General features: G+C 60.4%; 51 protein-coding genes and 1 riboswitch (1 of these 52 running past the window's edge). Of the genes, 22 read left to right on the top strand and 29 right to left on the bottom strand.

Going from position 1 to position 57,671, the window contains the following annotated elements; genetic code table 11:
* Positions 1–245 (bottom strand): transposase (locus K290_RS0100005; RefSeq protein WP_028750436.1); only part of this gene is annotated, 245 nt, incomplete at its 3' end.
* A 316-nt stretch (positions 246–561) separates the two neighbouring features.
* On the opposite strand from K290_RS0100005, the gene K290_RS0100010 reads away from it, so the two are divergent.
* The 5 genes from K290_RS0100010 (at position 562) to K290_RS0100030 (ending at position 5,755) form a co-directional block, all read left to right on the top strand.
* Positions 562–2,043, top strand: coding sequence for an ABC transporter substrate-binding protein (locus K290_RS0100010; RefSeq protein ID WP_210311424.1), 1,482 nt, complete (start codon positions 562–564; stop codon positions 2,041–2,043).
* A 57-nt stretch (positions 2,044–2,100) separates the two neighbouring features.
* Positions 2,101–3,042: an ABC transporter permease gene (locus tag K290_RS0100015; protein ID WP_028749968.1), complete on the top strand. Its 942-nt coding sequence runs from the start codon at positions 2,101–2,103 to the stop codon at positions 3,040–3,042.
* Entirely contained in the window at positions 3,042–3,911 is an 870-nt protein-coding gene (locus K290_RS0100020; RefSeq protein ID WP_028749969.1) for an ABC transporter permease, read from the top strand. Before K290_RS0100015 ends, K290_RS0100020 begins: the two co-directional genes overlap by 1 nt.
* Positions 3,912–3,914: 3 nt before the next feature.
* On the top strand, positions 3,915–5,117 hold the full coding sequence (locus tag K290_RS0100025) for an amidohydrolase/deacetylase family metallohydrolase (RefSeq protein WP_028749970.1): 1,203 nt from the start codon (positions 3,915–3,917) through the stop codon (positions 5,115–5,117).
* A 140-nt stretch (positions 5,118–5,257) separates the two neighbouring features.
* On the top strand, positions 5,258–5,755 hold the full coding sequence (locus tag K290_RS0100030) for a RidA family protein (protein ID WP_028749971.1): 498 nt from the start codon (positions 5,258–5,260) through the stop codon (positions 5,753–5,755).
* 15 nt (positions 5,756–5,770) lie between these two features.
* On the opposite strand, the gene K290_RS0100035 is transcribed toward K290_RS0100030, so the two are convergent.
* A complete protein-coding gene (locus K290_RS0100035) occupies positions 5,771–6,610 on the bottom strand; it encodes an IclR family transcriptional regulator (RefSeq protein WP_028749972.1) in 840 nt (279 codons plus the stop codon).
* A gap of 107 nt (positions 6,611–6,717) precedes the next feature.
* Here K290_RS0100035 and K290_RS0100040 point away from each other — a divergent pair, with 107 nt between their 5' ends.
* The 3 genes from K290_RS0100040 to K290_RS0100050 all read left to right on the top strand — a co-directional run bounded on the left by K290_RS0100040 (position 6,718) and on the right by K290_RS0100050 (position 10,792).
* The gene (locus K290_RS0100040; protein ID WP_028749973.1) at positions 6,718–7,917 is read left to right on the top strand and encodes an aminotransferase class V-fold PLP-dependent enzyme; all 1,200 of its coding nucleotides are present in this window, start codon (positions 6,718–6,720) and stop codon (positions 7,915–7,917) included.
* A gap of 4 nt (positions 7,918–7,921) precedes the next feature.
* Positions 7,922–9,772: an ABC transporter ATP-binding protein gene (locus K290_RS0100045; RefSeq protein WP_245276437.1), complete on the top strand. Its 1,851-nt coding sequence runs from the start codon at positions 7,922–7,924 to the stop codon at positions 9,770–9,772.
* Positions 9,773–9,871: 99 nt separating this feature from the next.
* Positions 9,872–10,792, top strand: coding sequence for an alpha/beta hydrolase (locus tag K290_RS0100050; RefSeq protein ID WP_028749975.1), 921 nt, complete (start codon positions 9,872–9,874; stop codon positions 10,790–10,792).
* Here K290_RS0100050 and K290_RS0100055 read toward each other — a convergent pair whose 3' ends face one another.
* Positions 10,793–12,796 (bottom strand): CocE/NonD family hydrolase, encoded by a 2,004-nt coding sequence (locus tag K290_RS0100055; protein ID WP_028749976.1) that lies wholly within the window; start codon positions 12,794–12,796, stop codon positions 10,793–10,795.
* Positions 12,797–12,817: 21 nt separating this feature from the next.
* Positions 12,818–14,398 (bottom strand): ABC transporter substrate-binding protein, encoded by a 1,581-nt coding sequence (locus K290_RS0100060; RefSeq protein ID WP_028749977.1) that lies wholly within the window; start codon positions 14,396–14,398, stop codon positions 12,818–12,820.
* A 128-nt stretch (positions 14,399–14,526) separates the two neighbouring features.
* On the opposite strand from K290_RS0100060, the gene K290_RS0100065 reads away from it, so the two are divergent.
* Positions 14,527–15,312, top strand: coding sequence for a helix-turn-helix domain-containing protein (locus K290_RS0100065; RefSeq protein WP_028749978.1), 786 nt, complete (start codon positions 14,527–14,529; stop codon positions 15,310–15,312).
* 59 nt (positions 15,313–15,371) lie between these two features.
* Here the strand turns inward: K290_RS0100065 and K290_RS0100070 are convergent, their stop codons facing one another.
* From K290_RS0100070 to bcoG, 9 genes are all read right to left on the bottom strand, one after another.
* A complete protein-coding gene (locus K290_RS0100070) occupies positions 15,372–17,003 on the bottom strand; it encodes an ABC transporter ATP-binding protein (RefSeq protein WP_028749979.1) in 1,632 nt (543 codons plus the stop codon).
* Positions 16,996–17,823: an ABC transporter permease gene (locus tag K290_RS0100075; protein WP_028749980.1), complete on the bottom strand. Its 828-nt coding sequence runs from the start codon at positions 17,821–17,823 to the stop codon at positions 16,996–16,998. Before K290_RS0100075 ends, K290_RS0100070 begins: the two co-directional genes overlap by 8 nt.
* Positions 17,820–18,827 carry an ABC transporter permease gene (locus tag K290_RS0100080; protein WP_028749981.1) on the bottom strand — a complete coding sequence of 336 codons (1,008 nt, stop codon included), beginning with the start codon at positions 18,825–18,827 and terminating at the stop codon, positions 17,820–17,822. Before K290_RS0100080 ends, K290_RS0100075 begins: the two co-directional genes overlap by 4 nt.
* Before the next feature lie 97 nt (positions 18,828–18,924).
* The gene (locus K290_RS0100085; protein WP_028749982.1) at positions 18,925–20,514 is read right to left on the bottom strand and encodes an ABC transporter substrate-binding protein; all 1,590 of its coding nucleotides are present in this window, start codon (positions 20,512–20,514) and stop codon (positions 18,925–18,927) included.
* 123 nt (positions 20,515–20,637) lie between these two features.
* Positions 20,638–21,420: a carnitinyl-CoA dehydratase gene (locus tag K290_RS0100090; protein ID WP_028749983.1), complete on the bottom strand. Its 783-nt coding sequence runs from the start codon at positions 21,418–21,420 to the stop codon at positions 20,638–20,640.
* 6 nt (positions 21,421–21,426) lie between these two features.
* A complete protein-coding gene (locus K290_RS0100095) occupies positions 21,427–23,484 on the bottom strand; it encodes an acetate--CoA ligase family protein (protein ID WP_028749984.1) in 2,058 nt (685 codons plus the stop codon).
* Between the two features lie 4 nt (positions 23,485–23,488).
* Positions 23,489–24,649, bottom strand: coding sequence for an acyl-CoA dehydrogenase family protein (locus tag K290_RS0100100; protein WP_028749985.1), 1,161 nt, complete (start codon positions 24,647–24,649; stop codon positions 23,489–23,491).
* A gap of 12 nt (positions 24,650–24,661) precedes the next feature.
* Positions 24,662–26,149, bottom strand: a complete 1,488-nt coding sequence (locus K290_RS0100105; RefSeq protein ID WP_028749986.1) for a carnitine 3-dehydrogenase — start codon at positions 26,147–26,149, stop codon at positions 24,662–24,664.
* 7 nt (positions 26,150–26,156) lie between these two features.
* Complete coding sequence (gene bcoG / locus K290_RS0100110) at positions 26,157–27,059, bottom strand: 3-dehydrocarnitine:acetyl-CoA trimethylamine transferase BcoG (protein WP_028749987.1); 903 nt, start codon at positions 27,057–27,059, stop codon at positions 26,157–26,159.
* A 98-nt stretch (positions 27,060–27,157) separates the two neighbouring features.
* Here bcoG and K290_RS0100115 point away from each other — a divergent pair, with 98 nt between their 5' ends.
* A complete protein-coding gene (locus K290_RS0100115) occupies positions 27,158–28,153 on the top strand; it encodes a GlxA family transcriptional regulator (RefSeq protein ID WP_037134581.1) in 996 nt (331 codons plus the stop codon).
* On the opposite strand, the gene K290_RS0100120 is transcribed toward K290_RS0100115, so the two are convergent.
* Positions 28,128–29,003, bottom strand: a complete 876-nt coding sequence (locus K290_RS0100120; RefSeq protein ID WP_028749989.1) for a LysR substrate-binding domain-containing protein — start codon at positions 29,001–29,003, stop codon at positions 28,128–28,130. The genes K290_RS0100115 and K290_RS0100120 overlap by 26 nt on opposite strands.
* Positions 29,004–29,119: 116 nt before the next feature.
* Between K290_RS0100120 and K290_RS0100125 the strand changes: the two genes are divergently transcribed.
* Positions 29,120–30,028 (top strand): DMT family transporter, encoded by a 909-nt coding sequence (locus K290_RS0100125; protein WP_028749990.1) that lies wholly within the window; start codon positions 29,120–29,122, stop codon positions 30,026–30,028.
* 406 nt (positions 30,029–30,434) lie between these two features.
* Here the strand turns inward: K290_RS0100125 and thiD are convergent, their stop codons facing one another.
* The gene (thiD, locus tag K290_RS0100135; RefSeq protein WP_028749991.1) at positions 30,435–31,238 is read right to left on the bottom strand and encodes a bifunctional hydroxymethylpyrimidine kinase/phosphomethylpyrimidine kinase; all 804 of its coding nucleotides are present in this window, start codon (positions 31,236–31,238) and stop codon (positions 30,435–30,437) included.
* A gap of 180 nt (positions 31,239–31,418) precedes the next feature.
* Positions 31,419–31,515, bottom strand: a riboswitch (TPP riboswitch).
* Between the two features lie 47 nt (positions 31,516–31,562).
* On the bottom strand, positions 31,563–33,041 hold the full coding sequence (locus K290_RS0100140) for a DHA2 family efflux MFS transporter permease subunit (RefSeq protein WP_081670190.1): 1,479 nt from the start codon (positions 33,039–33,041) through the stop codon (positions 31,563–31,565).
* 485 nt (positions 33,042–33,526) lie between these two features.
* Here K290_RS0100140 and K290_RS36035 point away from each other — a divergent pair, with 485 nt between their 5' ends.
* Together K290_RS36035 and K290_RS0100150 are read left to right on the top strand one after the other, a co-directional pair.
* On the top strand, positions 33,527–33,673 hold the full coding sequence (locus tag K290_RS36035; protein WP_065091425.1) for a DUF1127 domain-containing protein: 147 nt from the start codon (positions 33,527–33,529) through the stop codon (positions 33,671–33,673).
* 634 nt (positions 33,674–34,307) lie between these two features.
* Positions 34,308–35,936 carry a hypothetical protein gene (locus tag K290_RS0100150; protein ID WP_028749993.1) on the top strand — a complete coding sequence of 543 codons (1,629 nt, stop codon included), beginning with the start codon at positions 34,308–34,310 and terminating at the stop codon, positions 35,934–35,936.
* Between the two features lie 37 nt (positions 35,937–35,973).
* On the opposite strand, the gene K290_RS0100155 is transcribed toward K290_RS0100150, so the two are convergent.
* Positions 35,974–36,558, bottom strand: a complete 585-nt coding sequence (locus K290_RS0100155) for a cation efflux transmembrane domain-containing protein (protein ID WP_028749994.1) — start codon at positions 36,556–36,558, stop codon at positions 35,974–35,976.
* Positions 36,559–36,875: 317 nt separating this feature from the next.
* Between K290_RS0100155 and K290_RS0100160 the strand changes: the two genes are divergently transcribed.
* Entirely contained in the window at positions 36,876–38,846 is a 1,971-nt protein-coding gene (locus tag K290_RS0100160) for an acyltransferase family protein (protein ID WP_425337576.1), read from the top strand.
* A 54-nt stretch (positions 38,847–38,900) separates the two neighbouring features.
* On the opposite strand, the gene K290_RS0100165 is transcribed toward K290_RS0100160, so the two are convergent.
* The 4 genes from K290_RS0100165 to K290_RS0100180 all read right to left on the bottom strand — a co-directional run bounded on the left by K290_RS0100165 (position 38,901) and on the right by K290_RS0100180 (position 45,088).
* A complete protein-coding gene (locus tag K290_RS0100165) occupies positions 38,901–40,508 on the bottom strand; it encodes a DHA2 family efflux MFS transporter permease subunit (protein WP_028749996.1) in 1,608 nt (535 codons plus the stop codon).
* 1 nt (position 40,509) lies between these two features.
* A complete protein-coding gene (locus K290_RS33545) occupies positions 40,510–41,655 on the bottom strand; it encodes an HlyD family secretion protein (RefSeq protein ID WP_425337577.1) in 1,146 nt (381 codons plus the stop codon).
* Between the two features lie 173 nt (positions 41,656–41,828).
* Positions 41,829–43,214, bottom strand: a complete 1,386-nt coding sequence (locus K290_RS0100175; protein ID WP_028749997.1) for a sigma-54-dependent transcriptional regulator — start codon at positions 43,212–43,214, stop codon at positions 41,829–41,831.
* The gene (locus K290_RS0100180) at positions 43,211–45,088 is read right to left on the bottom strand and encodes a sensor histidine kinase (protein WP_037134684.1); all 1,878 of its coding nucleotides are present in this window, start codon (positions 45,086–45,088) and stop codon (positions 43,211–43,213) included. The genes K290_RS0100175 and K290_RS0100180 overlap by 4 nt, the downstream gene beginning before the upstream one ends.
* Positions 45,089–45,305: 217 nt before the next feature.
* Between K290_RS0100180 and K290_RS0100185 the strand changes: the two genes are divergently transcribed.
* Together K290_RS0100185 and K290_RS38210 are read left to right on the top strand one after the other, a co-directional pair.
* Complete coding sequence (locus K290_RS0100185; RefSeq protein WP_028749999.1) at positions 45,306–46,631, top strand: dicarboxylate/amino acid:cation symporter; 1,326 nt, start codon at positions 45,306–45,308, stop codon at positions 46,629–46,631.
* A 242-nt stretch (positions 46,632–46,873) separates the two neighbouring features.
* Positions 46,874–47,422, top strand: a complete 549-nt coding sequence (locus K290_RS38210; RefSeq protein ID WP_051263894.1) for a hypothetical protein — start codon at positions 46,874–46,876, stop codon at positions 47,420–47,422.
* Between the two features lie 15 nt (positions 47,423–47,437).
* Here K290_RS38210 and K290_RS37775 read toward each other — a convergent pair whose 3' ends face one another.
* The 4 genes from K290_RS37775 to K290_RS0100210 all read right to left on the bottom strand — a co-directional run bounded on the left by K290_RS37775 (position 47,438) and on the right by K290_RS0100210 (position 49,141).
* The gene (locus tag K290_RS37775) at positions 47,438–47,581 is read right to left on the bottom strand and encodes a hypothetical protein (protein ID WP_172831001.1); all 144 of its coding nucleotides are present in this window, start codon (positions 47,579–47,581) and stop codon (positions 47,438–47,440) included.
* 15 nt (positions 47,582–47,596) lie between these two features.
* Positions 47,597–47,890, bottom strand: coding sequence for a BON domain-containing protein (locus tag K290_RS33550; RefSeq protein WP_028750001.1), 294 nt, complete (start codon positions 47,888–47,890; stop codon positions 47,597–47,599).
* 83 nt (positions 47,891–47,973) lie between these two features.
* Entirely contained in the window at positions 47,974–48,336 is a 363-nt protein-coding gene (locus K290_RS0100205) for a hypothetical protein (RefSeq protein WP_154668524.1), read from the bottom strand.
* 79 nt (positions 48,337–48,415) lie between these two features.
* Positions 48,416–49,141 (bottom strand): MgtC/SapB family protein, encoded by a 726-nt coding sequence (locus K290_RS0100210; protein ID WP_028750003.1) that lies wholly within the window; start codon positions 49,139–49,141, stop codon positions 48,416–48,418.
* Positions 49,142–49,275: 134 nt separating this feature from the next.
* Here K290_RS0100210 and K290_RS0100215 point away from each other — a divergent pair, with 134 nt between their 5' ends.
* The 5 genes from K290_RS0100215 (at position 49,276) to K290_RS0100235 (ending at position 52,534) form a co-directional block, all read left to right on the top strand.
* Positions 49,276–49,503 (top strand): hypothetical protein, encoded by a 228-nt coding sequence (locus tag K290_RS0100215; protein WP_028750004.1) that lies wholly within the window; start codon positions 49,276–49,278, stop codon positions 49,501–49,503.
* 173 nt (positions 49,504–49,676) lie between these two features.
* A complete protein-coding gene (locus K290_RS0100220; protein WP_028750005.1) occupies positions 49,677–50,111 on the top strand; it encodes a CBS domain-containing protein in 435 nt (144 codons plus the stop codon).
* Positions 50,112–50,144: 33 nt separating this feature from the next.
* The gene (locus tag K290_RS33555) at positions 50,145–50,789 is read left to right on the top strand and encodes a protein-L-isoaspartate(D-aspartate) O-methyltransferase (protein ID WP_051263895.1); all 645 of its coding nucleotides are present in this window, start codon (positions 50,145–50,147) and stop codon (positions 50,787–50,789) included.
* Between the two features lie 193 nt (positions 50,790–50,982).
* On the top strand, positions 50,983–51,996 hold the full coding sequence (locus K290_RS0100230; protein WP_028750006.1) for a LacI family DNA-binding transcriptional regulator: 1,014 nt from the start codon (positions 50,983–50,985) through the stop codon (positions 51,994–51,996).
* 4 nt (positions 51,997–52,000) lie between these two features.
* Entirely contained in the window at positions 52,001–52,534 is a 534-nt protein-coding gene (locus K290_RS0100235) for an NUDIX hydrolase (RefSeq protein ID WP_028750007.1), read from the top strand.
* 25 nt (positions 52,535–52,559) lie between these two features.
* On the opposite strand, the gene K290_RS0100240 is transcribed toward K290_RS0100235, so the two are convergent.
* From K290_RS0100240 to K290_RS0100255, 4 genes are read right to left on the bottom strand one after another with little or no spacing between them, the layout of a single operon-like run.
* The gene (locus tag K290_RS0100240) at positions 52,560–53,759 is read right to left on the bottom strand and encodes an ABC transporter permease (RefSeq protein ID WP_028750008.1); all 1,200 of its coding nucleotides are present in this window, start codon (positions 53,757–53,759) and stop codon (positions 52,560–52,562) included.
* A gap of 4 nt (positions 53,760–53,763) precedes the next feature.
* Positions 53,764–54,918, bottom strand: coding sequence for an ABC transporter permease (locus K290_RS0100245; RefSeq protein WP_245276438.1), 1,155 nt, complete (start codon positions 54,916–54,918; stop codon positions 53,764–53,766).
* Between the two features lie 2 nt (positions 54,919–54,920).
* Complete coding sequence (locus K290_RS0100250) at positions 54,921–55,631, bottom strand: ABC transporter ATP-binding protein (protein ID WP_028750010.1); 711 nt, start codon at positions 55,629–55,631, stop codon at positions 54,921–54,923.
* A gap of 10 nt (positions 55,632–55,641) precedes the next feature.
* The gene (locus tag K290_RS0100255; protein WP_245276439.1) at positions 55,642–56,616 is read right to left on the bottom strand and encodes an efflux RND transporter periplasmic adaptor subunit; all 975 of its coding nucleotides are present in this window, start codon (positions 56,614–56,616) and stop codon (positions 55,642–55,644) included.
* Positions 56,617–56,884: 268 nt separating this feature from the next.
* Between K290_RS0100255 and K290_RS0100260 the strand changes: the two genes are divergently transcribed.
* Positions 56,885–57,671: the 5' portion of a helix-turn-helix domain-containing protein gene (locus tag K290_RS0100260; RefSeq protein ID WP_037134587.1), read on the top strand. Its footprint extends 239 nt past the window's final position; only the first 787 of its 1,026 coding nucleotides appear in the window; the start codon lies at positions 56,885–56,887; the stop codon falls past the right edge of the window.

The following is a 57,671-nucleotide window of genomic DNA, read 5'->3' on the forward strand; positions in this document are numbered from 1 at the left end:
CTGCCGGTGCGCAGCTTTGGAATCCGAAGTTCGACGGTGCCAGCTCGGGTCTCCCAGTCGCGGTCGCGATAGCCGTTACGCTGAGCAAGTCGAAAGTCATTCTTCTCGCCGTAGGCCGCACCGGTCTTCGTGCCAACCTCTAGCTCCATCAACTTCTCGGCGGCAAAGCCAATCATCTCGCGCAGCAAATCCGCATCAGCGCTCTTCTCAACAAGCGAGCGGAGGTCCATCATGTCATTGGTCATCGGTGGTCTTTCCATCAGGTTGTGCTTGAACAACCCAACCCTACCGGAAAAAGCCGATGACCACCGCTATCCTGCTACACCACTTCTCGGGACGTCATCACGCCGCGACCATAGGCGCCTCCTGATATCGGTGTGGTCGCCGCTGAGCGGTCACATCAGAGCGTATTCTCCTGATATCTTTCCCCGTATTGACATCGCTCACCTCGCGGCTATCATTCCATTATAACATTTAACGTTCCGTAATAACGGAATAAATAAAGGGGATGATATCGTGCGAAACAAATTTGCCTTTCTTCTGGGAGCAGCTCTTCTCATCATGCCGTCGGCGCTTCTGGCGCAGGAAAAAGGCGGCGTGATCAATGTCGCAACGATCGGCGAGCCGCCGACCTTGGATCCGATGGCGTCGACCGCCGACTTGGTCGGCATCGTTTCCCAGCATATTTTCGAGACGCTTTTTACCTTTGACAAGAACTGGAAGGTCACGCCGCTTCTGGCCGAAAGCATGCCCGACATCAGCGCCGACGGTAAAATCTATACGATCAAGCTTCGCACCGGCGTCAAGTTCCACGACAATAGCGATATGACATCTGAAGATGTCGTTGCCTCGCTCAATCGCTGGACCAAGATTGCTTCACGCGGCAAGCAGACGGCGGCGATGATCGACAGCATCTCGGCGGTCGATCCATCGACGGTCAAGATCGTGCTGAAGCAGCCCTACGCGCCGCTTCTCTCGCTCCTCGCTTTCAACAATTCGGCCGCAATCATCATTCCGGCCAAGCATCAGGAAGACCCGATGACCACCTTCATCGGCACCGGTCCCTATATGCTGAAGGAGCGCAAGGCCGACCAATATATTCAGTTGGTGCGCTTCGATGGGTATAAATCCCGCGGCGGCGAGGCCGATGGCTATGGCGGCGCCCGACATCAATATCTCGATGAAATCCGCTTCGTACCCGTTCCGGACGCCAACACCCGCGTCGAGGCGGCGGTTGCCGGTCAATATGATTACGTCGACGCGCTGCCGGTCGAATCCTTCGACCGCCTGAAAGGCTCGACAGCGTCCGAGCCGGTCATGCTGAAGCCCTTCGGCTATCCTGTCTTTGTCTTCAACACGGCAAACGGTATCACCAAGAATGTCGATATCCGCAAGGCGGTGCGCACTGCACTCAGCATGGAGGATATGCTTGCGGCCGCCTTCGGCAGCACCGGTTTTTATTCGCTCGATGCCGCGCTTTATCCGAAGCCCTATGTTTGGAATACAGATGCCGGCACGAACGGCGCCTATAATGTCGCCGATCCCGAGGCCGCCGGGGCGCTGCTGAAGAAGGCGGGCTATAACGGCGAGCCGCTGCGTATCCTCACCAGCCGCCAGTATGAGTTCCACTACAAAATGGCGCAGGTTGCTGCCGAATATCTGAAGCAAGCCGGCTTCAATGTCGACATGCAGGTGGTCGATTGGGCGACACTCACGCAACGCCGTGCCGATCCGAAGCTGTGGGACATCTATATCACCCACAGCCCCTTCCTGCCGGAGCCGGCTCTGATGGGCCAGATGTCGACGAGCTCGCCGGGCTGGTGGGACACGCCGGTCCGAAAGACCGCCGTCGATGCCTTCAATTCCGCCGTTGACGCCGGCAAACGCCAGGCAGCATGGGCTGATGTTCAGAAGGTGATCTACGACGAAGTGCCGCTGATCAAGATCGGCGACTTCAACGCGCTGGCCGCCAAATCGAAGAAGCTCGAAGGGGTCGAGGCTGCGCCCTGGCCGTATTTCTGGAACGCGTCGATCAAGAAGTAGCAGCCATAGGCTCGTCATTCCGGCCGCGACGGAAGCGGCCGGAGGATCGGACAAGACATGATACGCTATATCCTTCAGCGCCTCTTCGGCATGATCGTCGTGATGTTCCTGGTGGTCACGATCGTCTTCGTGATCGTGCGCGTCACCCCCGGCGACCCGGCCGCCGTCATGCTCGGCCCCGATGCGACCGCGCAGGACATTGCCAGCCTCAGAGCCCGGTTGGGCCTCGACCAGCCGCTCGCCCTGCAATATCTCTATTACTTCGGCCAGCTCTTGCGCGGCGATCTCGGCCAATCGATCTTTCTCAACGAGCCTGTGACTTCGGCGCTGGTCGAGCGCGCCGAACCGACCTTCTTCCTGACCGTATTCTCGCTTGTTATCGCCAGCATTATCGCCCTGCCGATCGGCATCTATTCCGCCTATCGCCGCGGCTCGCTGTTCGATCAGGCGGCGACGGCGCTTGCCATGCTCGCTGCCAGCATCCCGAGCTTTTGGCTCGGCCTCATCCTCATTCAGTTCTTCGCCGTTCGCCACGGCATCTTTCCCGTCTCCGGATATGGCGGCCCGGGTTCGGCATTTGCGGATCGGATGTATCACCTGGCGCTGCCTTCGATCGTGCTCGGCGTCGTCTCCTCGGCGCTGATTCTGCGCTTCACCCGCGCCTCGATGCTGGATGTGCTTGGCGACGATTATATCCGCACCGCTCGGGCAAAAGGTCTCGTCGAGCGCAAGGTGATCCTGAAGCATGCACTGAAAAATGCGCTGATCCCGATCCTTACCGTCATCGGGCTGACCGCCGCCGTGCTGATTTCCGGCGCGGTGGTGACCGAGACCATCTTCAGCCTGCCGGGCATCGGCAATCTCGTCGTGTCCGCCGTGCTTCGGCGCGACTATCCGGTGATTCAGGGCGCGCTGCTCGTCATTGCCGGGCTTTACGTGCTGATCAATTTTGCGATCGACATGCTCTATCTGCTGGTCGATCCGAGGGTGCGCTACTGATGGCCTCGATATCAGACACCACCGTTGGCGCCGAGCGCCGCAAATTCGCCAGGCGTCTCTTCAAGCGCAAGACGGTCGTCTTCGGCGTCGCCGTGCTGACGATTTTCGTGTTGCTTGCCGTCTTCGCGCCGCTAATTGCGCCCTATGCACCGGCCAAGCTGTCCATCGTCAACAGGCTGAAGCCGCCGAGCTTCGTTCATCTCTTCGGCACCGATGAGTTCGGCCGCGACGTCTTCACGCGCACCATCTATGCCGGCCGCCTGTCGTTGCTTGTCGGTGGTGCGGTCGTCGCGCTGGCGGCTGTCATTGGCGTCACGCTCGGCCTGCTCGCCGGCTTCTTCAAGCAGTTGGACACGCCGATCGCCCGGCTGGTCGACGCGATGATGGCATTTCCCGACATTCTGCTGGCGATTGCGCTGGTCGCGGCCCTTGGGCCATCGCTGGCCACGGTCATCGTCGCCCTCAGTATCGTCTATGCGCCGCGGCTCGCGCGTATCGTTCGCGCTTCGACCCTGGTCATCCGCGAGTTGCCCTATGTGGAGGCGGCGCGCGCGCTTGGCGTTTCGACGCTGCACATCATGACGCGGCATGTGCTCAGAAACCTGCTGTCGCCAATCCTGGTGCAGGGCACCTTCCTGTTTGCCAACGCCATGCTCGCCGAAGCCGGTCTTTCCTTCTTGGGCCTTGGCGTGAGCCCGGATATTCCGACCTGGGGAACCATGATTGCCGCCGGCCGGCAATATCTCGATCAGGCCGATTGGATGACCCTCTTCCCAGGCTTCGCCATCATCCTCTCCGTCCTGTCGCTGCAGATGGTTGGCGACGGCTTGCGCGACATTCTCGATCCCAGACTTCGAAAGGACTTGTAGCTCATGTCTTCCGGATATGAACCGAAACGACCACTACTGATCGCCAACGTCAAGCCGATGGCTTTCGAGCAGGTGGCCCCCGGTAGCGTTGTCGACGTGCTGGTCGGGGCGGACGGGCGCGTTGCCGAGGTCGGTCCGTCGCTTGCGGTGTCGGCTGATGTCGAAAGGATCGATGGCAAGGGTGCTTGGATGTCGCCGGGCTGGGTCGACCTGCATGTCCATATCTGGCACGGCGGGACCGATATTTCCCTCCGCCCATCGGAATGCGGCGTCGAACGCGGGGTGACGACACTGGTCGATGCCGGCTCGGCGGGCGAAGCCAATTTCCATGGTTTCCGCGAATACATCATCGAGCCTGCACGCGAGCGCATCAAGGCGTTTCTCAATCTCGGCTCGATTGGTCTCGTTGCCTGCAATCGCGTCAGCGAATTGATCGACATTCGTTCGATCGATTTCGACCGCATGCTTCAGGTCTACGCCGACAACAGCGAGCATATCGTGGGCATCAAGGTGCGTGCGAGCCATGTCATCACCGGCTCCTGGGGGATCACACCCGTCAAGCTTGGCAAGAAGATCGCCAAGATATTGAAGATTCCGATGATGGTGCATGTCGGCGAACCGCCGGCGCTCTATGACGAGGTGCTGGAGGTTCTCGGACCTGGCGATATCGTCACGCATTGCTTCAACGGCAAGGCCGGCAGCAGTCTCATGGAGGATGAGGATCTCTTTGATCTCGCCGAGCGCTGCGCCGGCGAAGGCATCCGTCTCGATATCGGCCATGGCGGCGCGTCTTTTTCCTTCCGGGTCGCCGAGGCCGCCATTAAGCGCGGGCTTCTGCCCTTCTCAATCTCCACCGATCTGCACAACCGGTCGCTGAATTTCCCGGTCTGGGATCTTGCGACGACGATGTCAAAGCTGCTGTCGGTCGGCATGCCCTTCGAGAAGGTGATCGAGGCGGTCACGCATGCGCCAGCTTCGGCCATCAAACTGCCGCTCATCAATCGGCTTGCGGTCGGCGAGCAGGCCGAATTCACGATCTTCGATCTTGTGGAGTCCGATATCGAGGCGGTGGATTCGATGGGCGATGCCGCCATGCTGACGCAGCTCTTCGAACCGCGTTACGCGGTCGTCGGCGCTGAGGCCTTCGCTGCGAGCCGTTACATCCCGCGGGCGCGAAAACTGACGCCCCATGGCCACAGCCATTAATGCATGTCGCGCAAAAGTGTGCGGCGGTTTTGCGAGAGCGACATGCAAAAACAAAGAGCTAAAGCGTCGGAGCGAATCCGAAAGATCGCGACGAGCTTTAGCTGAGCTTCGAATTTTATGATTGTACGACAGGAGTTTGTGTGAACCAGTCTTCAGCCACAGCCGAGAGCGCATCGGGTTCGCCCTATGAGCGCCTCTCCACCCTCGGCATCGCGCTGCCGCCACCGCCGCCGCCGATCGCCAATTTCGTGACCCATGTTCTAGAAGGCAACATGCTTTATTTGTCCGGCCAAGGTCCGCGAGAGGCCGACGGCACCATGCACTTCGGCAAGGTCGGCGCAGAGGTCGGCATCGAACAGGCTTACGGCCATGCGCGGCTGACGGGCATCAATCTGCTCGCCGTCATGCAGGATGCGCTCGGCGATCTCAAGCGCGTCAAGCGGGTGGTGAAGCTTTTGGGCATGGTCAACGCCACACCCGATTTCGCCGATCATCCCAGCGTCATCAATGGCTGCTCCGACCTGTTCATCGAAGTCTTCGGAACGGCCGGCCAACATGCCCGCTCCGCCGTCGGCTTCGGCTCATTGCCGGGCAATATCACCGTCGAGATCGAAGCAATCGTAGCGTTGCACGGCTGAGGGAAGGAGAGGACGTCAATGGCCGCGCCAGCCCATCAACCTCTCGATCTTTTCCGCCGAGCTTTGAACCTGCGCGACGTAATGGCCTTTGTCGGAAAAGGCTTTCTGCTCCGGCAGAACGATGGAGATGGTGGCAACGCACTGGTCATCGCGGTCGCATATGGGCGAAGCGATGCAGGCGACGGAATAGTCGGATTCGCCGGCCTGGATCGACAGGCGCGATTCCAGTGCTTTTGCCGCAGCCGTCGACAGGGTCACCGGATCGACGTCGGCGCGGCCGGTTGGAGAGGTGCGCGCGCAATGCCGAAAAAGCGCGATGCGCTCTTCCTCCGGCAGGTGACCGACCAGCAGGCGGCCCGACGCCGTCCAGTTGAGCGGCACCCTCGTGCCGACGCGCGAGGCGACCTGGAAATGGCTTGGGCCGTCGGCCATCGCGAGAACGAGCATGTGGTCGCCGTCGCGGCCGCAAAGCTGGACGGTTTCCCCGGTCTGACGGCAGAGATCGTGCATTTCATGGGTGGCGACGCTCATGAAGTCGAGCGATCGGGCATAGGCGAGACCATAGTGATAAAGACGGGCGCCGAGCCAGATCGTGCTATCGGGATTGCGGCTGAGAAGGGTCTTCTCAACGAGGTCGTCAACGATGACGTAGACGGTCGAGAGCGGTGCGCCGATGGCCTTGGCCACGGCGTAGACACCGCAGGGCGCGCCGGTTTCGTAGAGGTAATCGATGACCTGCATTGCCCGATCGATGCCGCTGACGCGCGAGCGCCGCGATCCCTTGACGACGTTGCCGTCATTTTCATTGGCCGCCTCGTTCTCGGAGTAGCCGATGCGTGATGTCTTCGCGTCCAAAAACCGAACTCCCGTTCAAATCGGTGGTTTATTACATAATTATGGCATAGCTGTCGATGGCTCGGTACTGCAAGCACCGGCCAGCAGCAAAAAAATATGGAGATCCCATGCCGAATGAAGACATTCGTCCGTCCGTCGGACTTCGCCCCGTCATCAATGTCTCGGGCACGATGACGAGCCTTGGCGCATCGATTGTCGTGACGCAGGCGATTGCGGCAATGGGCTCCATCCTGCCGCAATTTGTCGAGATCAACGACCTGCAGCGCAAGGCAAGCACCGTTATCGCGCGGCTGACCGGCGGCGAAGCGGGTTTCGTCACTGCCTCCTGCTCGGCCGGTATTAGCCTCGCAGTCGCCGCCGCCATTACCGGCAATGACCTTGCCGCGATCGAGCGTCTGCCCGAGGTGCGCGGTGATAAAAACGAAGTCATCGTTCAGATGGGGCATGTGGTGAGCTATGGCGCGCCGGTCGATCAGGCAGTGCGGCTTGCAGGCGGCAAGGTTGTGCTGATCGGCCAGGCGACTTCGACATACCGGCATCATCTCGAAGGTGCGATCACTGAAAAGACGGCAGCCGCCCTCTATGTCGTTTCGCATCATGTCGTGAACTACGGCATGCTGAGCCTCAAGGAATTTTGTGAGATCGCCCATGCCAAGGGCGTTCCGGTCATTGTCGATGCAGCGTCCGAATATGACCTGCGCATCTTCCTGGAGCAGGGAGCGGACCTCGTTCTCTACTCCGGCCACAAATTCCTCGGCGGGCCGACTTCGGGCATCGTCGCAGGGCGCAAGGACATGGTGCGCAACACTTTCCTGCAAAATCTCGGCATTGGCCGCGGCATGAAGGTCGGCAAGGAAAGCATCTTCGGCGTTATGGCAGCGCTCGAAGCCTGGGAGACGCGCGACCATGCCGGCATCCGGCAGCGCGAGGCCGGCTATCTCCGTCTCTGGCGTGACCGTTTCGACGGCCGACCTGGCGTCAAAGCGATGATCGAGCCCGATCCGACCAATAATCCGCTCGACCGGCTGCGTCTCACCATCGATCAGCGCGAGGCCCACATCACCGCCTGGGACCTGGCCGACGCTTTGGCACGGGGAAATCCGCCGATCATTGTGCGCGACCACGAGGTGGAGCACAATTACTTCTATCTCGATCCCTGCAACCTGCATCCCGGCGAGGAAGTAATCGTAACAGCCCGGATCGGTGAAGAGCTCGACAGGGCGCAGGCCTCGAATGAGATCATTGCCACGTCCCTGGAAGATCGCAGCCGCCGCCGTTTCGACGGTCTGTTGCGTTGGCCGGATTGACGCGATGAATGAGGCAATGACGATGGCCCGCAAGAACCAGACTTCACAGATCGCCGAGGCGGTACTTTCGGTGGAGGGAATGACGACCTCCTTTCTGGTGGAGGGAGCCTGGAAGCCGGTGGTGCGTGACGTCTCTTTCACGGTGGCGCCGGGCGAGACCGTGGCGATCGTCGGCGAATCCGGTTCCGGCAAGAGCGTCACCTCGCTGTCGATCATGCGGCTCTTACAGCAGGACATGAGCCGGATCACCGGCCGCATCATCCTCGGCGGGCGGGATATTCTGGCGCTGTCGGAACGCGAGATGCGCAAGGTGCGCGGCAAAGACGTCGCGATGATCTTCCAGGAGCCGATGACCAGCCTCAATCCGCTCTTCACCATCGGCGATCAAATTGCCGAAGCGCTGCTCTGCCACGGCGAGATATCGAGAGCCGAAGCGAAGGCTGAGACGATCCGGCTGCTGGAGCGCGTGCGCATCCCATCCGCCGCCTCACGCTTCGACGAATACCCGCACCGCTTCTCCGGCGGCATGCGCCAGCGCGTGATGATCGCGATGGCGCTCGCCTCGCGCCCGAAGCTGCTGATTGCCGACGAGCCGACCACGGCGCTCGACGTTACCATCCAGGGCCAGATTCTCGATCTCATCAAGATGCTGCAGGAAGAGCAGGGAACATCCGTGCTGTTCATCACCCACGACATGGGCGTAGTCGCCGAGATCGCCGACCGTACCATCGTTATGTATCGCGGCGAACAGGTCGAAACGGGCGAGACCAGCGCGATCTTCTTCCACGCTAAGCATCCTTATACACGGGCGCTGCTTTCGGCGGTTCCTATACTCGGCTCCATGAAGGGGCACGAACGGCCCTTGCGGTTTCCTGTCGTCAACAGCGAGACAGGCCAGGCGGAGCCGCTGACGGAGGCGGCCGATACCGTTGCGGCCACGCAGCGGCCCGTATTGCAGGTGAGGGATCTCTGCAAACGGTTCGACATTCATTCCGGCCTTTTCGGCCGGCTGCAGGGCAGGGTGCATGCGGTCGAAAACGTCTCCTTCGATCTCCGGGCCGGGGAAACGCTGTCGCTGGTCGGCGAATCCGGTTGCGGCAAGTCGACGACGGGCCGCGCCATCATGCGGCTGATCGAGCCGCAAAGCGGTTCCGTGCTTGTCGATGGGGAGGAAGTGCTGTTCCTCGACCGCAGGGGTTTGCGCGATATGCGCCGGAAGGTGCAGATGATCTTTCAGGATCCTTTCGCCAGCCTCAATCCGCGCATGACGATCGGCGCTGCGGTTGCCGAACCCTATCTCGAACATAAGATGGGAACGGCGAAAGAGGCACGCGAGAAGGTTGCCGACCTCCTGGTGAAGGTCGGCCTTACGCCGGATATGGCGGCGCGCTATCCGCATGAGTTTTCCGGCGGGCAGCGCCAGCGCATCTGCATCGCCCGGGCGCTCACCCTGGATCCGAAGGTGATCATCGCAGACGAAAGCGTCTCCGCCCTCGACGTTTCGATCAAGGCGCAGGTCATCAACCTGCTGCTCGACCTGCAGCAAAGCCTGAACCTTGCCTTCCTGTTCATCTCGCATGACATGGCCGTCGTCGAAAGGGTCAGCCACCGGGTCGCGGTGATGTATCTCGGCGAAATCGTCGAGATCGGGCCGCGCCAGGCGGTGTTCGAAAACCCGCAGCACCCCTATACCAAGAAGCTGATGTCGGCGGTGCCCGTTCCCGATCCGGCACGGCGGAAATTGAAGCACGGCATTGCCGCCGATGAGCTGAAAAGCCCGATCCGGCCTCCTCATCACATTATGCAGCCGCTGAATTATGTAGAGATTTCGCCTGGCCATCGGGTGGCCCGTTGACCGCCTGTCGTCATTGCAGTGTCGCAGGCCGTCCTTGGATTAGCGGCTTCTGCCGATAATGTTATGGTTGCATGATGAGCCTTATCGTGAGGGTATCCCATGGATTTTTCCCAGCAACCCCGACCGACCGAGCCGGGCATTCTGCAATTCATGGAGATCTGCGATTCCTTCTATCCGCCTGATGCCGTGTCGGCGTCCATAGAGCAGCAGCGGCAATGGTATGATGCACTTTGTGGCCGCTTCGACCGCCCATTGCCCGATGGCATGCGCACGCAGGATGACGTTGTGATCGGAAGAATTCCGGTCAGGCGTTATCAGCCGCGGACGATCCGGACCTCGACATGCCTGCTTTATCTTCACGGCGGGGGCTTCGTGGTCGGCTCGCTCGATAGCCATCATGCGATCTGCGCCGAGATCGCCGACCATGCCGGGGCCGAACTGGTGTCGGTCGATTACCGCCTGGCGCCCGAACATCGCTGGCCGGCGCAGACGGATGATTGCTATGGCGTTCTCAAGTCATTGCTTGCTGCGGGAAGGACCGTCGTACTGATGGGAGACAGCGCCGGCGGCAATCTGGCGGCGGGCCTCGCCGTTCGGGCAAAGAGCGAGGGGTTTTCAGGCATCACGGGGCAGGTCTTGATCTATCCGGCGCTGGGCGGCGACCTTGTTTCCGGTTCCTACGAGGAAATGGCGAATGCGCCCGGGCTGACGACCGCCGACGTCGGCTATTATCGCAGCGTATTGAAGGCACCGGCTGGCGATCCAGTCGCCGAGCCCCTTACGGCATCGTCTTTTACCGGCCTCCCGCCAGCCTTCATAACGGTTGCGCACTTCGACCCTCTGCGTGACGACGGCCGCAACTATGCAGCGAGGCTCGCCGAGGCAGGCGTCGAGGTCTGGTTTCGCGAAGAGCCGCAGATGGTGCATGCCTGGCTGCGAGCACGGCATATGAGCGACGGCGCGCGCGCCGGTTTCCGCGCCATATGTGAGGCAGCCAGCCGATTTGCCGGATCGAACTGATCACATCAGATCGCGCCGGATACGCTTTTCCTCGAAGGTTTTTTCGAAAATTTGCGTGTTGCCTTCGAAGGCGATGACGGACGCGCGGATGATCCATTCGGTTGCCGTGCAAGAGATCGTCGCCGTCGCCACCGTGCGGACGTACCATCCCGGCCGCCGCATGTCGCATGTCCAGATCGAGGTGCCACTCATCGATAGCGGATCGTCAGGTGCGATAGACCAGACCTCCTCGCGGAGCTGGCGCGTGGAAAGACCGGTGCCCGGATGTTCGAAAAGGCCGGTATCCTCACGGATTTCATAATGGGTCTTGTCGGCGGAGAGATCGCGCACGACCTGACGCTTTGTCGCCGCCGGGGCATGTTCGATATATTTCGGCAGCGGGTCAGGATTGTCCGGCTGCTTGATGTCGATGGTTTCATATGCGCCGAGCTTCGGCAGAGCGAAACCGATGGAGGCGATATCGATCGTCAGTCCGGGATTTTCCGGCGGCGGCAAGATCATCGGCCAATAGGCCGTCGAGAGCGAAAGAACGATACGATGCCCTTTTCGGAACCGGTAGCCGCAGGCATCCAACGTCAGCCTGATTGTGGTGCGTTCCCCTTTTTGCAAGGGCTTCGGCTCGGCATTGCCCTCACGATGGGCGAGATTGAGCACGCCGAAGGAGACCCGTGTCGCGGTGCCGTCGGGATGGAGATCGATGAGCCTGGCGCAAAGATTGGCCGTTTCGGCATCGCAGCGCAGGCAGAGAGTAACGACCGGACGGCCGAGATAGTCATGATCGGCGGATAGTGGTGTGGTCTGGAAGGTCAGCGAGCCGGCATCGTCGAGACGTTGATCGATCGCCATTTCGGCATCAGGTTTCAAGGTGAAATATTCGCCCGCGGTCGTACCCGTATCGAGGGGCGAGCGCAGATGGACGGCATGTTCCGGCGCGTGCGGGATCGGCATGCCTTCCATCAGCGTACCGAACTGCTCGACATAGAAGCATTGCATATCCGGCCGCTGCCAATCCTGCTTGGCAATCCAGAAGCCGGGATCGAATTCGCGGCGCGGCGCAGGCCGCACTGCGTCGAGAATATAGGCGCGCACCTGCGGCAAGTTCTCTGCACCGTTCCTGTCGCCGCGCAGCCAGCGGTTCCACCACGCGATCGCCTCGCCGTGAAAATCGGCGCGTGGCTTCGGCCAGGCAAAATGCGGATATTTGTGAACCCACGGACCAATCAGCGCTTTTGCCTTATCGCCAAGACCTTCGACGGCCATCAGCGGCGTGTTGCGATAGCCGTCCGCCCAGCCGGCAATGACAAGGACGGGGATATCAACATCGGCGAAATTCTCACAGACGGACCCATGCCGCCAGAAATCATCACGGCGTTGATGCTGCAGCCACTCCTCCATGAAGAAGGGCTCGTTCTCCAGGCGTTGCAGCCACATATCCCGCCAGCGGTCGCCGACGATCTCGGGGTCGGGCGAGCGGGATTGATAGCCGAGCATGGTCGCGGCCCAGGAAAGCTGCGCCGAGAGATGGCAGCCATTCTTATAGTGGATATCGTCATTATAGCGGTCGACCGTGGAGGCGATCGATATCACTGCCTTGAGCGCGGGCGGCCGCAGCGCGGCGACCTGCAAGCTGTTGAAGCCTCCCCAGGAAATGCCCATCATCCCGACGGAGCCATTCGACCAAGGCTGTGCCGCGATCCAGGCGATCAGCTCGCAGGCATTGGCAAGCTCAAGCTCCGTATATTCGCCGTCGATAACGCCATCGGATTCGCCCGAACCCCGAATATCGACCCGGACACCGGCGATGCCCGCGGCAGCAAATATCGGGTAAGTCGATTCATCGCGAGGGCTCGTTCCGTCGCGCTTGCGGTAAGGCAGGAACTCGAACACTGCCGGTACCGGATCGCTTTCCGCGCCGTCGGGCATCCAGATGCGCGCCGCAAGCCGCGTGCCGTCCTTGAGGGTGATCCAGTGGTTTTCGATGGTGGTGAAGCTGCGGTCGGTCATGATCCTATATCCCGAAGATTTTTAAGCGTCGAACCACACCCGGCTGCCGATGTAGCCATTCGACATATCGTTGCCGATGTCGTCGACATATCCTTTCAACGTTTTCGAAGCGGCCATGAGATAGTCGTTGAAAACGGGCAGGATGAGACCACCATCATCTCGCACCATCAGGGCCAGATGGCGATAAAGTTCCTTGCGCTTGGCCTCATCGAGCTCGGACCTTGCCTGCAGCACGATCTTGTCGAAGTCAGGCCGCTTAAAATGTGTGTCGTTCCATTCGGCAGTCGACAGATAAGAGGTGGAATAGCGCGAATCCTGTGTCGGCCGTCCGCCCCAGAAGGAGGCGCAGAAGGGCTGTTTGTTCCAAACATTGGTCCAATAGCCATCTTCCGGTTCGCGCTTGACGTCGATCGTGATCCCGGCGTTTTGGGCGCTTTGCTGGAACAGGATCGCCGCATCCACGGCGCCGGGAAAGGCTGCGTCGGATGTACGCAACAGAATCGGACGGTCGAGACCCGATTTCTTGAAGTGGAAGGCAGCCTTGTCCGGATCATACGGTCGCTGCTCGATATCGGTTGGCGCGAGGGCGTAATTGGAATTGACCGGATAGTCGTTGCCGATCGTCCCGTAGCCGCCCAGAACCTTGTCGAGGATCGACTGGCGATCGATGGCATATTTCAGCGCAAGCCGGAGGTCGCTGTTATCGAAAGGTGCCGTGTCGCAATGCATCAGAAAACTATAGAAGCCCTTGCCGGCGCTGCGGACGATGTCGACATTCGGCGCGCGCTTCAGCATCGCAACAGTCTTGGGGTCGACATTGTTGACGAAATGGACCTGACCGGAGGCGAGGGCGGCGATGCGCGCGGTGTTGTCGTTCATGACGAGTATTTCCACGCTGTCGACAAAGCCGCGATCGGTGCGCCAGTCTTTCGGATTCTTCTCGAAGGTCGCGCGAACACCCGGTTCAAAATTCTTCAAGATGTAAGGGCCGGTGCCGATGGCGGCCGCCGGCTTTTCGACGCCACCTTTCGACTGGATGATCAGGTGGTAGTCGGTGAGAAGGAGCGGCAAATCCGCATTGCCTTCCGAAAGCGTCAGGACAAGATCGCCCGCCTTGTCTTCGATACCGGTGACCGAGGCCATCAGCCCCAGAGCACCCGACTGCGAATTTTTGTCCGCATGCCGCTTCAGCGTCGCGACGATATCGGCGACGGTCATCTTGCTACCGTCGTGAAACTGCACGTCGTTCCTGATCTTGAAGGTCCAGACGGATGCATCTGCTGATGGCGTCCAGGACGTTGCCAGCGACGGCAGGGGTGCGCCGGTCTTGGGATCGGATTCGACAAGCGTATCGCCCCACAGGCGGCCGATGACGAACAGAACGGAGGCGCTGTATGTTGCCGGGTCGAGGGCATCGCTGGTGGCTCCGCCCTTAAGGCCGAGTTTCAGATGGCCGCCATGCTTTGCTTCCTGCGCGCGGGCTTCGCGCGGCATCAGGAGGCCGGAGGTGAGGGCCGGCAAAGCGCCCAGCACGACGGCCCCGCCGAGGAAGCGGCGGCGGCCGATTTTCAGCTGCGAAGATTGATCCTTTTGATGCGTCATTGCAGTTCCCTCTTTTCAGTTTTCCATTTTGTAGGTCGGAACGTAGAGGTCGAGCCGGCTCACGCAATTTCGGGACTTGACGCGTCTTTAAGCGAGTTTACGCTAGGTTTTCCGAGACGGAGTAACTAATGCCTCATTTGGTCGATAACCTCAAAATTGCCTGTGCAACGCAGCGCTCCATTTCGCATCTGTGCCGCGCAATTGATATCAACCGGCAACAATTCAACCGATACATCAACGGCCAGACGAGACCGTCGGCCCATAATCTGGCGCGCATCGCCAAGTATTTCGGTCTCGACGCAGCCGACTTTGGTCTCGCTCCCAGGCTCTTTCGCGAGCGGCTTCGCAAACCGAACCTAGACCTCAATCAAAGTTCCGAACTCTTAAAAGCGTTCCCCGGGGATCTGACCGCGCTCCGGCGCCATATCGGCTATTTCCAGACCTATCATCGCTCGCCGTCCTGGCCTGGAATGGTTGTCTGTTCGTGCAGCCGCCTCATCGAGCAGGGTGGGCTGGTGCATGTCAAATCAATGGAGCGTCTGCGGGATCCCGGAAACGGCATCCAGCAGTTTTCGAAATATGTGGGCTTGGCCGCCTTCTATCGAAACCGGATCTTCATTACGGAGCGCGTCGTCGGCCCGAACCCGATACTGTCACAGACGATCCTCCTACCATTCGACGAGTATCAACGTGTCTATTTGCGCGGCACGACAATGGGGGTCTCGTGGCGAAAGGAAAATCTTCCCTATGCTTCGCGGATGATCTGGCGTCATGTCGGTGCCGAGCCCGACTTGCGTGAACTTCTCTCGCGCTGCGGGCCGTTGCCGCTGTCGTCACGCCAGCTGCCGCCGACGGTACGCTCATTCCTCGCAGATCCATCCGCGGAAGTGTATGTCGTGCCGGCAGAGTATTGACGACACCGATCTTGCGACAAAGCCGTCAGATCCAATGAGTACCCGAAGATTTCGAGCCTTCAATTCCCAGCGCTCTCCATCCTCCGCGTCGTCAGCACACGCTCCAGCCAGCCGATCTCCATTTCCGGCACTGATTTCAGCAGCAGGTCCGTGTAGTCGTCGAAAGGCGGCGAAAGCACCTTCGATTTCGGCCCGAAGCGCACGACCCGGCCGCGATGCATGACCGCGACGCTGTCGGCGATGGCGCGGACGATGGCGATATCGTGAGTGATGAAGATGTAAGAAAGCTGAGATTCCTCCTGGAGCCGCATGAGCAGTTTCAGGATGCCTTCGGCAACCAGCGGATCGAGCGCCGAGGTGGGCTCGTCGCAAAGGATGAGTTCCGGCTTGGCCGCAAGCGCGCGCGCGATCGCCACACGCTGCTTCTGGCCTCCGGAAAGCTCGGCCGGATAACGGTCGATGAAGCCATTGCCCATCTCGATTTGGTCGAGCAGCTCCTTCACCCGCGTCGTCTTCGCCGCACCCCGCAAACCGAAATAGAAGGTGAGAGGGCGGCCGATGATGTCGCGCACGGTCTGGCGCGGGTTCATGGCGGTATCGGCCATCTGGTAGATCAATTGGATCCGCCGCAGCTCGTTGCGCGAGCGGCTTTTGAGCGCCGGCGTCAGCGGTTTGTTATCGAAAGAAATCCCGCCGTCGCTGGGTGGCAGCAGTCCGGTGATGACGCGGGCAAGCGTCGACTTGCCGGAACCGGATTCGCCGACGATCGCGAGGGTTTGGCCTTTGGGCACATGTAGCGAAACATCGTGCAAAACCTTGAAGCCATTTGAATATTCAGCGCTCACGTGCTCGACTTTCAGAAGCGTGTTGGATTGATCGACCGCCTCCTCGCGCGCGGTTTGACGAACATTGACGAGGGCGCGGGTATAGTCTTCCCGCGGCGCCTCGATGATCTGCTGCACAGGGCCGTATTCCACCTTTTTGCCATGCCGCAACACCATGATGTCGTCGGAGATCTGCGCGACGACGGCAAGGTCGTGCGTAATGTAGAGGGCTGCCGTATGTGTCTCCTCGATGGCATGCTTGATCGCCGCCAGGACGTCGATCTGCGTCGTCACGTCGAGTGCGGTGGTCGGCTCGTCGAAGACGATCAGCTCAGGATTGGAGCAAAGCGCCATCGCCGTCATCGCACGCTGAAGCTGGCCGCCAGAGACCTGGTGCGGAAAGCGGTCGCCGAAGGTTTCGGGGTTGGGCAGACCGAGAACCCGGAAGAGGTAAAGCGCGCGCTTCTTGGCCTCGTCCTTCGTCATCAAGCCGTGCTTGACGGAAGCTTCGATTACCTGCTCGCCCAGCTTATGGGCCGGATTGAATGCGGCCGCAGCCGATTGTGCGACATAGCAGACGCGCGCACCGCGAATTCTGCGGATGCCCGACTTTCCAAGCGGAAGAATATCGACGCCGTCGAGCAGCACCGTGCCGCCGGTGATTTCCGCGCCGCCCCGGCCATAGGCGAGCGCGGAGAGGCCGATGGTGGACTTGCCGGCACCGGACTCGCCGATCAGGCCGAGCACCTTGCCCTTTTTGAGATCGAAGGAGACGCTGTTGACGATCGTGACCCGCTTCGGGGGCTCGCCGGGCGGATAGCTGGTGGCTTCGATCTTTAGATCGCGAACGGAAAGAAGCTCAGGCATCGCCACGTCCTCCCTTGAGGCTGGAGGTGCGCTTCAAGAGCCAGTCGACCACCAGATTGACACAGACTGCGAGCGCCGCGATCGCGGAGCCCGGCACGAGAGCGGCGGAAATGCCGAAGATGATGCCGTCCTTATTGTCCTTCACCATGCCGCCCCAATCGGCGGATGGCGGCTGGATGCCGAGTCCAAGGAAGGAGAGCGTCGACAGGAACAGGATCGAAAAGGCAAAACGCAATCCGAACTCCGCCAGCAGTGGCGAGAGGGTGTTGGGCAGAATTTCACGGAAGATGATCCAGACCTTGCCTTCGCCGCGCAGTTTGGCGGCTTCCACGAATTCCATGACGGCCACATCCAGCGCGACGGCACGGCCGAGGCGGTAGACCCGCGTCGAATCGAGGATTGCCATGACGAGGACGAGCACGACGAGATTCTGCGGCAGCACCGCCAATACGACGAGCGCGAAGATCAAGGTCGGGATCGACATCATCAAATCATTGAAACGCGAGAAGACCGTATCGACCAGTCCGCGTGAGACGGCAGCGGTGAAGCTCAGGATGATGCCGAGCGAGAACGAAATGATCGTCGCCGCCAGTGCCACGAACAAGGTGGTGCGGGCGCCGTAGATCAGCCGCGAAAGGATATCGCGGCCGAGATTGTCGAGGCCGAAGAAATACTGCGCGTCGGCCGGCTGCCAGACGTTGCCGACGACGTCGGTTTCGCCGTAGGGCGCGATGAGAGGTGCAAAGATCGCACAGATGAAGGCGAGCAGGATACCTATGATGCCGACCCAGGCGGTGATGGGGATGTCTCTCAATCTCATCGCGGATGCCTCAGGCGTGGGTTGGCGACGATCGCCAGGATATCGGCAACCATGTTGAGCAGAATGTAGACGGCGGCGAAGATCAGTCCGCAGGCTTGGACCACCGGCATGTCGCGCACGGTGACGGCATCGACCATGTACTGACCCATGCCGGGATAGACGAAGACCACCTCGACCACTACGACACCGACGATGAGATAGGCAAGGTTCAGCGCCACGACGTTGATGATCGGCGCCAACGCGTTGGGCGCGGCATGTTTGACGATGGCGCGAAAGGCGCTGAGACCCTTCAACTCCGCCGTTTCCATATAGGCTGATGACATGACCGACAGGATCGCAGCTCGCGTCATGCGCATCATGTGAGCCAGAACGACGAGCACCAGGGTTGCCGTCGGCAGGGCGATGGCCTTTAGTCGATCGATGAAGGCCATGCCGTCATAGACGGTCGCGGGGAATGTCGCGATCCCGAATTTCACCCCGAAGAACAGGATGAGCAGGTAACCGATGAAGAATTCCGGTAATGAAATCGCCGCGAGCGAGATCACGTTGATGATCTTGTCAGGCAGACGGTTTCGGAAATGCACGGCCAGCATGCCGAGCCCGACGGCGAGCGGCACCGAAATCACTGCGGCGCAGGCGGCAAGGAAAAGCGAATTGCCGAGCCGCTTGCCGATCTGCTCGCTGACGGAATTCTTGCTGGCCCAGGATGTACCGAAATCCCCGCGGACAGCGTTGCCGAGCCATTCGACGTAACGGGTGGTGACAGGCCGATTGAGGCCAAGTTCGGTGCGGATATTGGCGACGGCCTGTGGTGTTGCCGACTGGCCGAGATAGGTCGTGGCGAAATCGCCCGGCAAGGCTTCGAGACCGCCGAAGATCAGGACCGAGACCGCGAAAAGCAGCACGAGGCTGAGCAGGAAACGCTCGATAACGAGGGACAGCAGCGGAAAGCGCTGCTTGAACCGCAATCCGGGCAGGACTGTGCTGGGTTGTACATTGGACATGGCTGATGCCTCGCGCTGAAACGTCAGGAGGACCGCGGAGGTTTTCCGCGATCCCGGCTCCGTTAGAGATGAGGGCGTTGCCGCCCTGCGTCAGGCATCAGCTCTCCAGCCAGACTCGGGTCGCGACGTAGCCGTTCGACATGTCGTTGCCGATATCGTGAACATAGCCCTTCACCTGCTTGGTGGAGGCGTTCACGAAGTCGTTGAACATCGGCAGAATGACACCGCCCTCGTCGCGCACCATCATCGCCATGGTGCGATACAGCTCCTTGCGCTTGGCTTCGTCGAGTTCGGCGCGAGCTTCGAGGAGAAGCTTGTCGAAGTCGGGACGCTTGAAGCGGGTATCGTTCCAATCGGCCGTCGAGAGATAGGCGGTGGAATACATCTGATCCTGCGTCGGCCGACCGCCCCAATAGGAGGTGGAGAAAGGCTGAACGTTCCAGACGTTGGTCCAGTAGCCGTCGCCCGGCTCGCGCTTGACCTCGATGTTGATGCCGGCTTTCTTGCAGCTTTCCTGATAGAGGACGGCGGCATCGACAGCGCCAGGGAAGGCCACTTCCGAGGTGCGCAGCAGCACAGAGCCGTCGTGACCGGACTTCTTGTAGTGGAAGGCGGCCTTGTCGGGATCGTAGGTGCGCTGCTCGATGCCTTCCGGGAAGAGGGCATAGGTGCTGTTAATCGGGAAGTCGTTGCCGACCTTGCCGTAGCCGCCGAGGATCTTCTTCACCATGGTTTCGCGGTCCATGGCGTATTTCAGCGCCAGGCGAAGATCGTTGTTGTCGAACGGCGCCTTATCGCAATGCATGATGAACACGTAGTGCCCGCGGCCGGCGGTCGACAGGATTTCGACATTGGGTGCACGCTTCAACAGATCCACCGTCTTCGGGTCGACGCGGTTGATATAGTGCACCTGGCCGGACGACAGCGCAGCGATACGCGCGGTCGCATCGTTCATGCCGATGATTTCGACGGTGTCGACGTAACCGCGATCGGTACGCCAATCGTCCTTGTTCTTCTCGAACGTCGCGCGCACGCCGGGCTCGAAGCTGACGAGCTTATAGGGGCCGGTACCGATCGAGGCGAGGGGATCGTCATTGCCGCCATTCGGCTGGATGACGAGATGGTAATCGGAGAGCAGCAACGGCATGTCGGCGTTGCCTTCGGTCAGCGTCAGGACGAGGTTATCGCCGTCGGCCTTGATGTCCTTGATCGATTTCATGACGCCGAGCGCGCCGGATTCCGACTTGCTATCCGTGTGCCGCTTGAGCGTGGCAACGACATCTTCGATGGTCAGGTCCTTGCCGTTGTGGAACTTGACGCCCTTGCGAATCTTGAAGGTCCAAGTAACGGCGTCTTTCGAGGGTTCCCAGGATTCGGCGAGTGCCGGTACCGCAGCACCGGTCAGCGGATGGGATTCGACCAGCATGTCGCCCCAGCAACGGCCGACGCAGAACATGAACTGGGACAGGAATTTTGCCGGATCCTTGGAGTCAGTGGCGGCACCGCCTTCAAGTCCGAGTTTCAGATGCCCACCGCGTTTCGGTTCCGCTGCCATCGCGCTTTCGGTAAAAAGCTGGTCGGCAAGTGCCAATGTCATGCCGGCCGCCATGGCGCGTCCCATGAATTCGCGACGGCTGAGGCCGCCCGAGGTCACACGGCTTGCCAAATGCTTCGTGTAATCTTTCATTCCCCTGTTCCTTCTTCTTGGTGCGTTGACAGAACTTTCGGGCAGGGCTTCAGAGGCGGTTTCCTCTCCGCCGGAAGCTTGCCCGCAATCATGCGGGAAAATAATGCGGTTGTCGCCGCTTTCTCACTTTCCTTTCCAGATTGGGCTTCGCTTCTCCGCAAATGCCCTTGCGCCTTCCAATTGATCCTCGCTCGAATAGAGGGCGTCGACGGTGGCAAACTGCCGTTTTGTGATCTTGTTCATGGCAGTCTGAAACGTCGTTCCCTCCGCCTCGCGGACAATTTCCTTGATGGCTGCGTAGACGAGCGGCGGGCCGCTTTCGAGAAGCCGGGCAAGTTCCCATGCCCGGTCCATCAATCGGTCGGCAGCGACGATCTCGTTGACGAAGCCCCAACGGTGCGCTTCTGCAACGTCGAGCCAACGGCCCGTCAGGAGCATGTCCATGGCGATATGATAAGGAATGCGCTTCGGCAACTTGATCGACGCTGCGTTAGCGACGGTCCCCGAGCGGATCTCCGGAAGGGCGAAGGTCGCGTGTTCGGCGGCGATGATCAGATCGGTGGAAAGGGCAATCTCCAGGCCGCCGCCGCAACAGATGCCGTTGACGGCACAAATTACCGGCTTGTTGAGATCGCGGAGCTCCTGCAGGCCGCCGAAACCGCCAACGCCATAATCGCCATCGACCGCATCGCCGGCGGCGGCCGCCTTCAAATCCCAGCCGGCCGTAAAGAACTTCTCGCCAGCTCCTGAAACGATCGCGACGCGCAGATCGGGATCGTCACGGAAATCGCGGAAGATCAGGCCCATCTCGCGGCTTGTCGCAAGGTCGATGGCGTTTGCCTTCGGCCGGTCGATGATGACCTCCAAAATACCGTTATCACGCCTGGTGCGAATGGGGCTTTGCAACTTCCCTTATCTCCTTAGCCGGATGAGGGCGTCTGCGGCAACGACGCCACGATTTTCAGGCAGAACCATCAATGGATTAATGTCCAGTTCCTCAAGCCACGCAGCATTTTTTACGACATATTCTGCCGCTGATAGGATGGCGTCGACAACTGTATCGAGGCTGCTCTTCGCTCCGCCCCGATAGCCTTCGATCAATTTCCTGACCCTCAGCCGCGAGATGGCCTCCATCACCTCTTTCTTTGTTGCGGGAAGAGGTAAAATGACAGAATCTTCAAGCAATTCCACCAGAATTCCACCCGCGCCGATCGTCAATGTCAATCCGACGACGGGATCGCGAACGGCGCCGACGATCAGCTCCGCGACCGGGCGCTCGATCATGCGTTCGACCAAATATCCGGAGGCGACGGAAGCCATCCGCTCTGCCGCGTTTCGCACCGCCTCTACATCCCAAAGGTTGAGTACGACGGCTCCGACTTCGGACTTGTGTTCGACGCCCAAAGCCTTCAGCGCGACGGGAAAGCCGATGCGTTGCGCCTGCTCGGCGACGTCGGTCGGACTAGATGCCGTTGCCCCCAATGGAACGGTGAGACCGGCTGCGGACAACTCCACCTTGGCCACCGCCTCGCTCAGGGTTTCAATTTCGCCTGCACCGGAAGTGATATCCAGCAGCGGGAGTGGCGGCGGGGCGTGCCAGGCCGCACCGATGCGGCTTGCGACTTCCGCCGCGGCGATGGTTTCGCTGATGCCGCAGAGCGGCACTATGCCGTCCGAGATGAGCTGCATGGCAATTGTCTCCGGCATGTTTTCCGGCAGTGTCGCCAGAATGCCCGCACAGGCGCCGGTCAGCTTTGCCGCGGCTGTGACGGCGGCAATCGTTGTCATCCAGTCGGCGGAATCGCAACGATCGTCGCGTGGAAAGTCGAGAACGATCAGATTGAGCACATAGTCGCCTTCGAACATGGCGGTGAAGGCTTCCGTTTGGCGGGAAAGATCGCCCCAAACGAAGGTGTGATAGTCGAGAGGATTCGAGAGCGTAACCATTTCGCCGAGGCTACGCCGCAAGGCAGGCAATTGCTCCGGTTTCAGGGCACGGAAATCCACGGCGCGGCCCGTCGCAGCATCGGCCATCAGCGAGGCCTCGCCGCCGGAACAGCTCATCGACGAGATCGCATTGCATTCAAGCGGGCCGGTCACATGCAGCAGTTTCAGCGTTTCGATAAGTTCCGGCAGCGTTGCAACCCGGCCGATACCGAGACGGGCGAGAACCGCATCGGCAACGGCATCGCTGCCGGCAAGGGATGCCGTATGCGAAATGGCTGCGCGCTGCGCCTGTTCCGATTTTCCGACTTTCAGGGCGACGACCGGTTTTCTCAGTTCCCTTGCACGCATCGCAAGTTTTTGCAGTGTCTGGACGTTGCCGAATCCCTCGATATGCAGGCCGATCGCGGTCACACGGGGGTCTTCCAGGACGGCAAGGGCGAGATCGGACAGTCCGATCTGTGCCTGATTGCCTGCCGTCATCAGATAGCTGATAGGCAGGCCGCGCCTTTGCATGGAAAGATTGATGGCGATGTTGGAGGATTGGGTGAGAATGGCAACGCCACGTTCGACGCGCACCATTCCGTGCTGGTCGGGCCAGAGCAGGGCGCCGTCCAGGCCGTTGATCACGCCGTAACAATTTGGCCCGATGATCGGCATGTCGCCGGCAGCACCGACCAAGGCCTCCTGCCGTGCGCCGCCATCGGCCAGTTCGGCAACCGCTTCGCTGAAGCCGGACGCGTAGCAGACAGCACCACCGGCGCCTCTGGCCGAGAGCGCTCGGACGATATCGATGGTCAGCATGCGGTTGACGCCGACGAAGGCGGCATCCGGTGCAGCGGGCAGGTCTTCCACCGCTCGATAGCAGCGGCGCCCGAGCACGGCATCGAGCGTCGGATGCACCGGCCAGATATCTCCGGTAAAACCCATGCGATCGCATTGTTCGATGACCCGGCGCGCTTCGCGGCCGCCGAAGACGGCGATCGTTTGCGGTCTGATCAGGCGATCGAGCGGGCGTTGCGTCATCCGATCACGCTCCGAATGGCCGCAGCAGATCGCGGCTGATGATGTGCCGCTGGATCTCCGAGGTTCCGTCCCAGATGCGTTCGACGCGGGCATCGCGCCAGAAACGGGCAAGGGGGAGGTCGTCCATCAATCCCATGCCGCCAAAAATCTGGATCGCTTCGTCCGTGACGCGGGCAAGCATTTCCGAAGCGTAGAGCTTGGCCGATGCGATTTCGCGATTGGCGGGAAGACCGGCATCGAGCCGCCAGGCTGCGGATAGGGTCAGCAGATCGGCGGCGTCGATCTCGGTGATCATGTCGGCGAGCTTGAACGATACGCCCTGATTGGCGCCGATCGGCCGGCCGAACTGCTTGCGCTCCGCCGCATAGGGCAGCGCCAGATCGAAGACACGGCGAGCCCGCCCGACACAGGTTGCTGCGACCGTCAGACGCGTGCCGTAGAGCCATTCATTGGCAATATCGAAGCCGTGATGCACCTCCCCGAGCACCTGTGACTTGGGCAGGCGGCAGTCCGTGAAGCTCAATATGACGTTGTGATAGCCGCGATGGGAGACCGAGTCATAGCCTTTGAGGATTTCGAACCCCGGCGTGCCGCGATCGACCAGAAAAGCCGTGATCTTCTTCTTCACGCCCTTCGCCGTTTCCTCCTCGCCGGTGGCGGCAAAGACGATGACGAAATCGGCAATATCGGCATGGGAGATGAAATGCTTGGTGCCGTTGAGAATGAAATCGTCGCCGTCCTGCCGGGCTGCGCATTTCATGCCGCGCATATCGGAGCCGGCGTCGGGTTCGGTGATGGCGAGCGCATCGATCTTCTCGCCGCGTACGGCGGGCAGAAGATACCGCTCGCGTTGCTCGTCTTCGCAGGCCATCAGAATGCCGGACGGACGACCGAAAAAGACGGTGAGCCCCATCGAGCCGCGACCGAGTTCACGCTCGACAAGGGTGAAGGTCGCGTGATCGAGGCCGGCACCGCCGATCTCCTCGGGGAAATTGCAGGCATAGAAGCCGAGGTCGATGCATTTGCGCCGGATCTCATCTCCAAGCTCCCGCGGCACGAGGCCGGTGCGCTCGACCTCGTTCTCATACGGATAGATCTCCGTCTCCACAAAGTCCCTGACCGTCTTGACGATCATCTCCTGTTCTTCGCTGAGCCCGAAATTCATGACCGCTTCCTCCTAGCGTTTTTGTCCGACATGGCGTCCAACGCCTTCAGGCACAGGCAGTTTTGTATGGGCCTCGGCAATCGGCCTTATCTTGCTCAGCACCTCCTCCGGTGCGGGAGCAGCTTTTCCGGCCTTGGCATCGACATGCAGCAGCATCTGTTCGGCGGTGGCGATCGCTTCGTCGTTTGCCGTATCGTAGATCGTATGGAAGACATGGAGCCGCTTTTCGTCAGACCCGAGGATCTGCGCGGTCGAATGAATGGCTTGTCCGAGCTTGGCTTCGCCGAGATGGCGAATATGCGTCTCCACCGTATAGTAGCTATGGCCGCGCTCGACATAGGCGAGATCGACGCCGATCACGCGCAGCAGCGCGTCCGACGTGTCGCCGAACACCTGCAGATACCGGTGCTCGGTCATATGGCCGTTATAGTCCACCCATGCCGGGCTGACTTTCGTGTCGATCAGCCGTAGCGGCTGCGCGACATCCAGCTTTTCGCCACCATCGGTGGCGGCCCAGAGGCCCTGCTCGAAATCCTTAAGCAGCTTGCCGGCACCCCAGCCCTCGCCGCCATGGCTTCTCTTCAGCGTCTGCAGGATGCCGACGAGATTTTCATCGCGAATGCGCTCCAGCTCACGGATCGACAGACCAGCCGCCTGCTCATCCGACTGCTGGCCGATCTTTTCGACAAGCGCATCGTCGAGATCGACGACATCCATCAGCTTCGTCCAGTTCCATTTGAGGGCAGGGCCGAACTGCGCCAGGAAATGCCGCATGCCCGCTTCGCCGCCGGCAATGCGGTACGTCTGGAACAGGCCCATCTGCGCCCAGCGGAGGCCAAAGGAATAGCGAATGACGTCATCCAGCGTTTCGACGGTGCAGATGTCGTCCTTGATCAGCCAGAGCGCCTCGCGCCACAGGGCTTCCAGCAGACGATCGCCGACGAAGGCTTCGATCTCCTTAGCGATGTGTACGCCCTTCATGCCGATCGGCGGCAGCCGTTCCATGGCGGCCTTGATCGTTTCCATCGAGGTCTTTTCACCGCCGACGATTTCAACGAGCGGCAGCAGATAGACTGGGTTATACGGATGGGCGACGAAGAGGCGTTCCGGATGGCGCATGTCGCGTTGCAGATCAGTCGGCAGCAACCCGGAAGTGGATGAGCCGATCAGGGCATCTGGCTTCGCTACGGCATCGATCTGCGTCAGGACTTTACGCTTGAGGTCGAGCCGCTCAGGCACGCTTTCCTGGATCCAGTCGGCATCGCCGACGGCCGCTTCCAGCGTGTCCCTGAATGTGAGCTTGCCGCGCGGCGGAAGCGGCGCGCCGGTCAGCATTGCGTATGCCTTTTGGGCATTCGCCAGAACCTCGCCGACGATGCGGGTTGCTTCCGGATGCGGGTCGAAGACATCGACGTCGATGCCGGCCAGCAGGAAGCGTGCGATCCATCCGCCGCCGATGACGCCGCCACCGATGCAGGCTGCCTTGTTGATCCTGGTCATCGGAGCCTCAGCGCTTCGTCAGTTTCAGTTTCTTGCGGACATCCTCGGGGCCGATAATGCGCGCGCCCATGCCTTCGACAACCTGCACCGCTTTTTCGACGAGCTGGGCGTTGGTGGCGAGCAAACCCTTTCCGGCATAGAGGTTGTCTTCCAGGCCGACGCGGACATTGCCGCCGGCAAGCACGGCCGCAGCCGGATAGGCCATGGCATTGCGGCCGATGGAAAAGGCCGAGAAGGTCCAGCTCGAGGGAACGTTATTGACCATCGCCATGAACGTGTTGAGGTCATCGGGCGCGCCCCAGGGGATGCCCATGCAAAGCTGGATGAGGATCGGGTCCTCAATCAGACCCTCCTCGGCAAGCTGCTTGGCAAACCAGAGATGACCGGTATCGAAGGCTTCGATCTCGGGGCGGACACCGAGATCCGTCATCTTCTTCGCCATCGCCCGAAGCATGGAGGGCGTGTTGGTCATCACATAGTCGCCGAGACTGAAGTTCATCGTGCCGCAATCGAGCGTGCAGATTTCCGGCAGGCATTCGGCGACATGGCTGACGCGCTCGGTGGCGCCGGCCATGTCGATGCCCCGGATGTTCAGGGGCAGGGGGCTTTCGACATCGCCGAAAATCAGGTCGCCGCCCATGCCGGCGGTCAGGTTTAGCACCACATCGACATCGGCCGAACGGATCCGATCCGTGACCTCCTTGTAGAGATCGTTGCGGCGGCTGGCAGCGCCAGTTTCCGGATCGCGGACATGGCAGTGGACCACTGCCGCCCCAGCCTTGGCGGCGTCGATCGCGGATTCCGCGATCTGCTTGGGAGTGATCGGAACATGGCTGGATTTCGAGACCGTATCGCCGGAGCCGGTGACGGCGCAGGTGATGAAAACATCGCGGTTCATCGCAAGAGGCATTTTTGTTCTCCCTCGTATTGAGGACATTACGAGGCAAGCGGCGTCTTCATGCTTTGCATTATCGGAAACAAACAATACATTATCGGAAATACCGGAGAATGCCTGTGCTCACCTCATCCAACACGCCGCTCGATATCGATCTGCTGGTACTTCCGGAAACGAACCTGATTCTGATCGCTTCGGTGATAGAACCTTTGCGCGGGGCCAACCGCATTTCCGGAGCGGAGATCTATCGCTGGCGCTTGTTTACGCCTGACGGTTCGCCCGTCGAAACGACGAGCCACATCCCGGTTCCCGCGTCCGGCGCCTTCAAGCCGACCGACTCCGCTCCGCTCTTCGTGCTCGCGAGCTACAATTGGCGGCGCAGCGCGACGCAGGTGCTGAAAATGCAGATATCGCAGGCGGCGCGCTATCGCTCGATGGTCGCGGGCATTGAATCCGGCAGTTGGCTGCTGGCGGAAGCAAGCCTCCTCGACAATGTATCGGCGGCTGTCCATTGGGAGGATTTCGACGATTTCGCGCTAGCCTATCCGCAGGTGCGTGCCGTCAAGGACCGTTTCGTGATCGACGGCAAGCGCATTACCACCGCCGGCTCATTGCCGACCGTCGACCTGATGCTGGAGATCATTCGGCGCCGGCAGGGCTATTCGCTCGCACTCGAAGTCAGCCGGCTTTTCATCTACGAGCCGGCCAACACGCAGAGCGCGGTAGAACTTTCACCGTCGACCGCCGGCCTGCGCATGCGGGATCCGCGCGTCGCACAAGCGGTGCGGCTGATGGAAGAAAACATCGAGCAACCGCTGATCCTGACGCGCCTTGCGCGACGCATCGGCCTTAGTGCCCGCCATCTCCAGGCCCTTTTCCAGGAAAGCATCGGCGCTCCTCCGCATGTGCATTACTTGGCTCTTCGGCTCAATGCGGCGCGGCGCAAGGTGATCGAGACGAAGGAGTCCTTCGCGGAAATCGCCGCGGCCACGGGTTTCAACTCCGCCTCGGCATTTTCCCGCAGCTATCGCGCCAGCTTTTCGGAAAGTCCCTCGGGCACTCGGCGGCGCTTGCGCGGGCGCTCTATGGCTGCAGCAGAGCCGACATAGGCTGAAAGGCTTCGCGCACCATTTCCGCGAGCTCCTGGATCGCCTCGCTGGAATGATAGGGATTGCGGCGAAGGACGACGCGCGAGGAATCGACCGGCGGAAAGCCGTCATCGCTCATCAGTTCCCGGCAACCATGCGGGATGTTGCTGCGGGACAATGTGGTGACGGCGAGGCCGGCGGAGACGGCGTTTTTCAGGCCGGAGCTGGTATCGGCAACAAAAGCGATGCGATAGGGTCGCGCCTGCTGCTCCAGGGAACGCAGGGCAAAATCCCGCGCCCAAGTCGAGTTCCGGTATGTCGCAACGGGCAGCGGTGTCGCATCATGCAGCCGGTGCACCAACGACGTCACCCAGACGGTCGGATCAATGCAGAGCACCTCTCCCGTGGTCTGCTTGCTCCAGTCGAAGACCACGGCGAGATCGAGTTCGTCCTTCTCCAGGGCGGCAAGATTTCGGGCGGTGTAGTCGCAGGAAACGGTCACTTCGACAGCAGGATGCCGGACGGCGAAGGCGGCAAGCGCCGCCGGCAGGACGGTCTGGCTGTACTCCTCCGGAATTCCGATGCGGACAGGTCCGTTCAGCGGCTTGGTTCGGATGGTCGCGGCTGCCTCGTTCAACAGGTCGACGATCCGCCGAGCATAGGGAAGCAACTGATTTCCGGATCGGGTCAACACGACCCCGCGTGCGCTTCTTTCGAACAGCGCCTCGCCGACAATTTCCTCCAGGCGTTTGATCTGGGCACTGACGGCCGATTGCGTGCGGCCGATGCGTTGCGCCGCAACGGAAAAATTCAACGTCTCGCTAATGACGAGAAACGTTCGGAGCAGATCGCTTTCGATGGGTTCGCGCATGGGCACGCCACAAAAATTTCCGATGGCACATATCTCTACTATTCGTTTGTCTGATGTCAAATATCGGCGCACACAGGGGCAGGCCGTTCAGGTGCTTCGCTCCCGAGATACCGCACATGACCATTCAGACCCCCTCCCGATCCTTCTCCGCCAATGAGCACGAAAAGGGCGTCGCTCTCGTCGTTGCGGCAACGCTCGCCTGGAGCGCCAGCGGCGTCTATACGCGGCTGCTGACGACGGACATCTGGACGGCGATCGCATGGCGCTCTCTGTTCGGCGGATTGTTCCTGCTGATCCCGAGCCTCTTTCTCGAAGGCGGCTTCTCGCGTCGCCAGTGGAGCTCGATCTTTCATCCGTCAGGGCTTGCGATGATCGCCTGCCAGACCTTCAGCCAGGCCTGCTTCATCGGTGCGCTCTATATGACCACGGTTGCGAACGTGACCATGATCTACGCTACGGCGCCTTTCATCGCCGCTTTGCTCGGCTGGGCGATCCTGAAGGAGCGCGTGCCCAGGCGCACCCTTGTTGCCGGCAGCGTCTGCCTAGTCGGCGTGGCGATCATCGTTGCCGCCTCGATCGGCGGCGGCACCGGCCTCGGTGATCTCCTGGCGCTCGGTATGACAGTATCTTTCGCCCTGATCATCGTCATTCCGCGTATCGATCGCAGCGCGCCGAGCCTGCCGCCGACCATCGTCAGCGCCTTCCTGACGCTCGTCATCTTCGCGCCGTTCGGCTCGGTCGGTTCACTCGATCTGCACAACTGGCTGGTGCTTGCCGCTTTCGGGGCAACCAATTTCTCCTTTGCGCTCGTCCTGTTCCTCGCCGGTGCGAAGCGCATGCCGCCCGCGGAAGCTGCTCTTATCGGGACAATGGAGATCGTGCTCACGCCTTTCTGGGTCTGGTTGTTCTTTTCCGAAAGGCCGCCGCTTGCGACGTTCTTCGGCGGCGCCATCATCCTTGCCACGGTCCTCTGGCACACGTTCATCGACCTAAAGCAAAGCCGGCGCAGCCATCCACCGGGGTAGAAATCCCAGGGGGCAGCGCGGTATGACGCAACCGACATCAGCGATAAATATTCGCCTGTGAGTTGCGCTTCGTTCAGCTACCGTTCATTTAGCGAAATGCAAATAAACCTTCGCCGCAACGCCTTGCGGCTGACCGAGGCTCGGCTACCGATACAGCTCACGAGGCAGGTGGTCGAGCCTCTCAAGTCCCCCAAGGAGCAGGGATAACCGGCATGCGGCTGCTTTTCGCTTTGACTGACTGGATCCTGAATCGGCGCCGAAAGTGGGTAGAGCAGGAGACCATTCAATATTCCGCCGATGACCCATGGATTCTCCGACAGATCGAAGAGTTCGAGCGAGAACTAAAGCCATAAAGCGACGCGAAGGTGAGGGGCCGACCTGTGGACTCGTCCGCTCCCGTTCGCGCCTATGCCGACCATAGCGCATAAAAGTGTTGCACCGGACCGTGGCCGGTTCCGACCGACAGCGTCTCGGCTGACGCAACAGCGCCTGCGAGATAATCTTTAGCGATGGCGACGGCTTCCGGCAGCGCCGAGCCCTTGGCGATCTCCGCTGCCAAAGCGCTGGATAGGGTGCAGCCGGTTCCATGCGTTTTCGTGGTGGGAACACGGGCAGCCTCAAACCAGGTCAAATCCTCCGGACTTGCCAGCACATCCGGGCTTTCATCGCCAGCAAGATGCCCGCCCTTGACCAGAACGGCGCGCGGGCCAAGCCGCATAAGCGCTTCCGCCTGCCGCGCCATCGTCTCGCGATTTTCGGCAACCGGCTCATGCAGAAGTGCGGCTGCCTCCGGCAGATTGGGCGTCAGGAGCGTGGCCAGCGGAAGAAGCCGCTCGGTCAAAATGTCGACGGCATCCGCGGCGAGTAGCGCAGTCCCTCCCTTGGCGATCATCACCGGATCGAGCACGACCGGAACGTCTCGATGGGGAGCAAGCGCATCGGCAACCGCTTCGGCGATTGCGGCGTTGGCAATCATACCGATCTTGACGGCATTGACGCGCACATCGGCAAATATGGCCTTGATCTGTTCGGCCACGAACTCCGCAGGAACAGAGTGGACGCCGGAAACGCCTTGCGTGTTCTGGGCCGTCAACGCGGTCAGCGCCGCCATGCCGTAGACGCCACGGGCCGAAAATGCCTTCAGGTCGGCCTGAATGCCGGCGCCGCCGGAAGGATCGGAGCCGGCGATGGAGAGGACGTTTCGGATCATGGGCGTCCCTTTCTGATCCAGCCGATGGACAGCGAGTCGGAGATCGCGGCGAAGTTGGTGATGCATGGAACCAGCGGAGGGTTTGTCCGAACGGCCATTAGCAGCGGATCGAGAGTGGTGTTGTTTTGCATATCGCGCCTTCCGAGGGGGGGAGACGCGGAGGATGACGGTAAGAGCCCGCCGAGACCCCGAGCGACTTCCTCCGCCAGCATTATCCGGTTCAGGTTCAAAGGGTACTTCTCAGCCCATCATGCGACGGGCGCCCCTGTCTCTCATCGCCATCTTTCTCGCAGAGAACGGCCACCCTGTCATCAGCAAATCGTTCTAGTGGTGGTGCCCCATATCTGGCCCGTGTTCCGGCTTCCTGATAAACAGCGCAGCTACGATCGCTCCCAGTGAGATGACCATCCCGCAGAGAAATGCCGCCTTGATGCCGCCGGTCGTTGCGGCTAGCGCGTTGGCGCCGCCGGCGGAGAGGCTGGTGGCCCGCAAGGTCATGATCGCGACGAACAGGGCGGTGCCGGCTGCGCCGGCGACCTGTTGGGTCGTGCCGAGCATGGCGCTGCCGTGCGAATAGAGGTTTGGCGGCAGCGATCCCAGGCTGACGGTGAACAGCGGCGTAAACATCAGCGCGAGACCGATGCTCAGCACCATATGGGCGATCAACAGCATCCAGAACGGCGTATCCTGCTGTATGAAGACCAGCCCGCCCATCACCGTGCTGAGGATGATCGCTCCCGGAATGATCAGCGGCGCCGGACCGTATTTGTCGAAGAGACGCCCGACCGTCGGCGCGCAAAGGCCCATGATCAGCCCGCCGGGCAGTAGCAACAGCCCGGTTTGCAGGGTCGACAATCCCAGCACATTTTGCAGATAGATAGGCAACAGAATGAAGACGCCGAACATCGACATCATCAATATGGCCATCATGGCCGCGGCAATCGTGAATGTCTTTGTGGTCAAGGTGCGCAGATCGAGCAGCGCTCTCTCCTGTTTTTGCAATTGCAACTGCCGCACTATGAAAACCGCGATGACGAGGGCGCCGGTCAGGAGTGGAATCCATGGCGATACCGCCGGCGGATGGAGTGCCGCTTCGCCCAATCCGCTAAGGCCATAGACAAAACCGCCGAAGCCGATGGCGGAGAGAAAGATCGAAAGAATATCGATCGGCGCAGTGGTCGGAACCGTCACATTCTTGATCCGCAAGGCGCCAAGCGCCAATGCGGAGAGGGCGATCGGTAGCACCAGAAGGAACAGCCAGCGCCATTCGAGTGTGGAAAGAATGAGGCCGGAAATGGTTGGTCCGATGGCCGGCGCTACCGAAATGACGACCGAGATATTGCCCATGGTCCTGCCGCGGGATTCCGTTGGCACCAAGGTCATTACCGTCGTCATCAGCAGCGGCATCATGATTGCCGTACCCGAAGCCTGCACGATGCGGCCGATGACAATGACGGCAAACCCCGGCGCCAGCGCCGATATCAGCGTGCCGGCGCTGAATAGCGACATGGCAAGAATGAAGACCGGCCGCGTGTTGAGGCGTTGCAGCAGATATCCGGTGACAGGGATGACGACGGCCATGGTCAGCATGAAGGCAGTGGTCAGCCACTGGGCAGCACTTGCGGTGATATCGAGATCAGCCATCAGATGGGGTAGCGCGACACCCATGATGGTTTCGTTGAGAATGACGACGAACGCCGACACCAGCAGCAGCGCTATAACGAGTTTGTTGCGGGCACTATGGTCTTCCACGGCGGGTACATCCTGTTCCGCATCGGCAATAGTCTGGCTATCGGTCATCATGCTGCTGCCTTGGATTGAATTGACACGGAGCAATAGACATTGCCCGAGACGATAAGTCGTTTGATTTTTCTCGTATGACGAACGGCTGCGTGAAAATGCGACACGCCCAGCGAATTATTTTCGCGCCGATGGCCGGAGAACAATCTGCACAGTTGCAATTCCCGGCTCGCTCACGGCCAAGAATGGCAATGCGTTGGCGAAGGTCAACCCCAAAAGATGTTTCGAAGGGCAGGCTGCGAAAAAGACCTTTAGCAACTCGGAGCGGCTGGAACTCTTCGATCATCCCGGCCGCTGCTCGACGGCTAGGGACGAAGAAGGCAAGGAAGTTAAGATTCCGCTGAGCGACCCATGCACTTCTTGCATGGGTGCAGTGTAGCCTTGGCGCTGCAATATCAGAAGGTCCGATATTATATAGCAGTCATCGAAGCGAAGGGAGCGCCACGGACGGCAGCTCAGCTTCGAATGCCCAAAGAAAGGGGACCATCATGAACATCGCACGCTCTTTCAACAACTGGCGCAAGTATCGTCAAACGGTCGCCGAACTGGGCCGTATGTCCACGCGCGAACTGAATGACCTCGGCATTGGCCGCGGCGACATTCACAACATTGCCCGTGGGGCGGTCGTTCGCTAACGGCTCACAACGCATCCATACTTCGACATTTTGTCAGCGCCTGCTTCCTCCCGAGCGGGCGCTTTTGTTTGTGCGTTCCGCCGGCCTCTTCCTGCATTCCAATTAAGACGGATCTCGCGATAGCTTCCTGCTTTTCGCATAACGCATGCCTGCTCTGCAAAGAAATGCCTATGAACTGAGCAAATCTCCGATATGATGTACCTATCGAAGCGATGCACCTCCTCCCGCATCCCTTCGTAGTGCAGACGACCTACTCCTCCTCCCAAGGTCGTCTGCGGGAACGGTGGCACTCCTCCTCCCAGCTACCGTTCGGTTCTTGACGAAAGCCTGCCGCATCTCCTCCCGCGGCAGGCTTTTTCGTTTGGAGATTAGGCAGGGCCAGAAGAGCCGGGCTGGCCGATTCTCGCTATTGGCAGATGTCAGCGCCCTCCCGCGGGTCGAGAGCCAGTACTGCGCTCGCCAAACCACCCTTTCGCGCGTACGAACTCGGCACTGCGGGCACCGTTCATCGGCAAGTCAGCTTCGCTCCATCTTGTTTGTCCTAATGTTCCCTGCCCGAAACCATCTGCGGGTTAAGTGGAGATCGCGGCACTCAAAGTGCTCGATTTCAGGACTGTGAGAGGAATGTTTTTGCATGCTGAAGACTTTTGGCGACTACGCCCCCGGCCTTGCCCCGAGCGGCAAAATGGCTGAGTTTGCAGGCGGGCCGTCGAAGCCGTCCGACAAGGGCGAGGATGCACTTCTCAACTGCCTGGTCTCCGGCGGAGACGAGAGATTGGAATGCGAGCCGGGAAGCGGCCTCAACATGTATGGGCACGGACCATCGCCCCGGCCACAGGACTTGGCCTTCGGCTCCTCGACCGCATCGACCATTTCCGCACAGGCTTTCGCAGCAGTCGGCGCATATCATGCGGAGCTTTTGCAGGAAATGGAGACAGGGCCCGCGGCCGAGATCTACGCGCGGGAGATCGCCCAGATACGCACGAAACTCCTCAGTCTGCTCGGCCTCGATCAAAGCTCAGGACCTTCGCGGGTAGATGCCATCATGGCGACCTCCGGCACCGATATCCATCTTTTCGCTGCCGCATTGCTGGGGCGCCAGGATGATCGGACCTTGATGACCATCACGTTGATGGGCAATGAGACAGGCAGCGGCGTGATGACCGCCGCATCCGGGCGCCACTTCATGAGCCGCGTCGGTGGCAACTGCCCCGTTGCCAAAGGCGAGGAACTGAGCCCCGGACACGCGACGCGAAATACGACGGTCGCGGTGCGCAATGCGGACGGCACGTTGCGGAGCGAAGACGAGATAGAATTGGAATTGAAAGGGCTCATCGAGCTTGCCCGCGCGGCTGAGTTCAGATGCCTTCTGATCGTCACGGACGTTTCCAAGACCAGCCTGCTGGCACCGGGCCTCGAAACGGTGTTTCGTCTGAAAGAGCGCTTCGGCGCCATGCTCGACATTATGATCGATGCCTGCCAGTTTCGCGTCTCCGGAGCAACGATCCGTGCTTATTTGGCCCATGATTTCCTGGTGGCCGTCACCGGCTCCAAATTCCTGGCCGGTCCGATTTTCAGTGGCGCGCTGCTGTGTCCGCCTGGAATGTCGGATCGTCTGAAGCGGCGGCCTTTGCCCTCGGCACTTGCCGATTATTGCGCGAAAGCGGATTGGCCGGAGGGCTGGATGGCCCAAGACGTGTTGCCGGATCACGCCAATTTCGGCCTCCTGCTGCGATGGAAGGCGGCGTTGTTCGAACTCGAGCGCTTCGTCGGCGTGCGTGAGGAAAAGGTGATCGCCGTGCTCTCCGCTTTCGCCGAGGTGGTCGGAGAGCGGCTGCAGCAGGACAGCGCCTTCGAACTGCTCGACAGTCGCCCGATAGACCGAAGCCGTTTGTGGAATAGATCGGACACTGCACGCTGGGATGAAATCCCGTCGATCTTTTCATTCTATCTGCGTAATCCTTATCGAGGCGGCATCCTAACAGCGGCGGAGACTGCCGTGGTCTACAAGAACTTGGCCGTCGAGCAGAGCGACCTGGTACCGGTGCGTCTCGGTCAGCCGGTACGCTGCGCCGATTTCGGCGATATGCCCGCAAGTGCGTTGAGGATATGCCTGAGCGCACCGTTGATCGTTGAGGCTTGTGAAGGTGCCGATGCGCTCGATGGCATGATCTCGCAGGCCATGACAGTTTTGGACCGAACCGCTGACATGGCTGCGCAGTTGACATCGCAGCCGAGTATCATCCGCGCGTCGGGCGTCTGAAGTTAGCAATCCTAGAGGCGGCGCATAGGCGGCAATCTCAGGCGACCGCACTCTGCTCGCCCCTTGCCGCCGTCCAGACCTCGCGTGCGGCGTCGGCATTCAAAGCGGCGATGGCGATGCCGACGATCAGGTCCGGCCAGGCGGAAGTCCAAAGAAATGCGGTGACAAGACCCGCCGCAATGATGGCGATATTGGCGAGCGTATCGTTGCGGGCCGAGAGAAACGCCGCACGGGTAAGACTGCCGCTATGCTCGCGAAAGCGAACCAGCATCATGGCGCAGGAGAGATTGACGGCGAGTGCGCCGAGCCCCGCCAGAGATAGCGGCAGTGGTTCGGGCGCAACGGGTGCCATGAATTTCTGCCACGCGGTCCAGATGGTCGCCAGTCCCGGAACGAGCAGGATCGCGGCAAGGGCCATCCCGAGGCGGGCGCGGTTGCGGACGCTCCAGCCGAGCGCCATCAGGATTAATAGGTTCAGCGACGTGTCCTCCAGGAAATCGATGCTGTCGGCAAAGAGCGACACCGAACCGATGGACAGAGCGACCACAAACTCGACACAGAAATAGCCGAGGTTCAGGAGCGCCACACGTTTGACCACGTTGCGGAGTGTAGTGTCCGCCATGCCGGCTCTCCCTTCTCGTCACCGGACCCGCTTGTGAAAAGCTATGAGGTCTTCCTTACAACCCGCTGAAGTCTATCTAAACTTTAGCCATGCGACTGAACAAGACAAATAAAGCCTGGACTTAAGTCGCTGCGGGTCATTTTTCAGCCCAGCGTCAGCTCACCGCTATAACAGCTTGGCCGGGTCAGCCTCAGAACCCTCGCGGCCTTCGGAGAATAAGTTTGAATTTAATATTGCGTAATTCTCCTCCGCACGTGATGCGCCGACTTGTCCCAGGCCATCTAAAGTATCGGGCTGACATCGATGGACTCCGCGCCTTGGCGATCCTGCCAGTCGTGCTTTATCACGCCGGCATTCCGGGGTTCAGCGGTGGTTTCGTCGGCGTCGACATTTTCTTCGTCATTTCCGGGTTTCTGATGGCCTCGCTGATTTCGGGTGAAATCGCAGAAGGCGACTTCAGCATTCTGCGCTTCTATGAGAGGCGAGTGCGGCGAATTTTTCCGGCGCTCTTTGCTGTTCTCGCGGCCTCTTCCGTGGCGGCCTGGCTGCTTCTGATGCCGGTCGAGCTGGAATATTTCGCCCGCAGCCTGAAGGCCGCCGCATTGTTCACCTCGAACATCCAGTTGGAGAAGGAAAGCGGCTATTTCGATATCGGTGCGCAGTTGAAACCGCTACTGCACACATGGTCGCTCGCGGTCGAAGAGCAGTTCTACATCCTGTTTCCGCTGCTGCTATTGGCGGTCAGCCGATTTGCGCGGCGCTATACGGTGCATATTCTGCTTGGCCTCTTGATCGCCTCCTTCGCGGCGAGTGCCTGGACGGTCTTTCGCTCGCCTGCCGCCGCATTCTACCTTCTGCAGTTTCGCGCCTGGGAATTGCTGCTCGGCGCCTTGCTGGCTTTCAATGTGATACCGAGGCCAACTCGGCCGGTGATGCGGGAAGGCCTTGCCGCCCTCGGCATTGTCCTGATCGCCATCGCTGTATTCGGTTTCACCGATCATACCCTATTTCCCGGCCCGGCCGCGTTGCTGCCCTGTCTCGGCGCGGCCCTGGTGATCTATGCGGGTGCCGAATATGGGCTGGCTGGACTGGCGCTGCGGGCGAAACCCATGGTGTTCGTCGGGCTGATTTCCTATTCCCTCTATCTCTGGCATTGGCCGATCATCGTATTCAGCCGCGAAGTCTTCGGCCGCGAGCTTTCTCCGGCCCAAGGCGGCTTGATCGTCCTTGTCTCGTTCGGCCTCGCCGCATTTTCGTGGCGGTTCATCGAACAGCCGTTTCGAGGCCGCAGCAGCCGCTTGGGCCGAAAGCCCTTGTTCGCGGCAGCGGCGGCGGTCATGGTCGTCGCGGTCGGCTTCGGCAGCTATGTCATTCGCGACAGCGGCGTTCCGAGCCGCCTCCCGGCCGATGTGCAGAAGGTCTATGCCGCAACATACGACATTAGCCGCTTCGGCCAACCGCCGTGCTTTGCGGACTCGGATACGACTGGGCCGTCTCTGTCCGACATACGTGCCGGAAAACTTTGTCCGCTCGGCGCTGAAGGATCGAATGCTCCTTCTTTCCTCGTTTGGGGAGATTCGCATTCCGGAGCCATGGCTCCGGCGATCGATGGGGCCGCAAAGCAGGCCAGTGTTTCCGGTCTGTTTGCGGGACACGCGTCGTGTCCACCGCTACCGGACGCACAGCTCTCAGCCCGCGGTGATGTGAAGCGATGCGGCGACTTCAATGCCGCGGTTCGCGATCTCGTCACATCGAAGCATGTCCCTCTTGTGTTCCTGATCGCCTATTGGCCGAAATATGTGCACGACGCCGAGCTGCCTGGCGAGGGCGTCTACTTCGATCCGTCGGTGCCGCCGCCATTACAGGACAAATCCGCGTCGGTGACGGAATCCCTTGATCGCCTGATGGCGGCGCTGACGCGGCAGGGAACCAAGGTCGTGTTGGTCATGGATGTGCCGGAAATGGGCCGCTACATGCCGGAAGCCGTCGCCAAGGCTGTCATGACCAGGACATCGACGGAGGTTGCCCCGCCATGGGATTACGTTGCGAAACGGCAGGCGTTGTCGCGCGCAATTTTGACCCGTCTCGCGACCAAACACGGGGCTGATATCGTCGACCCGCTGCCCGCCATCTGCCACGACGGGCATTGCGATGCGACGCAGGAGGGCATGCCGCTCTATAAGGATGCAGATCACATCACGGCCGCGACGTCCAAAAGGCTCAGCTACCTGTTCGCGCCCATATTTTCATTCCCGAAGCGAACATCTGCTGCCTCCGGCAACTCATAGCCGGCTGGACGCTAGACGCCCGGCGCAAGGCCGTTTCAAAGATGTCTTGACCTTTCAGTGCATTCCGCCACCGCCTTTTCCGAGATCGACATTGCTGAGGATCAGGGCAAGCGGGATTGCCGAAAGCGCGATCATCGTCAGCACGTAGAAAACGTCGATATAGGCCAGATAGCTCGATTGCGTCTGCACCTGTTGTCCGATCCATGCTGTCGCCTGCGATTGCGCGTCGGCCATGGTCGCGCCTTTCTGCGCAAAATAGCGTGTCATCGTTTGGAGGGTTTCGTGGTAGGCGGGCGATGATGGCATTATGTGCTCGACGAGCCGGCTCTGATGCCACTGCTGCCGATGCGCCAGAACGTTCAAGGCGATGCAGACGCCAATCGAGCCGCCTATGTTGCGGGCGGCGTTGATCATGGCAGAGGCCTGGTTGGTCTGGTCCGGCCGCAGGCCGTAATAGGAGGCTGAGGTGATCGCAATGAAGATCAGCGGCAGGCCTAAGCCGATATAGAAGCGCGACCAGACGAAGAATGCAAAATTGAGGTCGGGATTGAGCCGCGTCAGCCACCACATCGAGCCCGCGATGATCAATGCACCAGTGGCGATCATGTATTTCGGCTGCACCACGGTGGTCAAGCGGCCTGCGACGAACATCATGACCATGGTGACGAGACCGCCCGGCGACAGCGCCAGGCCAGCCCATGTGGCGGTATATCCGTAATCCTGCTGCAGGACCTGCGGAAGAAATTGTGTGGTCGCGATCAGGATTGCGCCGGTTGCCATCATGACGATGAAGCAGGATCCGAATTGCCGGGTTCCGAGCAGCCGGCCATCGATGATCGGGTTCGATTTTGTCAGCACCCAGGGGATCGCCAGAGCAAAGGCCAGCACACAAAGCGCCGTCATGGCGATGATGAAATTTGAATCGAACCAATCCTCCGTTTGACCGCGATCGAGAACGAGTTCGAGCGATCCGAGAAATGTCGCGACGAGCAGAAAGCCGACGAGATCGAAGCGGACGCCTAGCCTGCGAAGCTCCTCGCGCTTTCGGCGCATCTCCTGTGATCTCTCCACCAGAAAATAGACGAGGATGAAGGCAAAGACGCCCACCGGCCCGTTGATCAGGAAACACCAGTGCCAGGAATAATTATCCGAAAGATAGCCGCCTAGTGTTGGCCCGACTACGGGCGCCACCACCACCGCGACGCCGAACATCGCGAACGCCTGGCCGCGTTTCGCCGGCGGAAATGAATCCGCCAGAATGGCCTGCGATGTCGGCACCATGCCGCCGCCGGCAAAGCCCTGGATCATGCGAAAAACAAGAAGCGATTGCAGATTCCACGCCAGCCCGCAGAGAATGGAGGCGATCGTGAAGGTTGCGAGGCAAAAGAGATAGAAGCGACGTCTGCCGTATCGTTCGGCAATGAAGCTGCTGGCGACCAATATGGTTGCATTGGAAACGAGATAGGTCGTTACCACCCAGGAAGCCTCGTCCGCACTGACGGCAAGACCGCCCGAAATATAGCGTAGCGCCACATTGGCGATCGTCGTGTCCAGGACCTCCATGAAGGTCGCAAGCGAGACCACGACGGCGATCAGCCACGGATTGGTGGCGCCCGCGGCAGGAGCGGCGGCTCCGCCGGCGGGTGTGTCCGCGCCGCTCATGTCAATGCCTCGGCCGGACGGTGACGGTGGGAACCACGGACATGCCCGGGCCGATAGCGATATCCGCCGGCCAATTGTCGACGACGATCTTCACCGGTACGCGCTGCGTGACTTTCACATAATTGCCCGTCGCATTCTCGGCGGGAAGCAGTGAGAAAGCTGTACCGGAGCCCGGTTGGATCGAAGCGACCCTGCCATGCAGCGTGTGATCCGGATAGGCATCGATCGTCACGTCGACCGGCTGGCCCGGCCGCATGTCGGTCAATTGCGTTTCCTTGAAATTCGCGGTGATCCAGATCTCGTCCGGCACGAACATCGAGATTGCCTGGCCGGCTTCGATATATTGGCCTTTGGCGCCGGTGAGACGGACGACACGGCCGGGCTGAGCCGCGACGATTGTCGTGTATTTGAGATTCTGCTGCGCCTCTTCGGCCTGGGCCTGTGCCTGGCTCAAACTGGCGGCAGCGCTCGCCTTCTGCGCTTCGGCAACGGCCTTGTTCTTCTGCGCAGACGTTATGTTTGCCTCCGCCTGTGCCGTGCTTGCCTGGCTCTGCTGCAGATTCGAGGTCGCCTGCTGCACTGCCTGCACGCTACCGGACCCGCTCTTGACCAATTGCTGCTGGCGCGCGGCTTCCTGCTGCGCATATTGCAGCGCCGCCGCCGCCGAGTTCTGCTGGGCCTTTGCGACGTCGATCGCGGCGCTCGCGGCGTCGATCTGGGCGCTGGCACTTTGGAGTGCGGCGGCCGCGACATTCACCTGTCCGTTGGCCTGGTCGAGCGTGATCTGGTAGTCGCGCGGATCGATCTTCAAGATGACATCGCCGGCCTGGACGTGCTGATTGTCCGTCACGGGAACATCGGTGACGTAGCCGGAAACCTTCATGGCGAGCGAGAAGCTTCGAGCGTCGATGAAGGCATCGTCCGTCGACTCATAAGGATGAAAATAGATTTCCCAGACCAACCAAGCGGCGGCGGCAAGGGTGGCGACAACAATGACGCCAAGCAGGATCCAGAAGGGATGCCTGCGGATGAACGACGGACGCTTTTTCTCCGCCCGGTCGGTCTGGTGATCATCGCCGGGATGGATATGTTCAATCCGGGGTTCGGTCTGGTTATCTTTTTGAGCGAGATGCTGATCATCAACCACGGCACAACTCTCATATTTGTTGGCCACAGGGTCGGTAACGTTTAGGTGGAAGATCGGTTCCTGACGGTTTTGATCGGCGGCCTGCATGGCGGTTTTGCCGCGGGGCCGAATACATGCCTTTAAAGTCGACGCTTGCGGGGAAAGGGGCTATCGGGAATGTGTCGAAGCGGGCGCTAATCAGCCATGCGCGTTCGCTGGTCGTCCGAGTCGAGGCCCGCAAAATCTCCCCGGACGATGCCGTGGCGTTGAAGCTTATCGTAAAAGGTTTTCCGAGGGATGCCGAGGGCTTCGATCGTACGGCGGACATCGCCGCCGTTTTGGGCAAGAGACTCGCGGATGAGTTCGGCCTCGTAGCGCTCGACGCGGGCGGGCAGGGGCAGCGCCGCATCGGCGGCGAGGATTTCATTTGCCTTCGGCTCCGGCGCTCCCTCCAGGCCAAGGACGAAACGCTCCGCGAAATGCGAAAGCTCGCGAACATTGCCTGGCCAATCGTGGCTCTGCAAATGATGGCGGGCAGCGGCGGAAATAGCGGGTACTTCGCGCTTGAAGCGGCTGGCGGCGCGATCCGCGAAATAGCCGAAGAGCAGGGGGATATCGTCCCGTCGATCGCGGAGCGGCGGGATGGATATGGTGACGACGTTGAGCCGGTAATAGAGATCTTCGCGGAAATCGCCGCGCTGGCGCGGATCGCCGAGATCGACTTTTGCGGCGGCTACCACGCGCAGGTCGACCGGCCGCACCTCGTTGGTGCCGAGTGGCGTTACCTCCCGCATTTCCAGAACGCGAAGCATTTGCACCTGTATTGCCGGCGGCATGCTCTCGATCTCATCGAGAAACAGCGTGCCGGCGCTTGCATGTTCGATGCGGCCGATGCGCTTCTTCTGCGCCCCGGTAAAGGCGCCAGGCTCGTGGCCGAAAAGCTCGCTTTCGATGACGGTCTCCGGCAGCGCGCCGCAATTGAGCGCGACGAAATTGCCCTTCGCGCGCCGGCTCCAGCGATGCAGGAGGCTTGCGACCACTTCCTTGCCGCTGCCGGTCTCGCCGGTGACAAGCACATCGACGTCCGTATCCGCGATCTGCCGCAGCGTGTGGCGTAGCCGCTCCATTGCCGGGGTCTGGCCGATCAACGGCAGATCGCCCTGCGCCTGTTCGGCCGCAATGCGCAGCGCGCGATTTTCCAGAACGAGACGGCGCTTTTCCGCTGCCCGCCGTACGCTTTGCACCAGCCGGTCGGTGGCGAAGGGTTTGGTGATGAAGTCATAGGCGCCGTCCTGGATCGCCTTGACCGCCATCGGAATATCGCCATGGCCAGTGATTAGGATGACCGGCAGGTCTGTATCCTGCTCCTTGACGCGGTTGAAAAGCTGCTGCCCATCCATCTGCGGCATGCGGATATCGGAGACGATCACACCGGCAAAACCGGCGTCCAGTGCGCCGAGTGCATCGGCCGCCGAGGGGAAGGCGGAAACCGAAAAGCCGGCGAGTTCGAGCGTCTGCTTCGTAGCTTTCAGCAGGTCCTTGTCGTCGTCGATCAGAAAGACCGGGGAAGCGTCGTTCATGAAGTCGCCTTGCGCAGGTGAATGGTAAAACGGGTGCCGTTCTCGCCGCTTTCAACTTCGATGCGGCCGCCATAATCGGCGACGATGTCTTTGGAGATCACAAGGCCGAGACCGAGACCTTTTTCCTTAGATGTGTTGAAGGGCGTGAACAGCGAATGCAGGATCGCCGACGGAATGCCAGGGCCGTTGTCGGAGACCATGACATCGACGCCATCGGTCGTTTCCCGAGTCCAAACTTCGACTTTCGCCTGTTCGCGGCCTTCCAGCGCTTCGAGCGCGTTTTGGAAAAGATTGATCAGCACCTGCTCGAGCCGAACGCGTGTGCCGACGACCGTCAACACGGCAGGCGGAAGATCGATCGCCAGCGCATCCAACCGGCCGGCAAAACGGCTTCTGAGCAGGACTACGGCGCCTTCGATGACGCTTCTCAATTCCACAGGTTCCGGCGCGGTCCGCCCCTTGCGGGCAAATGCCTTCAACTCTTCGGTAATCGTACCGATCCGTTCGGTCAGCGCCGCTATCGAGGAGAGATTTTCCTTTACCGGCGCGATCTGCTGCCGCTCCAGGAAGATATGGGCATTGTCGGCATAGGCGCGAATGGTCGCGACCGGCTGGTTGATCTCGTGGGCGACGCCGGCGGCGACTTGCCCGAGGATCGCAAGACGGTTGGCCTGTACCAGCTCCTGCTGCACGACCTGCAGCTTCGCCTCGGTCGTGCGGTGATCGGCAATTTCCGCTTCGAGACGATCGCGGGCTCGGCTGAGATCTTCGGTGCGCTCCGATACGCGCCGTTCCAGCTCCTCGCGAGCGATCCTGCTGATGGCGATCTGCATTGCGGAGACGTAGCGGCGCCTCAGCAGGAAGGCGGCAATTGCCAGGATCGGCACCAGCACGGTCAACGTGAGATAGCGTGTTTCGCGGACAGTGGAGGAAATTGGCTGGTCCGTCGGCACGAGATAATCCAACTGCCACGGTGTCGAAGGGATTGAGGTCGTCAGGCGCAGATATTCCGCAGCGCTGCTGCCCGGCAGGACCGCACGCACGAGTGCGACGTCCGAACCGATCGCTTCGGGGTGGGCGATCGGCAGAGGCGTCAATGGCGCATCGCCGAATTGCAGGCTCTTGCGGATGGCGGCGAGATTGTCGGCGGACAACGGCGATGCCGTCATGAAGCGCCAGGAGGGCATGCTGGTGATCAGCACGACGCCGTGCTCGTCGGTGACATAGGCCGGACGGCCGGCTTCCCGCCAATCGGCTTCGAGCTGGTCGAATTCCATTTTGACGACCACGACGCCCAACGCCCCCGCCGCATCACCTACGCGGCGGGAAATGTAAAGGCCGGGGCGATTGCTGACGTTGCCGAGCGCGAAATGTTCCGCAGTGCCCGCCTCCATGGCCCGGCGGAAATAGTCACGGAAGGAATAATCATTGCCGACAAAGCTCAGCGGCTCACGCCAGTTGCTCGATGCGATCGCCACACCGTCTTTGCCAGTTACATAGAGCACCGAGGCCTTGGTGCCGGAAACGAGGCTTTCGAGCTTACGGTCGAGCGTCGCAACAGCATCGCCCTTCGCCGCCGCGAGAGCGTCGCGCACCTGCTGATCGTCCGCCAGGAGAAGCGGCAGGGCGCGGGGGCGTTCGAGCACGGCTCTCAGCAGCGCGACCTTCAGGTTCGCATCGGTGCGCCCCTGGGCTTGCAGCCCCTCGATCGCGGTCGCGCGGCCATACACGCCGGCGCCATAGAGCGCGGCGGCAACGATGATCGCGCAGAAAATCGCAAAGACCAACCAGACACGGCGAGAGCGCCGGCCCAGTTGCTCAGGCGTGGAAAACCGGTCCATGGCAGGCCGCTGCAGCATCGCCACATTGTGCATGATTTCGCGCGGACCGCAATTCAATCTGTGCGGATTGTCGCACAAAGTTGAAGGCTTGGCCGCAAGCCTCCAGAAAATGCGCTTTCATTACAATAGATTATAAGAAAATCGCCATCTGGCACGCCTGTTGCAACGATCCGCCAAACAGTCGGAGGCTGTTGAGGATTGGTCGTAGCCCGGAGGGCCGAGGGATCGGTTGGGCATAACGGAGGATATCATGATTGTACCCGTCGCTGCCGAGACACACGGCAAACTTCCCTTTTACCGGCATCTCTATGTGCAGGTTCTCGCCGCGATCGCCGCGGGTATCCTGCTTGGACATTTCTATCCGCAAACCGGCGCATCCTTGCAGCCGCTCGGCGATGCTTTCATCAAGCTAGTGCGCATGGTCATTGCGCCGGTCATCTTCCTGACGGTTGCAACCGGCATTGCCGGCATGTCGGACCTGAAGAAATTCGGCCGCGTCGTCGGCAAGGCGCTGCTCTATTTCCTCGTCTTCTCGACGCTGGCTCTGGTCGTCGGCCTTGTCGTCTCGAATGTCCTGCAGCCGGGCGCCGGCATGCATATCAATCCGGCAACGCTCGATACGAAAGCGGTCAACAACTACGCGGCCCAGGCGCATGACGCCTCGGTCGTCGGCTTCCTGATGAACATCATTCCGGACACCATCGTCGGAGCTTTCGCCAAGGGCGACATCCTCCAGGTTCTGTTCTTCTCGGTGATCTTTGGCATCGCGCTTGGCGCCGTCGGCGAGCGGGCGCGTCCGGTGCAGGATTTTCTGCAGGTGCTGACCGCGCCGATCTTCCGTATGGTCTCGATCCTGATGAAGTTCGCGCCGATCGGTGCATTCGGCGCCATGGCCTTCACCATCGGCAAATACGGCATCGGCACGATCGCCAATCTGGCATTCCTGATCGGCACCTTCTATCTGACATCGCTGCTGTTCGTCCTCGTCGTGCTCGGCGCCGTCGCCCGCTTCAACGGCTTCTCGATCCTGGCGCTGATCCGCTACATCAAGGAAGAGCTGCTGCTGGTGCTCGGCACCTCCTCTTCGGAAGCTGCGCTGCCCGGCCTGATGAACAAGATGGAACGCGCCGGCTGCAAACGTTCGGTCGTCGGCCTCGTCATTCCGACGGGCTATTCTTTCAATCTCGACGGCACCAACATCTATATGACGCTGGCGGCCCTCTTCATTGCGCAGGCGACTGACACGCCGCTGACCTTCGGCGATCAGATCCTGTTGCTGCTGGTAGCGATGCTGAGCTCCAAGGGTGCGGCGGGTATCACCGGCGCCGGCTTCATCACGCTTGCCGCCACGCTCTCGGTTATCCCCTCGGTTCCGATCGCCGGCATGGCGCTGATCCTGGGTATCGACCGCTTCATGTCGGAATGCCGCGCGCTGACCAATCTCGTCGGCAACGCCGTTGCGACCGTCGTCGTCGCACGCTGGGAGAACGAGCTCGACCAGTCGAAATTCTCGGCCGCCATGGCCGGACAATTGACGGACGACTTCGAGACGCCTGCGCTGCAAGCGGCCGAATAAGTCGCGATCGGCATTTTCGGAAAAATGCGAGAACGGCCCCCTTCCACGGAGGGCCGTTTTTAGTTCCACAGTTCCGATGGCTCAAAGGCTGGTTTTTTGATTTCACTGCCACGCTGACCGAGATGGGTGCTCGAATTAGGCCGGAACATCGGTCGCTATCAGACGTTAGCCTTAACACTGCAGGCCGTGCCAAACGGACGTGATGGTGCTGAAGAACATGGAGATTTTTCCGTTTTCTCTCCATGGCCGACGAATTGGCAGGCGAGCTTCCTATCCATCCGGTCTGCACCCCTGCTCTTTCATCGATGGAGAACAGCATGGACGAGAGCTTCAAGCTTTGTCGGCCGGTTCCGATCGCAACAGCCGGCAATTCCGACGACGAATACATCGCAAGTATGGTGTCTTCGTCGGCAGGATCGGTGAGCATACCGCCATCTTCGCTGAAATCCTGTGCACCGCGGCGGCCGCTTGGACGGTTTCTGCTCATAGCGGCTGCACTGACCTTTGCGATGCCGGTGGTCACGTCCGCGCAACAGCTACAGATGCCGAACAGCGACCGCTGCAGGGCTCCCGATGCCAATAAACAGAGCGAAGGTGAACACCAAAACCTGCCATCCCCGTCTGATGATAACGCCAGTAAAGAGCTTTCGGACTGCGGCGGCGTGCTGAAACCGCCAACGACCGGAGATAGCGCAATGGAAAAGCCGGCACCGAAGGGTGGTAAGATGCCGGTTATTCCGCCTAGCGCCGTACCGGGCCAGCAGGAGCAGCAGACGCCGGAAGTGAAGTAATCCGCTATGGCGCCTTTATGGTTTCGGTTCCGGTTGTTCGATGGTCTTCTGTGCCACCTGCGAATCCTGGTTCTTGCCGGTGACAAAGGGCTTGATGACGAGGATGCTGAGGATCGAGGCCACCATCAATCCGATAATGATGATCAACAATGCGCGCATGCCTGCCTACGCTTTCTATCGCGGCTTACGAATACAGAGGTTACTATCGTGGCCGCTGATGCCGCTCACCTGACGCGAGTGGGTCTCGATGCGTCGCTTCACCTCGTCGTTTTCGACTGATCCTTCGAGGAGAACACGGCCGTCACTGACCGTGACGAAGATGCCGCTGATATCCAGCAGCGGGTCTTCGCTCAATCTTCTTTGGATTTCGGCGCGGATTTCCGCATCCGGCCGCCATTGCGACTCGGAGGCCTTGAATGGGTTTTTCTCAGAGCTTGTCGACGCATGTGACGTGTGATGACGTTGCATGACGCCCTCCTTTCGTTGGGCTCATGAACGCAACAAGAAAAACGCGATAAGGTTCCATATGGCGGTCTGCGTTCGGGAGCAGTCTAGCGAGTCCTAAGAATCCCATGCAGCAAAAAGCCCGCGAGGCCGCCGATCGCCAGCATCGCGACATTGCGCGTTGTATGGTGCTCGCGCGGCTGCGAAGCTCTGACTGCCTCTGCAATCCGGCCGGCCGCCGCATCCAGGGCCTGCTGGCGCTGCCTGTCGCAATCCGGGGTGTCTGTTGACCGCGAGTCGTCGCTGCCCGGTTCCGAGTAGGTGAAATTTATGTCCAGCGTCTCGATACCCGGCGCCAGCGTATCGATCTCTCCGGAACCGCCCGCAGCCTGATCGAGGGCCTGCTGCGTACGGATATCGGCGTCTGCGGAGGGGGCGTCGTTCGTTTTCATCTCTCTGGTTCTTGCCATGACATCCTCCTTTCATTCGAAGGGCAAACCATCGCCGCGCAAGAATGTTCCCTGTGAGCATTCCCGGGTATTTTGATGATCACGCGGTCGTTGTCATCATCTCGAAAGACACGACTTTGTAGCGCTCTTCGACAGTAGTCAGTAGCTCCGACGCGCCGCCGCCGGCCCCCGCGTGCTTCCATCGGACTTGAAAGGTGGCATGAACCGTGCCGTCGTATTCGTTTATCGATTTGTCGGTAAAACAGAAGGAGTATCCGAGTGGACTGAACTCGGTTTCGATCTTTTCCATATAGGTGCTGCCGGCAAGCTCGATCACCATGCGCGCCTTTTGCCGATGCGATATCAACTCGTCGAACCATTTGAAGGGCGAGAGCACGATAAAGGCCGCAACGGCGCCGGCGGACCCGACCACCAACTGCCCGCCACCGATGCACAGGCCGATCGCCGTCATGATCCAGAGCGTTGCCGCTGTCGTCACCCCCGTTATTAAATCGCCGCGCTTGAGGATGGCGCCGCCGCCGATAAAGCCGACACCCGTCAGTATGCCGAGCGGAAAGCGCAGGATGTCCATGGAGGCGAATGATTGCGGTGTCTTGCCCATCGTCGAAAGCAGCAGATTGGCCTGAATCATAGTCAAGCAGGCCGCCAAGCCCACCAGGATCGTCGTGCGGAACCCGGCAGCATGTCCGCCGGCCTCGCGATTGAGGCCGATCAGCGCGCCGGCTGCGACGACCAATAGGAGACGGCCCGCGATGTCCATCCAAGTGGGGTTCAAAGGCATGAGTTCGATCATCGTGCTCGACACTTCACCCTCCTCGCATCCGTTTCGCCGCCGATCTTTAATGCCGGAACAAAGCTGGGGCGATTTCGTTCCGCCCACGAGGAGATGAACGGGCTCCGCCGGCATTGCGCGCCCCGTGAAACGTCAGGAGAACGCACATGACCATGACCGCAAAAGACATCGTCTCCGTTCTTGGACCTGTCGATGAGACCCTGATGGCCAATATCTCCGCGACTGGCGCAACGCTTGGGGAGCTTGCGGAGGCCTGGGCCTGGGTCAACAGTGACGAGGCGCTGATCGGCGAGGGCAGGACGCTGCCGAGCGGCAAGGTGGCGGAGCTTGTCGATCTGCTCTCTGCCGAGGAAGAAGACGACTTCGAGATGTAATTTCGGTTTCCGCGCTGCGGACGGGAACAGATCGGCGCTTCGCCTGTTGGTGTAGCAGGCCCTCAGAGGAGGGCCGTGACCATCGGGAACCGGGCGCCGCCCGATCTAAGGTCGCTGGAGAGATTGTCCTGTGGCTACCGCCCGGGACGAGGCGTCCGCTCATGGAGGAACCAATGAAAGTTCGAGACGCCATGACGCACGACGTGCGCATAACCAATCCTAACGAGACAATCCTGCAGGCCGCCCAGACGATGGCGGATCTCGACGCCGGCGTTCTGCCTGTCGGCGACCATGATCGCCTGGTTGGCATGATCACCGACCGTGATATCGCCATCCGCGGTATTGCCGAGGGCAAGGGACCGGACACGAAGGTCCGCGATGTCATGACATCCGAGGTCAAATATTGCTTCGATGATCAGGAGATCGATGAGGTCTGCCGCAACATGGGTAACATAAAAGTCCGTCGTCTGCCGGTGCTGGATCACAGCAAGCGGCTGGTCGGCATTCTCTCGCTCGGCGATATCGCCTTAGCGCAAAGCAACGGCAGTGCCGGCCAAGCGCTGAGCGGCATTTCGCGCCACGGCGGAGAACATAGCCAGACGGCGTGAACAACGACATGTTCCCGACGTAGGACAGCCGGCATGCACGAGCGTCTTCGTATGGTGGAAAATCAGATCGCCGGGCGCGGCATTCGCGATCCGGCGCTGCTCAATGCCATGCGGCTGATACCGCGGGAGATGTTCGTCGAGAAGGGTTTCGAGATGTTTGCCTATAACGACAGCCCGCTGCCGATCGGCAGGGGGCAGACGATCTCTCAGCCCTATATGGTCGCGCTGATGATTGAGGCAGCCGAAATCAAACCCGACGATACGGTTCTCGAAATCGGCGCAGGGCTTGGCTATGCGACTGCCATCCTCAGCCGCATGGCGGGCCGTGTCTTTGCCGTGGAGCGCCATGCCTCGCTGGCGGCTGGCGCTTCCGAACGACTGCAACGTCTCGGCTATGGCAATATCGATTTGCGTTGTGGAGACGGTTCAAAAGGGTGGCCGAAAGCTGCCCCGTTCAGCGCTATCCTTGTCTCGGCCGCCGCGCCGGAGGTGCCGCAGGCCTTGAAAGAGCAATTGGCGACAGGCGGCCGGCTGGTCATCCCTGTGGGACCGGAAGGGCACAGGCAAACCCTTATGAAAATCGTCCGTAAAGGCCCGGATGATTTTGCCACTCAAACCCTGGGTGCCGTGATTTTCGTGCCGCTGATCAGCGAACAAGGCGGAACTGAAGATTTATAGTGGATGACGTCGCTTCTGCCACGAGGTAAGCATCCCCATCTGCGCATTTCGTCATTTTGCAAGCGCGTGCAAATGCCGCACAACTCAATGTATCCGTCAACAGCTTTCTTCATGAAACTGTCATGACGGCGGCTCACAGGATGATGCACGCAATTGCAAAACTCAGCAAACTACATGGCGGCAGGAGAGAAGCGTGTCGCAGAAAGTGTTCGTGAGCGCCCAGGAGGTGGCAGACCGCGCGGGTGTCTCCCGCTCGGCCGTTTCGCGCACGTTCACACCGGGAGCGAGCGTATCGCCGGAGACGCGCCAGAAAGTGGTCGAGGCAGCCGAGGCACTCGGCTATCACGTCAATCATCTTGCTCGCGGGCTGATGCGCAACGAAAGCGGCATCGTCTGCCTGATCGTCTCCGACATGGCCACGCCACATCGCTCCGGCCTGATCAAGACGCTGACCCAGGAATTGCAGCACAGCGGCAAGATTGCAATGCTCGTCAACACCGATCTCTTGGATGGCAGTGTGGACCTGGCGCTGCGCCAGGCGATCCGCTACCGCGCCGATGCCTCGATCATTCTTTCGGGAATGCCTGACAAATCGATCACGCAACTCTGCCTGAAAAACGGTCAGCGATTGGTATTGATCAACTGCGACGACGAGCAGAACGGGCCTCTACGGATCAATCTCGATGACGAAGAGGCCGCCGGCCGTGTCGTCACGGCCTTCCTTCGCGCCGGCTGCCGAAGGCTCGCCTTCGCCAATTCGGAGGCCGGTACGCCAAGCCTCATGGCAAGGGAAAACGGCTTCGTCGCCGCCGCGAGGGCCCATGGCTTGGAGGTCGTCGTCGCGCGTCATGGGGGGACAAACTATGAGAGCGGCAGGATTCTGGCGCAGCGGCTTCTCACGCTTGCCGAGCGGCCGGATGCCGTTTTCTGTGCAACCGATCTCCTTGCCTGCGGCTTCATAGATGCTGCCCGCCATCAGTTTTTCATCCGGGTTCCCGACCAACTTTGTGTTGCCGGCTTCGACGATATCGAACAGGCCTCCTGGGCCTCTTATCAACTGACGACCTTCGCCCAGCCGCTTGCTGCGATCGCGCGGGAGGCGGTCTCATGGCTGGAAAGCAGCGACGCCGCAAAGCCGGAAGGACAGGCACGTGCCATCCGCCTTCACGCCGATCTCGTGTGGCGCGGCTCGATCAGGGGTGGCTGACGGCATGGCGCCTTCGATCTCAAACCAAACGAAATCCTCCAGAACAACGGATAGACTTCTGTCCGATCTCGCTTCCTACGCGGATGCGCTGTTCCACGGTGCCATCTACGAACAATATGCGGCGATCTGCTACCGGCGAAATCGGGAGCTTGGCACAACGGAAGTGCTTGTCGTCACCAGCCGCGAAAGCGGGCGCTGGGTTGTTCCCAAGGGCTGGCCGATAAAAGGGAAAAAGCCATACGAAGTGGCCTCAATCGAGGCTTTCGAGGAAGCCGGCGTCAGCGGCAAGATCAAGAAGAAACCGTTCGGCTATTTCACCTACCTGAAGCAGCTCGCCGAGGGGAACCGCGTTCCCTGTATCGTGCAGTTGCATCTGCTCGAGGTCGAAAAAACCTACGAGAATTTTCCGGAAAGAGATCAACGCCGCAGCGAATGGGTCTCCTTCACTGAAGCCGCAAGCCGCGTGCGCGAACCGGAACTTAAGGGCCTGCTTCTGACGGCGGAGCAAAAATTGCGGCGGTCGAAAGGGAAGAAGTAGCATTTGGCTACGCTTCACCCATGCATCAACCAACCCCCGTTCGTCCGCTCATCGCCAGCCGCAGTGGAATGCGCGCTGCAGCCAGCGCCGGCAATGCGCCGCCGATAGCGCCGATGATCAGGGACAGCCAAACGGCCTTCATCACCAGCGAGGGAGACAAGACCAGTTGAAAGCCGATCTGAGTGTGATCAGCGCTCATCGTTGAAGCGGTCCAACCGTTGAGGACGACATAGGAAAAGCCGACGCCGACCAGGCATCCGAAACAAGTCAGGATCATCGCTTCGATCCATGTCCCGGCAAAAGCGGCACGCCGGCTGAAGCCAATTGCCCGCACGGTGGCGATCTCGGTGCTCCGATCCGACACGGACGTGAACATGGTCGTCATCGCGCCGACCACCGCGCCCGCGGCCATGACTACTGCCAGCGGCCAGCCGAAAAGAAGGATCAGTTTCGACGTGCGTTCTGCAAGTCCCGCAAAATAATCCCGCTCGGAGCGCAGTGTCAGCCCAATCTGCGGCATATTTGCTGCCACAGACTGCAGAGCCGGCAAGGCCTCTGGGTTGGTGAGCTTGATCCTGACGCTCTGGACTAGATTGGGGCGGTTGAACAGCGTCTGCACCACGTCGATATCCGCCAGCATCTCGGATTCGAAGACGGATCCGCCGGAGTCGAAAATACCGACGACTGTCCATTTCGATGTGCCGAACGTGAGCTGCTGGCCAATCTCTAATGCTTTGTAATCACGGGCCAGCCGCCGTCCGACGACGATCTCGCTGGTGCCGGGGCTGAACATGCGGCCGTGCACAATTCTCACATTTGGACGGAGGTTGAGCCCGAAGGGGCCAATTCCACGCAAAGACAGCGCGGAAAGCAATCCGCCGGCCTTTTCCGGCACATCCACCGGTACGACCATTTCCGCCGACATCTCAGGAGTCCCCGCATCGGTCGCGATGCCGGCAGCGTCATCGAGATAGTGAAGCTGAGACGCTTCGATCCGGCTGCCAAGCTCCGTCGCAGCACCTTTGCCAAGCGCAATGGCGATATCCGCCGAGCCGGCTTGCAGCAGGGAGGTCCGGAAACCGTTCGACATCGCCAGGAAGCCGAGCAGAACCGTGACCACCATCGCAACGGAAAATACGAGGGAAAGAGAAATCCACATGCGGCGGCGGAGCGACTTAAGATTGGATAGGATCAAAGCTACGGACTGATCAATGATCGTGCTCATCGGCTTATCTTTCTCTCAAAGCGGCGTTGGGCGGCACGCGAATGGCATTAAAGGCCGGCGCCGCACCCGTCGCTACAGCCAGCAGGACGGCGAGGGCGATTGCCTGGAGAATGATCGGAGGTGTCAGCACGAGATCCGGCACGATCGTGCGCAGCGGCTCCCGCAGAAACACCACGGCCGTAAACGCAAAACCGAGACCGAGGCTGAGGCCTAGGGCAAACAAGGCGAACGTCTCGGCGAGGATATTGCAGAGGATGAAGCGCCGCGAAAAGCCGATGACCTTTAGCACGCCGATTTCCCTCGTCCGCTCGCGGATAGCGAAGAACATGGTATTGGCGACGATCATCAGGATGGTCACGAATGCCACGCCGACCACCAGGCGCACGATGGTGGCGATATCCGCAAACTGCGCGATGAAGGCCCTCATGAACTCGGCTTCCGTCCGCGTCCGGGTCTCGTAGGCGGAATTGGCAAAGAGAGTGTCGACAGCTTTGATGACATCGTCGGCGCGAACACCGTTCTTCGGCACAATGCCGAAGCTGCTGACGGTGTCGCGGTGGGTACTGCGCTCGGAATTGATGTAGTCGTAGCGCGCCATCACGAAATGGGTGTCGGCGGATTTTTTGCCATCTAATATGCCGACGATCTCGACTTCGAAATCCGAACTGCCGTCGGCCTTGAAGAAGCTTGAGGTATTTAGCGTAATCTTCTGCCCAAGAACCCACCCCTCTTGCATTGCGATGCTCCGGCCGGCGATGGCCCCATTCCGAACCTCGCCGAAGCGGCTGAGGGCGTCGGCGGGAATATCGTATTGATCGCCGATGAAGGTCGCGAAACTGCCGGCCTCCGCCGCCGTCAGGCCAAGAAAATTCGTCGGCATTCGGTAGGTCGCGCGGCTGCGCGCCATGTAGGTCGCTCCGGCGACACCAGGCAGGGCCAGGATCTTGTCGTAGTAGCTGATCGGCAAAGGCGAGGCATCGCCGACCTTGTTAGTTACGATCAGCCGCTCCGAGTCCACCTCGCCGCCCAAAAAGCCGTGTTCGAAACTCGTCAGGACGAGGTGGATGAAAAAGGCGATGGCAATGCTCGCGATCAGCAGAGCGCTGCGCATCGGTTTGCGTGCCATGGTTCGGCGAATGAGAGTGAGGTGGCCCATCATGGTTACGCAGCCTCCCGTTCGACAAAGCGCCCCTTGTCCAGGCGCAGCACTCGTTTGGCGGAACGCGCCGCCACATCGTCGTGGGTGACCATGACGATGGTTTTGCCGAGCTCCGAATTGAGGATGCGCAGCATGGTCAGCACCTCTTCGGCGGAATCGCGATCGAGATCGCCGGTCGGCTCGTCGCAGAGCAGCAGTTTCGGATCACTTGCGAGCGCCCGGGCGATCCCCACCCGTTGCCGCTGGCCGCCCGAAAGCTCCGACGGCAGATGTTTGCGCCGGTCGCTGAGGCCGAAAAGCGACGGGATCGTCTCGATCCGCTCGCGCCGCTGGCGCCGGGTCAGGCTCGTCAGCAGCAGCGGAAGCTCGATATTTTGCTCCGCCGTCAGCATCGGCATCAGATTGTAGAACTGAAACACGAAGCCGATATTGGCGCCTCGCCATTTCGTCAGGGCGCTTTCGCTCATTCGGCTGATGCGCGCATGTCCGAAATTGATATCGCCGGCATCGGGGCGATCGATACCGCCGATGAGGTTCAGAAGCGTGGATTTGCCGGAGCCGGAAGGGCCGACGATTGCAACGAAATCGCCGCTGCTGATTGTCATGGTCAGCTCCGAAAAGATCGTCACGGTGCTCTTTCCGATCCGGTAGTCCTTGCGCACATGCTCGATCGAAATGCTGTCGTCTTTGGTCCTGGATGCACTCTCATCCATCTCAAAATCCTCATTTGTTCAGGTTTGCTTGAAGGTCCGGAGCGTCCAAAGTGACCTTTGCGGCCATGTTCGGCAGTACCCGGGAGGGCGGTGTCAGGAATTCCAGCCGGGCGGTCACGGTGCCTTTCTGCAACGAAGCCGCTGGCACGATCGTCCGCACCCGCATTTTGAACGGCCGGTTCGGAAAGGCATCGGGGATGGCGACGGCCGTCTGGCCGGGCTGTAGCCGCCCGGCATTGGACTGCGCGATATCGGCGTCGATGGTCATGGAGGTCGGGTCGAGAAGGATCGCGATCCCGTCTCGCGGCCCGCCACCATCCGTTCCCGAGGCAACCGTATCTCCGAGGCTCGCCAGCCGAGAGACGACCACGCCGCCGAAGGGCGCGACAATCTGGTGGAGCGACAAGGTGCTTTCGTGCTTCTCCACCTGCAGCCGCGCGGTCTCTGCCGTCTGCCGCGCAACATCGAGATCGCTGGTCAACTGTACGACAGCAAGGCTATCGGCATCGAGGCTGCTGGTTGCGGCAGCGCCGCGCTCGATAAGGAGTTTGGTGCGCTCAAGGGTCTTGCGGGCTTGCTGCAACGAGGCCTCGACCCGGTGCTTTGCAGCCGCTGCAGCGGCGGCCTGGGATCTGGCAATCCTCAGCTCGATCTCATCCATCGTCGAATCAAGACGTGCAACGACCTGCCCCGCTATGAAATGATCGCCGACATCCAGCGGCAGATCGACGACCCGGCCGCCGATCTCCGGCCGCAGGGCTATCATTCGTCCGGCAACGACATAGCCGGAACCGAGAATGGCCTGAGACAAAGTTTTTGCAGGCTCTTGGATGGTGGGGGCTTTGCTTTGTGAAGATGGCGAGGCTTCCTTTGCCGGCGCGGATACGGTTCCTGAGGCAAGGGCTTTCCACAGGGCATTGGCGGACGGCGTGGACATAAAATAAGCCATTGCTGCCAATGCTGCGGCAATGCCTGCCAGCATCATACCGAGCCTCCGCAAACGGACGCTGGGGAGCGAGGCGCGGGGAGATGGCTCAACCCGATCGATCGATAGTGATCGAAGCCGGGTCGCGATATTCGCTTCAGCATTCATGGCAGGTCTCCAGACGTTTACGGCGTCAATGTCCGCCGCTGAGGCGTCTGGTGCGACCTCGATCATGATTCAGCACGTCTCGGATCGCGATCTGGATCGCCGGGAGCCGCGAGTCAGGCCATAGTGGCGGCAAATATGGTTGCCCCACGGGAAGGGTCTCATGCTGTTCGTGCCGCTGCCGTTCGTTGTTGCTCTCCTGCTTCTGCTGATGTTTCTGGCAGTGGCGCGACGGGATGATGAACTGGCAGCAAACCGTCCCTTCCTCATCCTGCTTCTAGTTTGTGCCCTGCAGTCGGTTTTCGTCGGACTGCGTTGGGGCTATGGCTTGCAAGTTATCGGTCATCTGACGCTCGCCTTTGCGACGATTATGCCGCCGCTTGTTTATGCCGGCGTTCGCAGGCTGGGCGCAGACAGCCGCCGCCGCTGGCCTGTCCTTCTGACATTCTACTGCTTTCCCGCTGTGGTCATCGCCGTGCTAGTCGCCGTCTGGCCCGAGGCGATCGATATCGCGATGATCCTGATTTACTTGGCCTATGCCCTCGCATTGCTCTGGCTTGTTCGGTCCGGTCCGGATGTGCTGCGCCTTGCGCCCTTCGAAGCGGCGCAACCGGCCCATCGGGCACTCGTCTTCGCCGCCGCAGCATTGTGCTTTTCGGCGATGGTCGATGCACTTGTGCTGTTCGATTTCGAAAGGAATCATGGCGAGCATACCGGCATGATCCTCAGCATTGCCAATCTTCTCGGCCTGTTCATGCTCGGCATTGCAGCCGCCGCGGCCAGCCGGAACTCCACGCCGGTCGAAACCTTGGAGATCGCGCCTCCATACGACCCAGCCGAGGACAAGGATACGATTGCCAGGATCCATGAGCTGATGCAGGAAAAAAAGCTGTACCGCGACGCCAATCTCAGCCTTGAACGTCTGGCCCGCAAAGCGGGGATACCGTCGC

This window comes from Rhizobium leucaenae USDA 9039, from assembly GCF_000426285.1.
GTDB lineage: Bacteria > Pseudomonadota > Alphaproteobacteria > Rhizobiales > Rhizobiaceae > Rhizobium > Rhizobium leucaenae.

What these genes read in the sequence shown, in the direction of transcription:
- K290_RS0100010 (WP_210311424.1), top strand. Translation starts at nt 562, where the DNA reads ATGCCGTCGGCGCTTCTGGCGCAGGAAAAAGGCGGCGTGATCAATGTC.
- K290_RS0100015 (WP_028749968.1), top strand. Translation starts at nt 2,101, where the DNA reads ATGATACGCTATATCCTTCAGCGCCTCTTCGGCATGATCGTCGTGATG.
- K290_RS0100020 (WP_028749969.1), top strand. Translation starts at nt 3,042, where the DNA reads ATGGCCTCGATATCAGACACCACCGTTGGCGCCGAGCGCCGCAAATTC.
- K290_RS0100025 (WP_028749970.1), top strand. Translation starts at nt 3,915, where the DNA reads ATGTCTTCCGGATATGAACCGAAACGACCACTACTGATCGCCAACGTC.
- K290_RS0100040 (WP_028749973.1), top strand. Translation starts at nt 6,718, where the DNA reads ATGCCGAATGAAGACATTCGTCCGTCCGTCGGACTTCGCCCCGTCATC.
- K290_RS0100045 (WP_245276437.1), top strand. Translation starts at nt 7,922, where the DNA reads ATGAATGAGGCAATGACGATGGCCCGCAAGAACCAGACTTCACAGATC.
- K290_RS0100050 (WP_028749975.1), top strand. Translation starts at nt 9,872, where the DNA reads ATGGATTTTTCCCAGCAACCCCGACCGACCGAGCCGGGCATTCTGCAA.
- K290_RS0100055 (WP_028749976.1), bottom strand. Translation starts at nt 12,796, where the DNA reads ATGACCGACCGCAGCTTCACCACCATCGAAAACCACTGGATCACCCTC.
- K290_RS0100060 (WP_028749977.1), bottom strand. Translation starts at nt 14,398, where the DNA reads ATGACGCATCAAAAGGATCAATCTTCGCAGCTGAAAATCGGCCGCCGC.
- K290_RS0100065 (WP_028749978.1), top strand. Translation starts at nt 14,527, where the DNA reads ATGCCTCATTTGGTCGATAACCTCAAAATTGCCTGTGCAACGCAGCGC.
- K290_RS0100070 (WP_028749979.1), bottom strand. Translation starts at nt 17,003, where the DNA reads ATGCCTGAGCTTCTTTCCGTTCGCGATCTAAAGATCGAAGCCACCAGC.
- K290_RS0100075 (WP_028749980.1), bottom strand. Translation starts at nt 17,823, where the DNA reads ATGAGATTGAGAGACATCCCCATCACCGCCTGGGTCGGCATCATAGGT.
- K290_RS0100080 (WP_028749981.1), bottom strand. Translation starts at nt 18,827, where the DNA reads ATGTCCAATGTACAACCCAGCACAGTCCTGCCCGGATTGCGGTTCAAG.
- K290_RS0100085 (WP_028749982.1), bottom strand. Translation starts at nt 20,514, where the DNA reads ATGAAAGATTACACGAAGCATTTGGCAAGCCGTGTGACCTCGGGCGGC.
- K290_RS0100095 (WP_028749984.1), bottom strand. Translation starts at nt 23,484, where the DNA reads ATGACGCAACGCCCGCTCGATCGCCTGATCAGACCGCAAACGATCGCC.
- K290_RS0100100 (WP_028749985.1), bottom strand. Translation starts at nt 24,649, where the DNA reads ATGAATTTCGGGCTCAGCGAAGAACAGGAGATGATCGTCAAGACGGTC.
- K290_RS0100105 (WP_028749986.1), bottom strand. Translation starts at nt 26,149, where the DNA reads ATGACCAGGATCAACAAGGCAGCCTGCATCGGTGGCGGCGTCATCGGC.
- bcoG (WP_028749987.1), bottom strand. Translation starts at nt 27,059, where the DNA reads ATGCCTCTTGCGATGAACCGCGATGTTTTCATCACCTGCGCCGTCACC.
- K290_RS0100115 (WP_037134581.1), top strand. Translation starts at nt 27,158, where the DNA reads ATGCCTGTGCTCACCTCATCCAACACGCCGCTCGATATCGATCTGCTG.
- K290_RS0100120 (WP_028749989.1), bottom strand. Translation starts at nt 29,003, where the DNA reads ATGCGCGAACCCATCGAAAGCGATCTGCTCCGAACGTTTCTCGTCATT.
- K290_RS0100125 (WP_028749990.1), top strand. Translation starts at nt 29,120, where the DNA reads ATGACCATTCAGACCCCCTCCCGATCCTTCTCCGCCAATGAGCACGAA.
- thiD (WP_028749991.1), bottom strand. Translation starts at nt 31,238, where the DNA reads ATGATCCGAAACGTCCTCTCCATCGCCGGCTCCGATCCTTCCGGCGGC.
- K290_RS0100140 (WP_081670190.1), bottom strand. Translation starts at nt 33,041, where the DNA reads ATGATGACCGATAGCCAGACTATTGCCGATGCGGAACAGGATGTACCC.
- K290_RS36035 (WP_065091425.1), top strand. Translation starts at nt 33,527, where the DNA reads ATGAACATCGCACGCTCTTTCAACAACTGGCGCAAGTATCGTCAAACG.
- K290_RS0100150 (WP_028749993.1), top strand. Translation starts at nt 34,308, where the DNA reads ATGCTGAAGACTTTTGGCGACTACGCCCCCGGCCTTGCCCCGAGCGGC.
- K290_RS0100155 (WP_028749994.1), bottom strand. Translation starts at nt 36,558, where the DNA reads ATGGCGGACACTACACTCCGCAACGTGGTCAAACGTGTGGCGCTCCTG.
- K290_RS0100165 (WP_028749996.1), bottom strand. Translation starts at nt 40,508, where the DNA reads ATGAGCGGCGCGGACACACCCGCCGGCGGAGCCGCCGCTCCTGCCGCG.
- K290_RS0100175 (WP_028749997.1), bottom strand. Translation starts at nt 43,214, where the DNA reads ATGAACGACGCTTCCCCGGTCTTTCTGATCGACGACGACAAGGACCTG.
- K290_RS0100180 (WP_037134684.1), bottom strand. Translation starts at nt 45,088, where the DNA reads ATGCACAATGTGGCGATGCTGCAGCGGCCTGCCATGGACCGGTTTTCC.
- K290_RS0100185 (WP_028749999.1), top strand. Translation starts at nt 45,306, where the DNA reads ATGATTGTACCCGTCGCTGCCGAGACACACGGCAAACTTCCCTTTTAC.
- K290_RS38210 (WP_051263894.1), top strand. Translation starts at nt 46,874, where the DNA reads ATGGCCGACGAATTGGCAGGCGAGCTTCCTATCCATCCGGTCTGCACC.
- K290_RS37775 (WP_172831001.1), bottom strand. Translation starts at nt 47,581, where the DNA reads ATGCGCGCATTGTTGATCATCATTATCGGATTGATGGTGGCCTCGATC.
- K290_RS33550 (WP_028750001.1), bottom strand. Translation starts at nt 47,890, where the DNA reads ATGCAACGTCATCACACGTCACATGCGTCGACAAGCTCTGAGAAAAAC.
- K290_RS0100205 (WP_154668524.1), bottom strand. Translation starts at nt 48,336, where the DNA reads ATGGCAAGAACCAGAGAGATGAAAACGAACGACGCCCCCTCCGCAGAC.
- K290_RS0100215 (WP_028750004.1), top strand. Translation starts at nt 49,276, where the DNA reads ATGACCATGACCGCAAAAGACATCGTCTCCGTTCTTGGACCTGTCGAT.
- K290_RS0100220 (WP_028750005.1), top strand. Translation starts at nt 49,677, where the DNA reads ATGAAAGTTCGAGACGCCATGACGCACGACGTGCGCATAACCAATCCT.
- K290_RS33555 (WP_051263895.1), top strand. Translation starts at nt 50,145, where the DNA reads ATGCACGAGCGTCTTCGTATGGTGGAAAATCAGATCGCCGGGCGCGGC.
- K290_RS0100235 (WP_028750007.1), top strand. Translation starts at nt 52,001, where the DNA reads ATGGCGCCTTCGATCTCAAACCAAACGAAATCCTCCAGAACAACGGAT.
- K290_RS0100240 (WP_028750008.1), bottom strand. Translation starts at nt 53,759, where the DNA reads ATGAGCACGATCATTGATCAGTCCGTAGCTTTGATCCTATCCAATCTT.
- K290_RS0100245 (WP_245276438.1), bottom strand. Translation starts at nt 54,918, where the DNA reads ATGATGGGCCACCTCACTCTCATTCGCCGAACCATGGCACGCAAACCG.
- K290_RS0100250 (WP_028750010.1), bottom strand. Translation starts at nt 55,631, where the DNA reads ATGGATGAGAGTGCATCCAGGACCAAAGACGACAGCATTTCGATCGAG.
- K290_RS0100255 (WP_245276439.1), bottom strand. Translation starts at nt 56,616, where the DNA reads ATGATGCTGGCAGGCATTGCCGCAGCATTGGCAGCAATGGCTTATTTT.